The 55,044-nt window shown below is 58.7% G+C and carries 50 protein-coding genes; 27 read left to right on the top strand and 23 right to left on the bottom strand.

Annotated features, from left to right (window positions below):
* From hrpA to GHO42_RS12945, 4 genes are all read left to right on the top strand, one after another.
* A partial coding sequence (hrpA, locus tag GHO42_RS12960) for an ATP-dependent RNA helicase HrpA (RefSeq protein WP_153384154.1) occupies positions 1–3,560 on the top strand: 3,560 nt, incomplete at its 5' end.
* Positions 3,561–3,777: 217 nt separating this feature from the next.
* Positions 3,778–4,899, top strand: coding sequence for a beta-ketoacyl-ACP synthase III (locus tag GHO42_RS12955; protein WP_095018937.1), 1,122 nt, complete (start codon positions 3,778–3,780; stop codon positions 4,897–4,899).
* A 137-nt stretch (positions 4,900–5,036) separates the two neighbouring features.
* Positions 5,037–5,648 (top strand): RNA polymerase sigma factor, encoded by a 612-nt coding sequence (locus GHO42_RS12950; RefSeq protein ID WP_095024130.1) that lies wholly within the window; start codon positions 5,037–5,039, stop codon positions 5,646–5,648.
* A complete protein-coding gene (locus GHO42_RS12945) occupies positions 5,642–5,869 on the top strand; it encodes an anti-sigma factor (RefSeq protein ID WP_095002677.1) in 228 nt (75 codons plus the stop codon). The genes GHO42_RS12950 and GHO42_RS12945 overlap by 7 nt, the downstream gene beginning before the upstream one ends.
* A 124-nt stretch (positions 5,870–5,993) precedes the next feature.
* Here the strand turns inward: GHO42_RS12945 and GHO42_RS12940 are convergent, their stop codons facing one another.
* Positions 5,994–7,286, bottom strand: coding sequence for a putative porin (locus tag GHO42_RS12940; RefSeq protein ID WP_165446539.1), 1,293 nt, complete (start codon positions 7,284–7,286; stop codon positions 5,994–5,996).
* Between the two features lie 258 nt (positions 7,287–7,544).
* Here GHO42_RS12940 and GHO42_RS12935 point away from each other — a divergent pair, with 258 nt between their 5' ends.
* The gene (locus GHO42_RS12935) at positions 7,545–8,669 is read left to right on the top strand and encodes a GNAT family N-acetyltransferase (RefSeq protein WP_153327949.1); all 1,125 of its coding nucleotides are present in this window, start codon (positions 7,545–7,547) and stop codon (positions 8,667–8,669) included.
* A gap of 17 nt (positions 8,670–8,686) precedes the next feature.
* Here the strand turns inward: GHO42_RS12935 and aqpZ are convergent, their stop codons facing one another.
* The 4 genes from aqpZ to GHO42_RS12915 all read right to left on the bottom strand — a co-directional run bounded on the left by aqpZ (position 8,687) and on the right by GHO42_RS12915 (position 13,223).
* Positions 8,687–9,388, bottom strand: a complete 702-nt coding sequence (aqpZ, locus tag GHO42_RS12930) for an aquaporin Z (protein ID WP_095002674.1) — start codon at positions 9,386–9,388, stop codon at positions 8,687–8,689.
* Positions 9,389–9,589: 201 nt separating this feature from the next.
* Positions 9,590–11,422, bottom strand: coding sequence for an ABC transporter ATP-binding protein (locus GHO42_RS12925; protein ID WP_095002673.1), 1,833 nt, complete (start codon positions 11,420–11,422; stop codon positions 9,590–9,592).
* A gap of 150 nt (positions 11,423–11,572) precedes the next feature.
* Complete coding sequence (locus GHO42_RS12920) at positions 11,573–12,136, bottom strand: peptidylprolyl isomerase (protein ID WP_095002672.1); 564 nt, start codon at positions 12,134–12,136, stop codon at positions 11,573–11,575.
* Between the two features lie 163 nt (positions 12,137–12,299).
* Positions 12,300–13,223, bottom strand: a complete 924-nt coding sequence (locus GHO42_RS12915) for a LysR family transcriptional regulator (RefSeq protein WP_095002671.1) — start codon at positions 13,221–13,223, stop codon at positions 12,300–12,302.
* Positions 13,224–13,377: 154 nt separating this feature from the next.
* On the opposite strand from GHO42_RS12915, the gene GHO42_RS12910 reads away from it, so the two are divergent.
* The 4 genes from GHO42_RS12910 to GHO42_RS12895 all read left to right on the top strand — a co-directional run bounded on the left by GHO42_RS12910 (position 13,378) and on the right by GHO42_RS12895 (position 21,727).
* Complete coding sequence (locus tag GHO42_RS12910; RefSeq protein ID WP_095002670.1) at positions 13,378–13,977, top strand: FMN-dependent NADH-azoreductase; 600 nt, start codon at positions 13,378–13,380, stop codon at positions 13,975–13,977.
* Between the two features lie 299 nt (positions 13,978–14,276).
* Complete coding sequence (locus GHO42_RS12905; protein ID WP_153327947.1) at positions 14,277–20,111, top strand: hypothetical protein; 5,835 nt, start codon at positions 14,277–14,279, stop codon at positions 20,109–20,111.
* A gap of 153 nt (positions 20,112–20,264) precedes the next feature.
* A complete protein-coding gene (locus tag GHO42_RS12900) occupies positions 20,265–21,125 on the top strand; it encodes a carboxylate/amino acid/amine transporter (RefSeq protein WP_095002668.1) in 861 nt (286 codons plus the stop codon).
* Between the two features lie 41 nt (positions 21,126–21,166).
* Positions 21,167–21,727: an alpha/beta hydrolase gene (locus GHO42_RS12895; RefSeq protein WP_095002667.1), complete on the top strand. Its 561-nt coding sequence runs from the start codon at positions 21,167–21,169 to the stop codon at positions 21,725–21,727.
* 92 nt (positions 21,728–21,819) lie between these two features.
* Here GHO42_RS12895 and GHO42_RS12890 read toward each other — a convergent pair whose 3' ends face one another.
* A complete protein-coding gene (locus GHO42_RS12890) occupies positions 21,820–23,088 on the bottom strand; it encodes a mechanosensitive ion channel family protein (protein WP_095002666.1) in 1,269 nt (422 codons plus the stop codon).
* A gap of 191 nt (positions 23,089–23,279) precedes the next feature.
* On the opposite strand from GHO42_RS12890, the gene GHO42_RS12885 reads away from it, so the two are divergent.
* Complete coding sequence (locus GHO42_RS12885; protein WP_095002665.1) at positions 23,280–24,626, top strand: DEAD/DEAH box helicase; 1,347 nt, start codon at positions 23,280–23,282, stop codon at positions 24,624–24,626.
* A gap of 187 nt (positions 24,627–24,813) precedes the next feature.
* Here GHO42_RS12885 and GHO42_RS12880 read toward each other — a convergent pair whose 3' ends face one another.
* Entirely contained in the window at positions 24,814–25,536 is a 723-nt protein-coding gene (locus GHO42_RS12880) for a TorF family putative porin (protein WP_095002664.1), read from the bottom strand.
* A gap of 194 nt (positions 25,537–25,730) precedes the next feature.
* A complete protein-coding gene (locus GHO42_RS12875; protein ID WP_016781632.1) occupies positions 25,731–25,910 on the bottom strand; it encodes a hypothetical protein in 180 nt (59 codons plus the stop codon).
* A 358-nt stretch (positions 25,911–26,268) separates the two neighbouring features.
* On the opposite strand from GHO42_RS12875, the gene GHO42_RS12870 reads away from it, so the two are divergent.
* Genes GHO42_RS12870 through GHO42_RS12860 form a run of 3 tightly spaced genes read left to right on the top strand, consistent with a single transcriptional unit; the run spans position 26,269 to position 28,504 of the window.
* Positions 26,269–27,105 carry a S1 RNA-binding domain-containing protein gene (locus tag GHO42_RS12870; RefSeq protein ID WP_095002663.1) on the top strand — a complete coding sequence of 279 codons (837 nt, stop codon included), beginning with the start codon at positions 26,269–26,271 and terminating at the stop codon, positions 27,103–27,105.
* A 22-nt stretch (positions 27,106–27,127) separates the two neighbouring features.
* Positions 27,128–27,532: a DUF2177 family protein gene (locus GHO42_RS12865; protein WP_095002662.1), complete on the top strand. Its 405-nt coding sequence runs from the start codon at positions 27,128–27,130 to the stop codon at positions 27,530–27,532.
* A 42-nt stretch (positions 27,533–27,574) separates the two neighbouring features.
* Complete coding sequence (locus GHO42_RS12860; protein ID WP_095002661.1) at positions 27,575–28,504, top strand: DMT family transporter; 930 nt, start codon at positions 27,575–27,577, stop codon at positions 28,502–28,504.
* Here the strand turns inward: GHO42_RS12860 and GHO42_RS12855 are convergent.
* On the bottom strand, positions 28,452–29,633 hold the full coding sequence (locus tag GHO42_RS12855; RefSeq protein ID WP_095032021.1) for an MFS transporter: 1,182 nt from the start codon (positions 29,631–29,633) through the stop codon (positions 28,452–28,454). The two genes, GHO42_RS12860 and GHO42_RS12855, sit on opposite strands and share 53 nt — an antisense overlap.
* A gap of 103 nt (positions 29,634–29,736) precedes the next feature.
* On the opposite strand from GHO42_RS12855, the gene GHO42_RS12850 reads away from it, so the two are divergent.
* Positions 29,737–30,612, top strand: a complete 876-nt coding sequence (locus tag GHO42_RS12850) for a LysR family transcriptional regulator (RefSeq protein WP_095002659.1) — start codon at positions 29,737–29,739, stop codon at positions 30,610–30,612.
* Positions 30,613–30,768: 156 nt separating this feature from the next.
* On the top strand, positions 30,769–30,894 hold the full coding sequence (locus GHO42_RS26090) for a PA1414 family protein (protein WP_254924894.1): 126 nt from the start codon (positions 30,769–30,771) through the stop codon (positions 30,892–30,894).
* 113 nt (positions 30,895–31,007) lie between these two features.
* On the opposite strand, the gene GHO42_RS12845 is transcribed toward GHO42_RS26090, so the two are convergent.
* The 3 genes from GHO42_RS12845 to speB all read right to left on the bottom strand — a co-directional run bounded on the left by GHO42_RS12845 (position 31,008) and on the right by speB (position 34,130).
* Entirely contained in the window at positions 31,008–31,490 is a 483-nt protein-coding gene (locus GHO42_RS12845) for a hypothetical protein (protein ID WP_095002658.1), read from the bottom strand.
* A 213-nt stretch (positions 31,491–31,703) separates the two neighbouring features.
* Entirely contained in the window at positions 31,704–33,083 is a 1,380-nt protein-coding gene (locus tag GHO42_RS12840; protein WP_095002657.1) for a sodium:solute symporter, read from the bottom strand.
* Positions 33,084–33,179: 96 nt separating this feature from the next.
* The gene (gene speB / locus GHO42_RS12835; RefSeq protein WP_095002656.1) at positions 33,180–34,130 is read right to left on the bottom strand and encodes an agmatinase; all 951 of its coding nucleotides are present in this window, start codon (positions 34,128–34,130) and stop codon (positions 33,180–33,182) included.
* A gap of 185 nt (positions 34,131–34,315) precedes the next feature.
* On the opposite strand from speB, the gene GHO42_RS12830 reads away from it, so the two are divergent.
* Both GHO42_RS12830 and GHO42_RS12825 read left to right on the top strand, forming a co-directional pair.
* Entirely contained in the window at positions 34,316–35,209 is an 894-nt protein-coding gene (locus tag GHO42_RS12830) for a LysR family transcriptional regulator (RefSeq protein WP_095002655.1), read from the top strand.
* 17 nt (positions 35,210–35,226) lie between these two features.
* Positions 35,227–35,832, top strand: a complete 606-nt coding sequence (locus tag GHO42_RS12825) for a tRNA-uridine aminocarboxypropyltransferase (RefSeq protein ID WP_095002654.1) — start codon at positions 35,227–35,229, stop codon at positions 35,830–35,832.
* Positions 35,833–35,927: 95 nt separating this feature from the next.
* Here GHO42_RS12825 and GHO42_RS12820 read toward each other — a convergent pair whose 3' ends face one another.
* Both GHO42_RS12820 and GHO42_RS12815 read right to left on the bottom strand, forming a co-directional pair.
* Complete coding sequence (locus GHO42_RS12820) at positions 35,928–36,326, bottom strand: YbaN family protein (RefSeq protein WP_169916488.1); 399 nt, start codon at positions 36,324–36,326, stop codon at positions 35,928–35,930.
* Positions 36,327–36,333: 7 nt separating this feature from the next.
* A complete protein-coding gene (locus tag GHO42_RS12815; RefSeq protein WP_095002653.1) occupies positions 36,334–36,921 on the bottom strand; it encodes a YecA family protein in 588 nt (195 codons plus the stop codon).
* Between the two features lie 269 nt (positions 36,922–37,190).
* On the opposite strand from GHO42_RS12815, the gene recQ reads away from it, so the two are divergent.
* Both recQ and GHO42_RS12805 read left to right on the top strand, forming a co-directional pair.
* The gene (recQ, locus tag GHO42_RS12810) at positions 37,191–39,320 is read left to right on the top strand and encodes a DNA helicase RecQ (protein ID WP_095024137.1); all 2,130 of its coding nucleotides are present in this window, start codon (positions 37,191–37,193) and stop codon (positions 39,318–39,320) included.
* A 119-nt stretch (positions 39,321–39,439) separates the two neighbouring features.
* Positions 39,440–39,874, top strand: a complete 435-nt coding sequence (locus GHO42_RS12805) for a MarR family transcriptional regulator (RefSeq protein ID WP_095002651.1) — start codon at positions 39,440–39,442, stop codon at positions 39,872–39,874.
* Between the two features lie 121 nt (positions 39,875–39,995).
* Here GHO42_RS12805 and GHO42_RS12800 read toward each other — a convergent pair whose 3' ends face one another.
* Entirely contained in the window at positions 39,996–42,179 is a 2,184-nt protein-coding gene (locus tag GHO42_RS12800) for a patatin-like phospholipase family protein (RefSeq protein WP_095018931.1), read from the bottom strand.
* Positions 42,180–42,249: 70 nt separating this feature from the next.
* Here GHO42_RS12800 and GHO42_RS12795 point away from each other — a divergent pair, with 70 nt between their 5' ends.
* The gene (locus GHO42_RS12795; protein ID WP_095002712.1) at positions 42,250–42,537 is read left to right on the top strand and encodes a SelT/SelW/SelH family protein; all 288 of its coding nucleotides are present in this window, start codon (positions 42,250–42,252) and stop codon (positions 42,535–42,537) included.
* On the opposite strand, the gene GHO42_RS12790 is transcribed toward GHO42_RS12795, so the two are convergent.
* The 3 genes from GHO42_RS12790 to GHO42_RS12780 form a co-directional block, all read right to left on the bottom strand.
* A complete protein-coding gene (locus GHO42_RS12790) occupies positions 42,531–43,424 on the bottom strand; it encodes a DMT family transporter (RefSeq protein WP_095021121.1) in 894 nt (297 codons plus the stop codon). The genes GHO42_RS12795 and GHO42_RS12790 overlap by 7 nt on opposite strands.
* 77 nt (positions 43,425–43,501) lie before the next feature.
* Complete coding sequence (locus GHO42_RS12785; protein WP_095026941.1) at positions 43,502–44,260, bottom strand: AraC family transcriptional regulator; 759 nt, start codon at positions 44,258–44,260, stop codon at positions 43,502–43,504.
* Positions 44,261–44,279: 19 nt separating this feature from the next.
* Positions 44,280–45,734: a TrkH family potassium uptake protein gene (locus GHO42_RS12780; protein WP_095002647.1), complete on the bottom strand. Its 1,455-nt coding sequence runs from the start codon at positions 45,732–45,734 to the stop codon at positions 44,280–44,282.
* 119 nt (positions 45,735–45,853) lie between these two features.
* On the opposite strand from GHO42_RS12780, the gene GHO42_RS12775 reads away from it, so the two are divergent.
* Entirely contained in the window at positions 45,854–46,417 is a 564-nt protein-coding gene (locus GHO42_RS12775; RefSeq protein WP_095002646.1) for a nitroreductase family protein, read from the top strand.
* A 184-nt stretch (positions 46,418–46,601) separates the two neighbouring features.
* On the opposite strand, the gene GHO42_RS12770 is transcribed toward GHO42_RS12775, so the two are convergent.
* The 5 genes from GHO42_RS12770 to GHO42_RS12750 all read right to left on the bottom strand — a co-directional run bounded on the left by GHO42_RS12770 (position 46,602) and on the right by GHO42_RS12750 (position 50,229).
* The gene (locus tag GHO42_RS12770; protein ID WP_095018929.1) at positions 46,602–47,936 is read right to left on the bottom strand and encodes a sensor histidine kinase KdpD; all 1,335 of its coding nucleotides are present in this window, start codon (positions 47,934–47,936) and stop codon (positions 46,602–46,604) included.
* A gap of 77 nt (positions 47,937–48,013) precedes the next feature.
* Positions 48,014–48,445 (bottom strand): Spy/CpxP family protein refolding chaperone, encoded by a 432-nt coding sequence (locus GHO42_RS12765; RefSeq protein ID WP_095002644.1) that lies wholly within the window; start codon positions 48,443–48,445, stop codon positions 48,014–48,016.
* 142 nt (positions 48,446–48,587) lie between these two features.
* Entirely contained in the window at positions 48,588–49,265 is a 678-nt protein-coding gene (locus tag GHO42_RS12760) for a response regulator transcription factor (protein WP_095002643.1), read from the bottom strand.
* Between the two features lie 60 nt (positions 49,266–49,325).
* Entirely contained in the window at positions 49,326–49,625 is a 300-nt protein-coding gene (locus GHO42_RS12755; RefSeq protein WP_095002642.1) for a YciI family protein, read from the bottom strand.
* A gap of 1 nt (position 49,626) precedes the next feature.
* Positions 49,627–50,229, bottom strand: a complete 603-nt coding sequence (locus tag GHO42_RS12750; protein ID WP_095002641.1) for a septation protein A — start codon at positions 50,227–50,229, stop codon at positions 49,627–49,629.
* Between the two features lie 84 nt (positions 50,230–50,313).
* Between GHO42_RS12750 and GHO42_RS12745 the strand changes: the two genes are divergently transcribed.
* The 6 genes from GHO42_RS12745 to rluB all read left to right on the top strand — a co-directional run.
* The gene (locus GHO42_RS12745) at positions 50,314–51,177 is read left to right on the top strand and encodes a PHP domain-containing protein (RefSeq protein ID WP_095002640.1); all 864 of its coding nucleotides are present in this window, start codon (positions 50,314–50,316) and stop codon (positions 51,175–51,177) included.
* 13 nt (positions 51,178–51,190) lie between these two features.
* Entirely contained in the window at positions 51,191–51,823 is a 633-nt protein-coding gene (locus GHO42_RS12740) for an L-threonylcarbamoyladenylate synthase (protein WP_088377747.1), read from the top strand.
* Positions 51,824–51,942: 119 nt separating this feature from the next.
* On the top strand, positions 51,943–52,641 hold the full coding sequence (locus GHO42_RS12735; RefSeq protein WP_170943745.1) for a ScpA family protein: 699 nt from the start codon (positions 51,943–51,945) through the stop codon (positions 52,639–52,641).
* Positions 52,642–52,653: 12 nt separating this feature from the next.
* Entirely contained in the window at positions 52,654–53,598 is a 945-nt protein-coding gene (gene scpB, locus GHO42_RS12730; protein ID WP_095002637.1) for an SMC-Scp complex subunit ScpB, read from the top strand.
* Between the two features lie 161 nt (positions 53,599–53,759).
* Entirely contained in the window at positions 53,760–53,951 is a 192-nt protein-coding gene (locus GHO42_RS12725; RefSeq protein ID WP_095002636.1) for a DUF1289 domain-containing protein, read from the top strand.
* Between the two features lie 144 nt (positions 53,952–54,095).
* On the top strand, positions 54,096–55,044 hold a 949-nt coding region (rluB, locus tag GHO42_RS12720; RefSeq protein ID WP_153327936.1), incomplete at its 3' end, for a 23S rRNA pseudouridine(2605) synthase RluB.

Raw genomic sequence — 55,044 nt, 5'->3', positions numbered from 1 at the left:
GCCTGATCGGCCATACCCAACCGCGCCGCATCGCCGCCCGCAGTGTGGCCAGCCGGGTGGCTGAAGAGCTGGGCACGCCGCTGGGTGCGCTGGTCGGCTATCAGGTGCGGTTTGAGGATCAGAGCGATTCCAATACCCTGATCAAGCTGATGACCGACGGTATCCTGCTGGCCGAAACCCAGCACGACCGCTATCTCGAACGCTATGACACGATCATCGTCGACGAAGCCCACGAGCGCAGCCTGAACATCGACTTTTTGCTCGGTTATCTGAAGATCCTGCTGCCCCGTCGTCCCGATTTGAAGGTCATCATCACCTCGGCAACCATCGATCTTGAGCGTTTCTCCAAACACTTCAATGACGCGCCCATTGTCGAAGTGTCGGGCCGTACCTTTCCGGTCGAGACCTGGTATCGCCCGTTGACCTCCCAGCAGGACGAAGAGGGCAACAACGTTGAAGAAGACCTGAGCGTCGACCAGGCCATTATTGCCACCCTGGACGAGATTGCCGCGTTCGAGCGCAGTGAGCGTAAAAGCCCCGGCGATGTGCTGGTATTTTTACCAGGCGAGCGGGAAATCCGCGATGCCGCCGACATGCTGCGCAAGGCGCAACTCAAGCACACCGAGATCCTGCCGTTGTATGCGCGGTTGTCGCCTGCCGAACAGCAGCGGATTTTCCAGTCGCACCCGGGCCGCCGTGTGGTGCTGGCCACCAACGTAGCGGAAACGTCATTGACTGTGCCGGGCATCCGTTACGTGATTGACAGCGGCACGGCGCGCATCAGCCGATACAGCTACCGGGCCAAGGTCCAGCGCCTGCCGATAGAAGCGATTTCCCAGGCCAGCGCCAACCAGCGCAAGGGCCGTTGTGGCCGGGTCGAGCCGGGTATCTGCGTGCGCCTGTATGCCGAAGAAGACTTTAACGGTCGCCCCGAATTTACCGATCCTGAGATTCTTCGTACCAACCTTGCGGCAGTCATTCTGCAAATGCTGCACCTGCGCCTGGGCGAAATCACCGCGTTTCCGTTTATTGAGCCGCCGGACGGCAAGGCAATCACCGACGGTTTCAATCTGCTGCAAGAACTGTCGGCGGTTAACCGCGAAAATCAGCTCACACCGCTGGGCCGTCAGTTGGCCCGCCTGCCGGTGGACCCGCGCATGGGCCGTATGTTGCTCGAAGCCGCCAAGCTCGGCAGTTTGCAGGAAGTATTGATCGTCGCCAGCGCGATGTCGGTACAAGACCCGCGCGAGCGCCCGCCTGAACGTCAACAAGCGGCTGATCAGGCCCACGCGCAATGGAAAGATGTCGACTCTGACTTTGCCGGTCTGATCAACGTATGGCGCGGTTTTGAGGAGCAGCGCCAGGCGCTGACGGCCAGCCCGCTGCGCAACTGGTGTCGCAAGAACTTCCTCAACTACCTGCGGTTGCGCGAGTGGCGTGATTCCCACCGTCAATTGAGCCTGATCTGTCGCGATATGCAGCTCACGGTCAATCAGGAACCGGCCGATTATGCAAAACTGCACAAGGCGGTGCTGTCGGGGTTGCTGAGCCAGATCGGGCAAAAAACCGAGGACGGAGATTACCTCGGGGCGCGCCAGCGCCGGTTCTGGATCCATCCGTCTTCGGGGCTGGGTAAAAAGCGTCCGCAGTGGCTGATGACTGCCGAGCTGGTAGAAACGACCAAATTGTATGCGCGGATGGTGGCCAAGATCGAGCCGGACTGGATCGAACCGCTGGCCGGGCATCTGGTGAAAAAGAACTATTTCGAGCCCCATTGGGAGAAGAAGCGCGGGCAGGTGGTGGCCTATGAGCAGATCACCCTGTTCGGCCTGATCGTGGTCGGTCGCCGTGCCGTGCATTACGGGCCGATTGACCCGGTGCTGTCCCGCGAGCTGTTTATCCGTGAAGGGCTGGTGCGTGGCGAAATTCAGTCGCGGGCCAAATGCCTGACGGCCAACGCGCAGTTGCTTGAACAACTCGACGAACTGGAGGCCAAGGCCCGGCGCCGTGACATTCTGGCGGATGAAGAAACCCTCTACGCGTTTTACGACGCTCGCCTGCCGGCCGAGATTCATCAGACCGCGACATTTGACAGCTGGTATCGGGTCAACAGCCAGAAAGATCCACAGTTGCTGATCATGCGCGAAGAAGACGTGCTGGCCCGCGAAGCCACCGAAATCACGGCCATGCATTACCCTGACACGTTGCATCTGGGGGATTTGACCCTGGAGCTCAGCTATCACTTTGAACCCAACCACCCCCGCGATGGCGTGACGGTCAAGGTGCCAGCGCCGCTGCTCCCGGTTTTGCCGCCGGAACGTATGGAGTGGCTGGTGCCCGGCATGATAGAAGCCAAATGCATCGCTCTGGTGCGCAGTTTGCCCAAGGCATTGCGCAAAAACTTCGTGCCGGTGCCGGACTTCGTCAAGGCCGCGTTGCAGCGCATGGAATTTGCTGAGGGATCATTGCCACAAACCCTGGGCCGCGAATTGCTGCGCATGACCGGCGCTCGGGTGAGCGACGAGGCCTGGGCGCAAGCCGCGCAGCAAGTTGAAAATCATCTGAAGATGAATATCGAAGTGGTCGACGCCGACGGCAAGTTTCTCGGCGAGGGTCGTGATCTGGCCGAATTGACGGCCCGCTTTGCCCAGGCCAGTCAGGCAGCACTGGCCGTACCGCAAACCGCGAAAAATCAGCAGCCGGTCGAGGCCAAGGTGTTTGCCCCGGTGGCGGAGAAAACCCAGCAGAAGATCGCCGGGCTGTCGATGACGGTTTACCCGGCGCTGGTGGAAGAGGGCAATACGGTCAAGGAAGGGCGCTTTTCTACCCCGGCCGAGGCTGAGTTCCAGCATCGCCGTGCGTTGCAGCGTTTGCTGATGCAACAACTGGCGGAACCGGCGAAATTTTTGCGTGGCAAGCTGCCAGGGTTGACTGAGCTTGGCCTTTTGTACCGCGAATTGGGTCGGGTCGAGAGCCTGGTGGAGGACATTCTGCTGGCCAGCCTCGACAGCTGCATCCTGGAAGGCGAGGCGGTACTACCCCGTGATGGCGCGGGGCTGGCATCGCTTGCCGAGCGCAAGCGCGGAGCCTGGACCGAACATGCGGAAAAGCTGGCCAGACTGACGCTGGAAATCCTCAAACTGTGGCATGGTCTGCAAAAACGCTTCAAGGGCAAGATCGATCTGGCCCAGGCGGTGGCGTTGAATGACATAAAGCAGCAGCTGAGCCATCTGGTGTACCCGGGTTTTGTGCGCGAAACCCCGGCTTTGTGGCTTAAAGAGTTGCCGCGCTACCTCAAGGCGATAGAAATGCGTCTTGAAAAACTGCCGGGCCAGGTGCAAAAAGACCGGGTCTGGAGTGGTGAGCTGAGTGGTTTGTGGGCGCAGTACCAGGCGCGTGCGACCAAGCATGCGCAGGAGGGCAAGCGCGATCCGCAACTTGAGTTGTACCGCTGGTGGCTGGAAGAATATCGGGTGTCGTTATTCGGCCAGCAACTGGGGACCAAGGTGCCGATTTCGGACAAGCGCCTGAGTAAGCAGTGGAGTTTGGTGGAGGCTTGAGCCTGCAGTCCTGTGGGAGCGGGCTTGCTCGCGATGCAGGCGACGCGGTCATGCATTTGCACCGTGTTGCTGCAATCGAGAGCAGGCCAGCTCCCACGGGGGATCACTGCAAGATCCGTAAATAACGCCAAATGCTGGCATTTATGGCAAACTTCGCGGCTATCCGTACCTGAAACGATTTCAATATCTTCTGCTTGAACAGAATAGAGGAACGATCGTGCATAACGTCGTCATCAGCGGCACCGGCCTGTACACCCCGGCCAACAGCATCTCCAACGAAGAGCTGGTGCAGTCTTTCAATACCTATGTACAACAGTTCAACGCGGACCACGCCGTGGCTATCGAGGCCGGTGAAATCCAGCCTCTGGCCGAGTCCAGCGCCGCCTTTATCGAAAAGGCTTCGGGCATAAAAAGCCGCTTTGTGATGGACAAGGAAGGCATCCTTGACCCGCAGCGCATGCGCCCGCATTTGCCGGAGCGCTCCAACGACGAAATGTCGGTACTCTGCGAAATGGCCGTTGGCGCTGCCAAACAAGCGCTGGAACGCGCGGGTAAAACCGCCGCTGACATCGACGGCGTGATCGTGGCCTGCTCCAACCTGCAGCGCCCGTACCCGGCCATTGCCATCGAAGTGCAACATGCACTGGGTATTCAGGGTTTTGGTTTTGACATGAACGTGGCCTGTTCTTCCGCAACGTTCGGTATCCAGACCGCCAGCAACAGCGTCCAGTTGGGCCAGGCTCGCGCGGTACTGCTTATCAGCCCTGAAGTATGCACCGGCCACTTGAATTTCCGTGACCGTGACAGCCACTTTATCTTTGGCGATGCCGCGACCGCGATAGTGGTCGAGCGTGCCGACCTGGCAACGTCCGAACACCAGTTCGACATCGTCAGCACTAAACTGCTGACTACGTATTCGAACAATATTCGCAACAATTTCGGCTTCCTCAACCGTGCATCCGACGAGCCAGCTGACAGCCCGGACAAACTGTTCGTGCAAGAAGGGCGCAAGGTCTTCCGCGATGTCTGCCCGATGGTGGCTGAACTGATCGGCCAGCATCTGCAGGAAAACCAGCTGGACGTGGCGCAAGTCAAACGTTTCTGGTTGCATCAGGCCAACCTGAGCATGAACCACCTGATCGTGCGCAAGCTGTTGGGCCGCGAAGCTTCGGTCGAAGAAGCTCCGGTGATTCTCGACACCTATGCCAACACCAGTTCGGCCGGTTCGGTGATTGCCTTCCACAAGTACCAGGACGACTTGCCAAGCGGTTCGCTGGCGGTGCTCAGCTCGTTCGGTGCCGGCTACTCGATTGGCAGCGTGATTCTGCGTAAACGCTAAGGTCACAGCTGGTTTGTGGTGGGAGCGGGCTTGCTCGCGATACAGGCAGCGCGGTCTGACAGGCAAACTGCGGTGATGCTATCGCGAGCAAGCCCGCTCCCACACAGAAAAATCACTTTCCGGTTGCGGAGACCTGCATGGCAACTGTTGACGACGCTGACCTGCTCAAACGTCTGCTTAACGGCGAGCAACAGGCCTTCCGCGAGCTGGTCACTACCTATCAAGGTGCCATGCGCGCTGTGGCCCATGCGATCGTCGGCAATCGCCATGCTGACGAAATCGTTCAGGACGCCTGGCTGTCAGTGGTGCGCAACCTGTCCGGGTTCGAAGGCCGTTCGAGCCTGAAAACCTGGCTGCTGACCATCACGGCCAATGCGGCGAAACAACGCTACAAGCAAAATCGTCGTGAAGTGCTGCTCGACGATTTGCCTTCGCCCCACGGTACTGTCGACGATGAGCGGTTTTCCAGCGATGGCCACTGGTTGCTTGCCCCTTATTCCTGGCATCAGGACAGCCCTGACGCATTGCTCAGCGAAGATGAGTTGCGCGAATGTCTTGAGCAAACGCTCCTCAGTCTGCCGCAGTTGCAGAGCAGTGTGCTGGTGTTGCGCGAGCGCCAGGGGCTCGAGCTCGAAGAAATTTGTAATATTCTTGAGATATCGCTCTCTAATGTCCGGGTGTTGATACATCGCGCCCGACTCAAAGTCTTCGCGACCGTGGAACATTTCGAGGAAACTGGCGAATGTTGACCTGCAAACAGCAAGTAGCGGTCTCAAGTGACTATCTGGATGGTCAGCTGAGTTTTCGTCAGCGGTTGTTGGTACGCCATCATTTGCTGTTCTGTCCGAACTGCAGGCGTTTTATCAGGCAAATGCGTTTGTTGAGGGGCACGTTGCAAAAACTTCCCGAACCGCCACCGGAGGATCTGGAGCAGACGGTTGAGCGAATGATGCGCGAGCAGTCGCGCTGATGGCGGGGCATGAACGAGAACACTGTCGGTGGATGTGATGGGGGCCGACGGCATCCTCGCTCTGCTTTTACGGCACAAAACGCTGAATGACTTCAGCGTTTTGTCTATTGAGTAAACCTTTCTTTTAGAACTTGGCTTCCAGGTCCAGCTGCAAGGTGTTGGCCTTGGCATCTTTCTGGGTGGAGGTCGCGTAGTCGGCCTTGGTCAGGAAGTAGGTCACGCCGACACCGAAGTTCTTGTCGATTTCATAACCCACTTTGAACTTGTGACCGCGGGAACCGGTAGTACCGTTGGCGAAGTCAGAATCGGTGAAAGCGCCGACCACGGCGTTACGCTGAATATCGCGGTAGTTGTAGTCCAGGCTGAAGGCGTTGAGCTTGGATTTGAAGCCCACCAACCAGGCATCATCCTGATCGCTGTCGGTGGCAGCGTTATGCACGTATTGGCCGTACAGCGACAGCGGCACGGGCAGGTTGGCGATATCGACCTGACCGAAGCCTTCGTACAGGCGGAACTCGTCAGTGCTGTTACCGTTGACGCCGAGTGCACATGGGGTGGTCTTGGTCCCGGTGGTCGGGCACTTGCTGTCCTTGTCGTTGTTGTAGCTGTAAACGCTGCCGCCCAAGGTCACTTTCAGGCTGTCGGTAGGGGCGAAGCGAGCACCCAGCTGGCCGGCGTACAGGCTCAGGTCGTGCTTGAATTGCACGCCTTCGCCGTCAACGTTGTCCTTGAGGGTGTAGTAACCGGCGCTACCAAACATTTCGACGCCGCTGTTGCCCAGGTTGTGTTTGTAAGTGGCGGCCAGACCTTCCGGGTTGATATCGCTATCCCAGATTACATCGCCCATATTGACCCACGGCTGTGGCATCTTGCCGGCAATCAGGTGCAGGTCCTTGACGGCGGTCGGGTGGTAGTCGATAAACGCCATGTCCAGCCACAGTTGCTTCTTGTCGAAGTAGTTGTCCAGATCCTGGTTGGTGGAACGTGCATCATCACCGCCGCCAGTGGCAATACGGATACCGGTATTCACCTGCGGGTTGATTTCGGTATAGGCGCCCAGGCGAGCACGAATGCGTTGGCGGTCCTTGTTCTTGCCATCGGATTCGCCGTCGATCTTGACGGTTTCCTGACGAACCCGTACATCCCCCTTGAGTTCGGTTTTGGCGGCCCAGGCGACTTTCTGTTCGAAGGCACTGAGATCGGATTTTTTCACCTGGTCGGCGGCAGCTTCTTGCTTGGCTTGATTCTCACTGGCGAGTTCAGTTTGCAGCTCGGAGTACTGTGCAGGCGAAATAGAGCCGTTGGCTTTTAGCATTTCGAGCAGTTTGGCATCGACCGCAGCGCTGGCCGGAACGCTCATGGCCAATACCAGGCCACCACACAGTCCCGCAGCAACCCGTGTAGATACAAGACGCATTATGAATCTCCCAGTGCTGAGATGGCCCTAGCCACCCCAAGAAAAATCGGCCCTTTACGGGCTCACGTTAACGAGGCTTGGCGTGTCATGAGCGTGTTGGCAAACAGGTCGCTCATAACCCCGTGTTCTAAGAAGCGGCGTCAGTATCGCGGGTGGATATGACAGAAAAGTGGCAGACTGATAGCAAGTCTGTGACAGTGAAGCGATTCAGTGGTTGGGTGATACCATCGCGTCTAAGCCGCGCCTTGAGGACTATTAATGCCGCTTCAACGACTCGATAGCCTGTCCACCATCCCCTCCCATGAATGGGATGCGCTGGTGCCGGTGGCCCAGCCTTTTTTGCGCCATGCCTTTCTCAGTACCCTGGAAGACAGTGCCAGCCTGGGCCCGCATTCAGGCTGGCAGCCCGAGCATTTACTGCATTATGAAAATGGGCAGTTGCAGGCGGCGTTGCCCAGTTATCGAAAATGGCATTCCTACGGTGAGTACGTGTTCGATCACGATTGGGCGCAAGCCTGTGAGCGGGCAGGTATCGAGTACTACCCCAAGCTGCTTGCGGCAGTACCGTTCAGTCCGGTCAGCGGCCCCCGGTTGTTGGCCGCCCGTGCCGAGGACGGGCTTGAGCTGCTGGCGGCCTTGCCCGGTTATCTGCAGATCGAAGGGTTGTCCAGCGCCCATATCAATTTCACCGACCTGCTGGCCGATACGGCGCTGGCGCAACAGCCCGGCTGGATGCAACGGCTGGGTTGTCAGTTTCACTGGCAGAACCGCGGGTACCGGGACTTTCAGGATTTTCTCGATGCCCTGAGCTCACGCAAGCGCAAACAGATGCGCAAAGAGCGTGAGCAAGTGGCAGGGCAGGGGTTTGAGTTTGAGTGGCTGGAAGGCCAGCAGGTGAGTGAAGCGCAATGGGATTTTGTCTACGCCTGCTACGCCAACACCTATGCTGTGCGACGGCAAACGCCGTATCTGACCCGGGATTTCTTCAGCCTGCTGGCCGAGCGCATGCCCGAATCGATTCGCGTGGTGCTGGCCAAACAGGGTTCGACCCCGGTTGCGATGGCGTTCAGCCTGATCGGCGGCGACAGTCTCTATGGTCGCTACTGGGGATGTCTTGGCGAGTTTGACCGCCTGCATTTCGAGACGTGTTTCTACCAGGGCATGGATTACGCTATCGCCCACGGTATCAGGCGTTTTGATGCCGGTGCTCAGGGCGAGCACAAGCTGATTCGCGGCTTTGAACCGGTGATCACACACTCATGGCATTACCTGCGCCATCAGGGCTTGAAGGCGGCCGTAAGTGACTTTTTGCAGCGTGAGCGGGTCGGTGTGCTGGCGTATGCTGAAGAGGCGAGGTCGGCGCTGCCATATCGGCAGGCCTGACCCTCGCGTCCGGCCGTTTAGCTGCCTTCCTTGCCCAGCCAGCGATAGACCAGTGCGCCAATGGCCGCACCCAGCATTGGCGCCAACCAGAACATCCATAACTGCTGAAGCGCCCAGCCGCCTACGATCAGCGCCGGGCCTGTGCTGCGCGCCGGGTTGACCGACGTGTTGGTCACCGGGATCGAAATCAGGTGGATCAGCGTCAGCGCCAGGCCGATGGCCAGAGGGGCGTGCCCCGCGGATACCCGTTTGTCAGTGGCGCCCATGATGATCAGGATAAACATGGCGGTCATGGTGATTTCACAGATGAGCCCCGACACCATGGAGTAGCCACCGGGTGAGTGGTCGCCATAGCCATTGGCTGCGAGCCCGCTGGCAGCCAGATCAAAGCCGGGTTTGCCACTGGCAATCATGTACAGGAGCCCGGCAGCAATCACACCGCCGAGGATCTGGGCAATGATGTAGGCAGGCAGTTCTTTTGCAGGAAAGCGTCCACCAACCCACAAGCCGAAAGACACGGCCGGGTTGAGATGGCAACCACTTATATGGCCGATGGCAAAGGCCATGGTCACCACGGTCAAGCCAAATGCCAGAGCCACCCCCAGCAGGCCGATGCCGACATCAGGAAACGCGGCTGCGAGCACAGCACTGCCGCAACCGCCCAATACCAACCAGAAAGTACCCAGCAACTCAGTGACGGAACGTTTGAACAAGGTCATGGAGGAGATCCCGGATGGATAAATCCATCGAGCAATTGAAGCGGCGTTGCCTCCTGCGATTTACTACAGGATTCTCCCGAATCCTTTACTAATTACAGCACTCGCCGATTTTTTTTCCAGTGCCATAAAAAACGCCAGCCCCCTTTGAAATCGGGGGCTGGCGTTGTGCTCCACGCGCTTTGCAGTTAGCGCTTTTTTGGTTCAGTCGATGCCGACAAAACCACCGGTCTGGTGTTGCCACAAACGCGAGTACAAGCCACCTTTGGCGAGCAGCTCGCTGTGGGTTCCGGATTCAGCGATACGGCCGTTTTCCAGGACCACCAGACGGTCCATCCGTGCAATGGTGGAGAGGCGGTGGGCGATGGCAATCACGGTTTTGCCTTGCATCAGGGTTTCCAGGCTTTCCTGGATCGCGGCTTCGACTTCGGAGTCCAGTGCCGAGGTGGCCTCGTCCATGATCAGGATCGGAGCGTTCTTGAGCAGCACGCGGGCAATGGCGATACGCTGGCGCTGGCCGCCGGACAGCTTGACGCCGCGCTCGCCCACATGAGCGTCAAAACCGGTGCGGCCCTGGGCATCGGATAGCAGCGGGATAAACTCATCGGCCCGGGCTTTGCGCACGGCTTCCCACAGCTCCTCGTCGGTGGCGTCCGGCTTGCCGTACAGCAAATTGTCGCGGATCGAACGATGCAGCAGCGAGGTGTCCTGGGTAATCATTCCGATCTGTTCGCGTAAGCTTTCCTGCGTCACTTCGGCGATGTTTTGATCGTCGATCAGGATGCGACCGCCTTGTAGGTCATACAAGCGCAACAACAGGTTCACCAGGGTTGACTTGCCGGCACCGGAAGGGCCGATCAGGCCGATTTTTTCACCGGGTTTAATTACCAGGTTGAGGTCGCTGATGATCCCGCTGCGCTTGCCGTAGTGGAAGTCAACGTGTTCAAAACGCACTTCGCCACGGTTGACGATCAAGCGTGGAGCCTGGTCGCGGTCAGTCACGGCGACAGGTTGGGCGATGGTCTCCAGGCCGTCCTGAACCATGCCGATATTTTCAAAAATGCCGTTGACCACCCACATGATCCAGCCGGACATGTTGACGATACGAATCACCAGGCCGGTGGCCAGGGCAATTGCGCCGACGCTGATCAGCGACTGGCTCCACAGCCACAGCGCCAGGCCGCTGGTGCTGACGATCAGCAGGCCATTCAGGCTGGTGATTGCCACGTCCATGCTGGTGACCACGCGACTGGCCAGTCGGGTTTTTTCGGTTTGCTCGATAATGGCTTCGCGCGCGTACTGCTGCTCAAAGTTTGTGTGGGCGAACAATTTGAGGGTGGTGATGTTGGTATAGCCGTCGACGATGCGGCCCATCAGTTTGGAGCGTGCATCAGAAGATACCACCGAGCGTTCCTTGACCCGTGGTACGAAGTAATACAAGGCCCCGACATAGCACAGGATCCAGGTCAGCAGGGGGATCATCAGTCGCCAGTCGGCTTCGGCAAACAGCACCAGCGAGCTGATGGCATAGATCAGGACGTGCCACAGCGCATCGACGGCCTGTACCGCCGAATCACGCAGGGAGTTGCCGGTTTGCATGATGCGCTGGGCGATGCGCCCGGCAAAATCGTTCTGGAAAAAGTTGAGGCTTTGCTTGAGCACATAACTGTGGTTTTGCCAGCGGATCATGCTGGTCATGCTGGGGCTCAGGGTCTGGTGCACCAGCAGGTCATGCAGGCCGAAGAACACCGGGCGGATGATCAGTGCGACCACGGCCATCCAGATCAGCTCACCGCTGTGGACTTTGAAAAAGTCAGTATTGGGCGTGCCCTGGGTCAGGTCGATCAGCGTGCTCAAGTAGCTGAAAAGCGATACTTCGATCAGTGCCGCGATCAGCCCGACCACCAGCAAGGCGGCAAACACGGGCCAGACCTGGCGCAGGTAATAGAGATAAAATGCCCAGACAGTGCTGGGCGGAGCCGGAGTGGGGGCTTCGCGAAAAATATCGATCAGTTGTTCGAAGCGACGATAGAGCATTGGCACTGACGCCCGCAGCGCGGGCTCTCCTTATAGTGGTGTGACCGGCAGAGCAAAACACGGTCGCTGCAGGCGAAGGCAGCATAGCCGTCTGCGGCAGCAGCGACCGTGTATTGTTTCCAGTCAGCGCTTCCTGCGTGATAGCGCCTGTCAGTCGATACGCTTGGCCGACTTGATCAGTACCGGATCGATGGGCACATTTTGCATGCCTTGTTTGGTGGTGGTTTGCGAGTTGACGATCTGGTCAACAACGTCCATGCCATTTACCACCTTGGCAAAAACGGCGTAACCGGCATCACGGCCCGGGTCCAGAAACGCATTGTCTGCCACGTTGATGAAGAATTGACTGGTGGCCGAGTTCGGGTTCGACGTGCGTGCCATCGACAGGGTCCCGCGAACGTTATGCAAGCCGTTGCTGGCTTCGTTCTTGATCGGGTCGCGGGTCTGTTTTTGCACCATCTGCGACGTAAAACCACCACCTTGCACCATGAAACCCGGGATCACGCGGTGAAAAATGGTGTTGTTGTAAAAGCCGCTGTCGACATACTTGAGGAAGTTGTCAGTGCTGATCGGAGCCTTGACCGGGTCCAGTTCGATTTCGATCTTGCCAAAGCTGGTATCCAGTACCACGTGAGGCGCTTTGGCAGTTTCAGCCGCCATAAGGTTGGCAGCGAACAGCAGGGCGCCAGCGGCAAGAGCAATTTTTTTAAGCATGGTTCAGTGATCCTGAAAAGTTGGGTGACCGTTCTATGCCGCACCGTCAGTGAAGCTGGGGGGCATTGAACCAGTGCCCGTGCCACATCTTGCAATGGCAGATGTTCACGGGCGGCGGGTGTTGGACAGGATATTCTCGAATCAGGTTCCTGCCCACTGCTCATCACGCTTGCTGCGGTGCGGCGAAAGGTGCCTCGAGCGGTGCCGTGTCGAAAGTTCGCAACAATTCGACAAGGATTTGAGTTGCCGGGCCCAGGGGTTTGTCCTTGTTGGCGTACAGGAAAAACACCGGGTGACGATTGCCGCCCTGGTTGAGCGGCAACGGCTTGAGGAGACCTTCCTTGAGCTCGCGCTCGATCATGTGCCGTGGCAACCAGGCAAACCCCAGCCCGCTGCCCACAAAGGCAGCCGCCGTGGCCAGGCTGCCGACGGTCCAGCGCTGCTCGGAGCCCAGCCAGCCCACGTCCCGTGGTTGCTGGCGCCCGGAGTCACGAATCACCACTTGTAACTGGCTTTCGAGGTCCTGGAAATGCAACTCGCGTTGCAGGCGATGCAACGGGTGGTCGGGGTGGGCCACGGCGACAAACTCCACGGTGCTCAACTCGGTACCCAGGTAGCCGGGAATATTGAAGCTGCTGATGGCCAGGTCAGCCACGCCTTCGAGCAGCACTTCCTCGACGCCGGAAAGAACCTCTTCACGCAGACGTACGCGACAGCCCCGGCTTTGCGGCATAAAAGCGGTCAGGGCGCGCACCAACCGGGCGTTGGGGTAGGCTGCGTCGACGACCAGGCGCACCTCGGCTTCCCAGCCTTGCTCCATATGATGGGCAAGGTCTTCGAGCTGGCTGGCCTGCTTGACCAGTTGCCGGGAGCGACGCAGCAACACGCCACCGGCTTCTGTCAGCACCGCCTTGCGTCCGTCGATGCGCAGCAGCGGCACGCCGAGCTGGTCCTGCATGCGGGCCACGGTATAGCTGACAGACGACTGTGAGCGGTGGAGAACTTCAGCGGCTTGTGCGAAGCCTCCGTGGTCGACCACAGCCTGCAAGGTGCGCCATTGATCAAGGGTCACGCGGGGCGCTTTCACAATGAATTCCTCTGATTTTGGAGTGGTTACAGGATACCGTTAAACAAACAGATTTATAGATAGGTTGTAGCAGGTAATTGCGCTTTTTTATCGAATCAATGACCCCTAATCTTGGCTCCATTCTTACAGCATTTACAGATGGAGCTTGTCCGCCATGTCCAATGTTCTGATCATTGAAAGTAGCGCCCGCCAGCAAGGCTCGTTTTCCCGTCAGTTGACCCAGCAGTTCATCAGCCAGTGGCAAGCAGCCCATCCGACCGATCAGGTCACCGTTCGCGACCTTGCCCTGCACCCGGTACCGCACCTTGATGCCAACCTGTTGGGTGGCTGGATGAAGCCCGAAGCACAACGCAGTGCAGACGAGCACGCCTCCCTCAAGCGCTCCGATGAGTTGACCGACGAGTTGCTGGCCGCTGATGTACTGGTGCTGGCGGCGCCCATGTACAACTTTGCGATACCGAGCACGCTCAAGGCCTGGCTGGACCACGTATTGCGCGCCGGGGTGACCTTCAAGTACACCGAAACCGGTCCACAGGGGCTTTTGACCGGCAAGAAAGCATACGTGTTGACGGCTCGCGGCGGGCTATATGCGGGTAGCACCTCGGACCATCAGGAACCATATCTGCGTCAGGTCATGGCCTTTGTCGGCATTCACGATGTGACCTTTATCCATGCCGAAGGGATGAACCTGGGCGGTGACTTCCAGGAGAAAGGTTTGAATCAGGCCAAGGCCAGGTTGTCTGCCATCGCGTAGTCTGTTAATCGACAGATAATCGCCCGATGGCTTAATTGTTTCATTGCTCCTTCAAGCATGCGGTTCGCGCATCGAACCTCCCCTTGCACTTTATTGAGTGCCCGTGCCCGATCAGCCTTTGCGCTGGATCGGGCTTTTTTTGTCTGGAGCATTTGTTGCGTACAAGCATGTTCACGCCTTTCAAGTGCGCTATGTATCTATCTTTTTACAGGTCCATGCTCTGTTAGCTTTGCCCTTTAATTGTTTTGCCCGGGATCCTTATCGGATGGCAAAACATCACTGATTAAGGGCTGTGTGCCATGTCCATGCTTTCGTCCCGCCCAGAGGCGCAACTCCAAAGAGAAGCGCTGGCCATTGCCGGCCACCTATCCCGACAGCCCACTTTTCTTGCGGCCGCCAGAGATTCGTTTCGCACAACGTTGCACCGGCGCTTTGCGTTTGTGTCACAAGCATTTGACCTGGATGCAATGCATGTCACTGATTATCGGCTTGTGTGGAATCAGGATCAGACCGAGCAGGTTGCCAGTCCCGCCACTTCCCGGACTCTGGGTGAGGAACTGAGTCGATATCTGGCGAGCCGTGAGCTGCCGGTTTTTCAGGGGTTGGTCGGTATCTTCGACAAGGCGGGAGTCTATGGGGATCTGGGGGCGCGCATTGTTGGCGGCGACAATACCGGCAGTGAGCTCGTGGCCATGTTGCAGGATGCAGGTGTCCGGGCCTGCTTGAACTACCAGCAACAGGTAGCGGCTTTTTATAGCGGTACACCGCTGGACGGGCTCAAGTCGGCCATGGCTGTTGCCTCGCCCCATGAGCTGGCAGGTGTCGATCCGCAGCGACTTGTCTTCGGCGTCCTGGGGGTATCCGGCCATGAATGGGAGAGCCGCAGCATTGTCCAGCTGTTCGCGGCCTACAGGGAGAGCGGCGAGTTGGCTGCGCATCCGGACGGCATGAGCACGGACGGCCAAATGACTGCCTGGACATACCCTGCGGCCAGTGCGGGCCATTTTTATCGCAGTCACTCCGGTCTGGAGAAGCCTGGGGTTCTGCTTAAACTTCTGCAGGACGCCGATAATCGCTATGCCCGTGACCTGCCGATGAACGAGCCTCTCAAGGCCTGGCTGGCACACAGAATGGCCAGGCAAAGGGCTGCTGAAGCCAATCTGCGTATGCGCGACGGCACCTTGACGGCGGAAGGGGCGGCCATGATCAAGGGGATAACCGGCGGCGTGCGCGATGCGATGGATCTGCACAGCCCTGGCGTGTATGAGCTGTTTCTGCGGGTGCCTGGAATCGAGGCCCGGGTTGCCGGATGTCTGGTTCTTACCAGCAGTCCGCGGGATCTGCCTATCTACAGTCCTGCGGGTGTCATCCTGTTGATTGCAGGTCAGGGACTGATCGAGTTTTCCTCGGGCAGTGAGTTCAGTGACTGCATGACGCTCTGGCTGGATCAACCACAAAACCATCCCTGGTTGCGAGCCGGGGTTGCGTTGGGCCACCGGGACGCTGTTTTTGCCCATCGTCCACGTGCGCTTGTGGACTATCCGGGTGTACCCGGCGGCGATGCCTTTGCCCACTGCCTGACAACACTGCTGAGCTGGCAGCAGGACAGTTGTACGCATCTGATCCGTTCTGGCTCGGTGGAGCCCCTTTATCTGGAGCAGGCAATTGATCTCAGGGCCAGGTTTCGTGTCGGGCATGCGCTGCAGGTGTGCGAGTCAGCCCGACAGGGAAAGCACATCGCGCAAGCGTTCAGGAACACCGCCCTGAATGACGGGTTGGTGCAGGCATTCCCCCTGATCCAGCCACTGGTTTCACCATTCGATATGGACAGTCTGAATCTCAAGGGTTACCGCGATGACAGCAAAGTCACAGATCTGTCAGCCGGGAGGATAAATCCAGAGCATTTGCAGCTTGTCAGTACCAGTCCGCTCGGCGATGTGCTACGTGAAATGGTTGCCAATCTCGAGGCATTCAACGTTTTTGCCCAAGCAGATCTTTTCTTTATCTGTGCAGGTGACAATTGCATCGAAATGGCAGCGCAGGAGTTTCGTGAAAGCATACAGGCTCTTGTTCGCCCATTGAGGTACATCGCTGTCGAGTACCAATTGCCTGTAGCACCCGAGGCGGTGCCAGATGAACCGATAAACACGTTCAAACAGCAGGCAGACGCTACCTTGGCGGACTTGCAGGCTATGTCCGAAATGCTCAAGCAGTCTGCTGTACCGTCTTCGCGCAGGCTGCGTCCAGCCATGCATTCAGAGCTGCAGTGCGCCATCAGTGAGGTAATTCGCCAGTTTCAGTTGTTCAAGGATGACTTGCGTGGCGAGGCTATACAGGTGCTGTACCAGCGCCTGCCGCTTGCAGAAACACTGCCGGTGAGACTGCGCGGGCATCTGGAGACCTACCTGCAGGGTGACGGGCAAACCTATCTTTTTGATTACGGTGAGTCTGTAACTCTGCCGGAAATGCTCGAGTACTACCGTGTCATTCCGGCTGACCCGACTACGGCTCCTGCCAGGCTGCAGGCACTGAACGATCTTGAAGAGCAGTATGCAGTTCGGTGTATGGGTATGGAGCGGGGCACGCCCCTGATTGACTGCCTTCTCACTGCGGATCAGGAGCGAAAGCTGCTGAATGCCGTCAAGGGTTTTATATCGTCCCGGCAGCCTTCACAAGGTGTTAACGCTCTGCCGCCGCTGGAATTGCTGGCACATTACCTGCCTGATTTTGACCCTGCCCGGTTCGCTCACACCAGGCCTGCAGTCGCGCTGCAACAGCTGCTGACTTCAGAATGCGGTCAGTGTCTCGGTCGCGAATTGCTCAAGGTCCTGGGGTGGCATGGCGCACGCGATGGTGAGACCAGCCCGGTGACGCTATGTACCCAACTGGTCTGGAAGACTCTTGTGCTTCGATACTCGCAGGCTGGTGAAGTGGCCGGTTACGATTTGCACTCGGATCGTCTATGGGGCAGGACCTATGCGTGGATCCGCAGCGATTTTGAGACCTTTTTGCTTACTTCGCGACAAGCTGCATCCTCGGCGTTTGCCGCGTTGCTGGCGCGGTTGTTGCGAACGGCCATGCCACCGGATTTCAGTGTCCGCGATATTCCTGGCGAACTGACTTACGGTTCGCCCAGTTGGGTCAACTTGCGCCATGGTGCCGAACTGGCGCATGCCATCGAGCCAGGCTCGACACTGCGCATGACATTTCAGGAAGTCATCCTGTTGCCTGGCAAGCAGGGGCAGGGGCTCGTTTTTTCCGCCAAAGCAAACGAGCAGGAACAGGTTCTGCTCCGCGAGAAGTCTTCAGCCATTCTTGCCTTGCGCCTGCCTCCACTGATGGCCTGGGCGGCCCTGCATGGCGTTGTACCTAAAATGCCCCTGGCTGCTTATTCCAGCGTGGAGATCCAGCGCGCAGTACAAGCGCTGGATGCGTATGAACACGCGATTTTCAAAGCAACCAATGACCTGTTCAAACCTGCCCCCAACAGGTTTGAAATTGCAAAAAAAGAGCTGGCCCGGCGCGGCCTGAATCCCTATTTCAGCGAGTTCACGGCTGCCAGGGGCAGAATGCCGCTGTTTGAGCTTTACGCTGCCGGCAAGCATCTGGAGCTGGATTTTCCGCCCTACACATCAGCCACCATACCGAGTGCCGAGGAGGTTCGTGCAAGTGCCGAGCGCTTCTCACGGCTCAAGAAGTTGCCGGTGAATATCGAGCTGGAATTCAACCGGCAGTACAATGCCTATGAAGCGGCGCTGGTGGCAGCACAACAGGCGGTTGTCAGGTTTTTACTGGACAGCCTGCCCCCGCGGCAGCGTCAGGACATTGAATACAGCCATGTCAGGGTATTGCGAGTCAGAGCTGAAAGTACCGGCAGTGTCAGTGAGGACAGCCCCGAAATCACGGACTCACTGATGTTGCGTCAGGGGTTTATTCTCGAAGTGTGCAAAAAAGAAACCTGTGATCTCTACGAGATTTTCCCAAGGGCGCTGCACATACAAGAGAGTCCAAGGCTCAAGCCATTGCTGGTAGGAGGCGTAATCGCTCCAAAGAAAATCGGTATTCACACCTGGGTCCACACTTTTCGGCATGGCACGGTTTTGAATATTGACGAAAATGCCTATCGGACCGGGCACAAACCCATGCCCCATGAGACCTCCCGATCCAGGCTGATTATTGAGGAGCTTGGTAGCGTGCCAGCGGGAGGCGAGACGAGCAGTCATCTGCCCGATACGTTCAACTCCTTGCGCAGCAAACAGATTGCCAGGCTGATTCCGCTCTATATCGACAAGGGACAAGCTCGTGCGGCTGCTCGGGGAGTGACAGCTTTTGACCAGGCACATCCTGCCCTGTCATTGCTAAAGGCGATTACGCCTTTCTGGGGGGGCATCGAGGATCTGCTTTCGGATGATCAGAAACGCAGAGCTTCGGGGGCATTCGGGATGCTCCTGGACCTGCTGTTTTTGGTCCCCGTCGTAAGATTTGCCGGGGGGGCAGTGCGGGTGATCAACCTGGCTGGAAAGATCGGCTTCAAGGCCGTGTTGCCCCGGATGGGCAAGCTCGCCAGAACCCTGCTGGTGTCTCTGGCTCAGGAGCTGAATCCCCTGGATGGCTTGCCCCGTTTGCTCAAGTGGAGCGGTGTCAAACTGCTTGAGGGTGGTGCTTGTCTGGCTGAGAAAGGTCTCGGGCACTTCAGGCAAGTGACCAGCCTTTCAAGCGTGGCGCGTTACGACATTAAACAGGGGCTGGTAACGATCGCGGATCCCGGGGCCTGGAAGCCTGTGGCTCAGGGCGATGAGCTGCGTACGGTCAGTGATGTTAAAAACGTGCAGGTTCGCAACACGGGCAGCGTCACGACCAGTGATTACCGCCTGATTGATCCTGTATCCAGTCTTCCCTATGGGCCGCGCTTGGCCTCAGGCGCCCGGTCAGTACATTTCGGCCAGCAAAAATTCTTTGTTTCTGCCAGCCCTGATCTTCCCGATGGTTATTACTTGCTGCGAGTCAGAAGTCCTGACAATCCCTCGCAACTGCTCAGCAGCGGGGTAATTGCCAAGCCTGAAGCGGGAGCTGCGGGGCAATGGAAAAGAAGAGGGATCAAGGGCGGGGGAGATGAAGTGCCAGAGACCGCCAGTTTGCATACCTGGAGACTGCAGGACGATAACGGGCTGGCCTCATTGGGGGACATGACCACATTCCGGCGCAGCGACGTTTCATTGAAAGGGCGGCAGCCCGATACGACAACAGGTGTCCATACCTTCGACAATAGATCCTATATCGCGGTTGGAGATCCGCCCGAGGCTTATGAGGTGGTGCGGGTCAGAAACAGATTCTGGCAGTTGCATACGGATGGTGAACAGGCTGGCCCCTTTGTTGCGTATAGGCCAGCTCAGGGCCAGACCTCAGGTGTCTGGGACCTGGCCCCGCAGATTACTCTGCAACCCAAGCCAAGATCGAAATGGGAGACCGCCCCCGAGATCCTGTTCACCCCGGAGCCGCACGGGCCGCAGCTTTACCGCAACCTGAACAAGCTGCCGGCGAGTACCCCCTGGCAGGTTGAGAGCGGCATCGACTTCAAGCGAATTGAGCAGGAAATCCGCACCCGGTTCAATGTTGAACTGGAGGGCGTTGAAGTCATTTCGACAACGGCCAGTGATTTGGCGTTCAGGATGGATATCCCCTACGACGCGGCCTCTGCGAAAGCCAGTCCTGTCGCCTGGACCTCCCCGCAAGGCAAGATCCATATCGCCACGGATCATCCGGATTATGTGGTAAACGGTCTGGTGGACTCCGACAAGGTGCGCTCCACGGTAGTGCATGAGTATGTCCATGCGGCCTCTCATCGCAGAGCCGGTTTGCAGGTCATTTCCGGGGAGGGGGTCAATTATGACGAAAGTGTGGTGGATTATTTCGCGGAAAAAATCTACTCGCAGATTTATCCCGGACGGCCCTACAAAAGCGGCTATTTCACCGCGGACGGAGCCCTGTGGCACGGGCAACTGGTGCCGTTTATGAGTCAAAGCGCAACCATGAACCTGGTTGAGATCCAGCAGGCACTCTTTCACGATCCGGCGTTGTTCAGGCCGCTGGGCCCGGACGCCTTGCAGGAATGGAAGCGGCTGACCGGTTTCTAGTGCTGTGCGCCCTGAGGTCTCAATTGCCCTGGAGCGGATGAGATTGGCAAGCCAGCATTTTACTTCCCCGGCAAACCCGCTAAGGTCGCCCATTCTTTCGAATTCGCCACGGCGTAAACGAACAGGCAACTACGGTTTTTGAGCGAGAGATTCATGGGCTATCTGTTAATTGTTACCCTGATTCAGGCGTTTTCATTCAGCCTGATTGGCGAGTATCTGGCGGGGCACGTCGACAGTTACTTTGCGGTACTGGTGCGTGTGGTACTGGCGGGACTGGTATTTATTCCGCTCACACGCTGGCGTCAGGTCGAACCCGGTTTCATGCGCGGCATGCTGTTGATCGGGGCGCTGCAGTTCGGTGTCACCTACGTCTGTCTGTACTTGAGTTTTCGAGTGCTTACGGTTCCGGAGGTGTTGTTATTCACCATCCTGACCCCCCTGCACGTGACCCTAATCGAGGATGCAATCAACCGCCGTTTCAACCCGTGGGCGCTTGTTGCGGCACTGGTCGCCGTTATGGGGGCTGCGGTCATTCGTTTTGACACCATCAGCCCCGAATTTTTCAAGGGCTTCCTGCTCCTGCAACTGGGCAACTTCACTTATGCCGCCGGTCAGGTGATGTACCGGCATCTGGTCGCACGCTACCCGAGCGATTTGCCGCATTACCGGCGCTTCGGTTACTTCTATCTGGGTGCGCTGGCTGTGGTACTGCCTGCTTTTGTGTTGTTCGGCAAAGCCGATTTCTGGCCTGAAGCCCCCTTGCAGTGGGGAGTGCTGGTGTTTCTGGGGCTGGTCTCCACTGCACTTGGCCTGTATTGGTGGAACAAGGGCGCGTGCATGGTCAGTGGCGCGACCCTGGCGGTCATGAACAACGTGCATGTGCCGGTGGGTCTGTTTTTCAGCCTGTTGATCTGGAATCAACACGAGCCTCTGGGGCGGTTGTTCCTGGGCGGGCTGGTGATATTGATTGCCGTCTGGATAAGCCGGCTAGACCGCAGGGCTGTGACGGTCTAAGGTCAATCTCAGTCCATCTATCGCCTTAAGGGAGAGTCGGAATGACAGTCAGGGTGTTGATCTTGCCGGGCCTGTTCAATTCAGGAACAGAGCATTGGCAATCTCACTGGGAGCAGCGCTACAGCGGTTTGCATCGGGTCAAGCAGGACAATTGGGAAACCCCCGCCTGTGTTGACTGGGTGCAGAACCTGCATAAAAAAATCACCAAGAGCGAGCGCCCCGTAGTGCTGGTGGGTCACAGCCTGGCGTGTACGCTGATAGCCCGCTGGGCCCAGCAGCACCCCAAGGAGGCAAGGCGGGTGCGCGGGGCGTTGCTGGTGGCGCCCAGTGATACCGAGGCCGACAGCTACCCGGCCGGGACCTCAGGCTTTAGCCCCATGCCGCTCAATACCCTGCCTTTTGATGCGATCACCGTAGCCAGTACCAACGACCCCTATGTCACCCGCGAGCGGGCCGAGGCCTTCAGCCAGGCCTGGGGGAGTGAACTGGTATGGTTGGAGAATGCCGGGCATATCAATGGCGAAGGTGGCTATGGCACCTGGCCGCAGGGCATCGAGTTGTTGTTCAAACTCACTGGCGACCCGCAGTTCAAGCACGCCTGAACATGTAGCCGCTGACGAGACAAGAGGCTGCGACAAGCCCCGCAGGGCTTTCAGATTCTCGCAGCCTCTCTGTACTCCTCAGCGGCTACACATCACTCTTCGATCGGTATTCTGGTCAACAGCCCCTTGCGCAGGTCATTGCCGCTTGGTTGCTGGTACACGCTTAAACCGAACTCGGGCAGTACTGACAGCAGATAGTCGAAGATATCGCCCTGAATGCGTTCGTATTCGTCCCACACAGTGGTTCGGGTAAAGCAGTACACCTCCAGGGGTACGCCTTGAGGCGTGGTTTGCAGTTGGCGCACCATGCAGGTCATGTTCGGCTGGATATCGGCATGGCTTTTCAGATAGGCAAGGGCATAGGCGCGGAAAGTACCGATATTGGTCATGCGTCGACGGTTGGCTGACATGGCTGCCACGTTGCCCTGGGCTTCATTCCAGCTTTTGAGTTCGGCTTTCTTGCGATGCAGGTAGTCGCTCAGCAGGCGCACTCCCTCCAGACGTTGCTCCTGCTCATCGGTCAGGAACGCAACATCGCTTGCGTCAATAAACAGGCTGCGCTTGATCCGCCGGCCGCCGGACTGCTGCATGCCGCGCCAGTTCTTGAACGACTCGGACATCAGGCGCCAGGTGGGTATCGAGACAATGGTCTTGTCGAAATTCTGCACCTTGACGGTATGCAGGGTGATATCGATCACATCACCATCGGCCCCGACCTGAGGCATTTCGATCCAGTCGCCAACCCGCAGCAAGTCGTTGCTGGTTAACTGTACGCTGGCCACGAACGACAGCAGGGTATCCTTGTAGACCAGCAGGATAACCGCAGACATTGCCCCCAGCCCGGAAAGCAGCAGCATTGGCGAGCGGTCGATCAGGGTCGCGACAATGATGATGGCCGAGAACACATACAGCAACATTTTGGTCAGCTGAATGTAGCCCTTAATCGGGCGGGTCTTGGCGTAGTTGGTGCGCGAATAGATGTCGAGCAAGGCGTCCAGCAGTGAACTGATAACCCGCGTCAGTACGAAGATGGTGATGGCCAGCGCCAGGTTGCCAAGGAAGTGGCGACCGTTGTCGCTCATGTCCGGCACCAGATTGCGCCCGAACTGCACTATCAGCGAGGGAGTCAGTTGCGCCAGGCGATGGAACACCTTGTGTTCGCGTAAATCATTGATCCAGTGCAGGGCCGGTTGGCGGCCGAGCATTTTGGTCACGCGCAGGATAATAATGCGTGCGATATGACCGGCCAGCAGGGCGACGCCCACGAGAACGATCAGGCCCAGTATGGCCGAAACCCAGGGATGTTGATCCAGATTGGCCCACAGGTCCTGGATTTGGCTCCAGAGTGCTTGAGTATCCATAAGCTAAAACGATATCCGGTAATAAATGGCCATGGGATTAGAGCACTTCAGGGCGATTTGTGGGCCCTGATTGGACTAAAGACCCTAAAAAACCATTTGTTTCACGCCGTTCGTGCAAAGTAACTCGGCCTTGGCGCTCGAAACCGTTACTCTATGCCGCTGATTTTTTGTATTTCTTCGAGGTAGCACCCGTGTTTTCCGATTTCGCCCTGCACGAACGCCTGCTTAAAGCTGTGGCCGAGCTTAAATTTGTCGAGCCTACGCCTGTGCAAGCAGCGGCCATCCCGCTCGCGCTCGAAGGGCGTGACCTGCGGGTTACAGCTCAAACCGGGAGTGGCAAAACCGCCGCTTTCGTACTGCCGATTCTGAATCGTCTGATTGGTCCTGCCAAAATCCGCGTCAGTATCAAAGCGTTGATTTTGCTGCCGACCCGCGAGCTGGCACAGCAAACGCTAAAAGAAGTTGAGCGTTTTTCGCAGTTCACGTTCATCAAGTCCGGTCTGATCACCGGCGGTGAGGACTTCAAGGTTCAGGCGGCCATGCTGCGCAAGGTGCCGGATATCCTGATTGGCACCCCTGGCCGTTTGCTCGAGCAACTGAATGCCGGCAACCTTGACTTGAAAGAAGTTGAAGTTCTGGTACTCGACGAAGCCGACCGCATGCTCGACATGGGTTTCTCCGAAGACGTGCAACGTCTGGTCGATGAGTGCCCGAACCGTCAGCAAACCATGCTGTTCTCGGCCACCACCGGTGGTTCGGGCCTGCGTGAGATGATCGGCAAGGTACTGAACAACCCTGAGCACTTGCAGCTCAACCAGGTCAGCCAGTTGAACGCCACCACGCGTCAGCAGATCATCACGGCAGACCACAACCAGCACAAAGAGCAAATTGTTAACTGGCTGCTGGCTAACGAGACTTATCAAAAAGCCATCGTTTTCACCAACACCCGTGCCATGGCTGACCGCATCTACGGTCGCCTGGTGGCTCAGGAGTACAAGGCGTTCGTCTTGCACGGTGAAAAAGACCAGAAAGACCGCAAGCTGGCCATCGATCGCCTGAAGCAGGGCGGCGTCAAGATTCTGGTGGCTACCGACGTGGCGGCCCGTGGTCTGGACGTTGAAGGCCTGGATCTGGTGATCAACTTCGATATGCCTCGCAGCGGCGACGAGTACGTTCACCGTATTGGTCGTACTGGCCGTGCGGGCAATGATGGCCTGGCGATCTCGCTGATCTGCCACGGTGACTGGAACCTGATGTCCAGCATTGAGCGCTACCTGAAGCAAAGCTTCGAGCGCCGTACCATCAAGGAAGTCAAAGGCGTCTACGGCGGCCCGAAAAACGTCAAGGCTTCGGGTAAGGCTGTTGGTGTGAAGAAGAAAAAGACCGACGCCAAGGGCGTCAAGAAGAAGTCGGGCGCCAAGGCACCGACCAAGCGCAAGATCGCCAACCGCCCGAAGACCGACGCTCTTTCGTTGGTCAGCAAGGACGGCATGGCGCCGCTCAAGCGCCGCAAGCCAGAAGCACCAGCGGCTGAGTAAATCGCTGGCATGGCTCACAAAAAACCCGGCCTGCGCCGGGTTTTTTGTTGCCTGAAACGCCGCAGATTTTGCGAGCGCCGCAATGTCTGCAGGAGCTGGCTTGCCTGCGATGGTGTCATCGTGGGGTGACTGGGAAACCGCGCCGTCTGCATCGCGAGCTAGCCCGCTCCGACAAAACCCGGGCGTTTCAGTAGAACGTCCGCTCGGCCTTAAATGTCAGTAAGCCATCACACTGGGTGTTCTGCCCTGAGTAGGCAGAGCAGTCGCTGCCGTCCAGGCTGGAATCGCTGTAGATCACGTTGAGGTCAATGCCCATCCAGGGGCGCGAGAGTTTGATCGACCAGTCATTGAATGCGCGTACGCTGCCACCGTCGGCAATGGACACCGGTGAGCCCAGTTGGTGGGTGGTGTATTTCATGCTTACGCCGATGCCAAAGGGCTGGTTGACCCCCAGGTCGGCAAACAATGTACTGTCGCGGCGCCCCGGATCATTGCTGAAGGCGGCGCCAAAGCGCGTGCCCAGCACGGTGAGGCCTGCAAAGATCTGCTGGCTGTCCAGTGAGTCGACTTTGGGGTAGCTGTAATGGATCACCCCCAGCTCATAGCTCAGGGTCTGGTCAAAGGGGCGCTTGTAACCCAGATACGAATCCACTTCCAGGTTGCTGCCAGGCTTGATGCCCATGGTTGGCGCCCATTGCCCGACATACCAGCCGCTGTCGTGGGTCAGGTCCAGGCCGCCATGAAAGGTCGAGCCGGGGCTGGTGGGCTTGACCAGGCCCTGGGCCATGCTGCGGCTGGGCTGGGTGGCCAGCTTCAGGTCGAAGTCGCCCAGCTCGCGGGAAAACACCTGTGCGTCTGCAATGGTGCTGGTCAGCAGCGTGCTGGCCAGCAACACCGTCCGTGTCAGCATGATCGGCTCCCTATTTGGGCTCAAAGGCTTGATTCAGAGCCTTCGGAGCATACGCAGGAATATCGGCAACAAAGTGCCGTTCGTCGATTTATCGATGCGAATCGGGGGCGGGGCAGGGGAACAAAGGGGATAAATCGAGAGTCCTAGCGCCTTGAAGGGCAAAGCGCATAAGGACCAGATGAAGCGAGGGGGTATTACTTCTTGCCGAGCGTGATTTGCTTGGACGGGCCGAAAGTTTGGCCGCTGACGCCTTTGCTGATTTGCTGAATCTCGCCGCCGGATTTCAGGAATGCTTCGATTTGAGCATTGATGGAATCACTGGTTTCAACAGCGGGAGCTGGCTTTGCTTTGCTGGCGGATGCTTTTACACGCATGGCGGCTATTGACCTGTAGAAAATAACTTGGCCAGCGATAGTACCTGAAATACTTGACAATTGCTTGTTAAATATCTTCGTAAAATAATATCGGTGCAGTATGAGTCAGCATGAACGACTGCATAATTGTCGGCTAACTCGCTGTTTTAATTCATAACGTGGGAGGTTTTGTATACGTGTCCGGCCGTGCGCAGATGGCCTTTGAGCATCCGCCAGGCTGACGAGTGGCGTCCAAGGCGCGTTGGAAAAACCTGATAAATCAAACCTTTCGCAGATTTTTTGGATGGCGGGCTGCGGCACTCCAATTTGCCCCCCTAAACTCGGGTAGAATGCCGCCTACGTAATGAGGGTATTGGACATGGCTTTAATCGGTCGCTACAACAGTTTGCAAGTGGTTAAACATACAAACTTCGGTTTGTATCTGGATGGTGGGGCTGACGGCGAAATCCTGTTGCCCAATCGTTATATTCCAAAAGATATTCCCAGCGAAGATGAAGACTGGCTCAACGTCTTTGTTTATTTGGACAGCGCTGACAAGTTAATTGCCACCACTGAAAAACCAAAAGTTCAAGTCGGTGAATTTGCCAGCTTGAAAGTGGTTGAAGTTAACAGCATCGGCGTATTCCTCGATTGGGGTTTACCAAAAGATTTGCTGTTGCCGTATTCCGAAGAAAAGCGCCAGATGACCGCCGGCGAATATGTCGTGGTGCACGTCTACCTCGACAAGCACACGCGTCGTATCACCGCGACTGCCCGTCTGGACCGCTACCTGGACAAAACCCCGGCCAATTATCAGGTCGGCCAGGAAGTTGATCTGTTGGTGGCCGAGGCCACGGACATGGGCTTTAAAGCCGTGATCAACAACAAGCACTGGGGTTTGATCCACAAGAATGAAATCTTCAAGTTCATGCGTGCGGGCAAGCAGGAAAAGGGCTACATCAAGGAAGTCCGTGCGGACGGCAAGATCAGCCTGAGCCTGCAACCGGTTGGCCAGGAAGCAGCCAGCAGCCTGAATTCGAAGATCCTCAGCAAGTTGCGCGACAACAACGGTGTGCTCGCCGTGAGCGACAAAAGTGCCCCTGAAGTCATCAGTACTCATTTTGGCGTCAGCAAGGGCAACTTCAAGAAAGCCATTGGTGCGCTCTACAAGGAAGGCAAGATTGCGATCCACCCGGACCGTATCGAACTGATCTGATCCAACACGAGGGGCTGGCGACATGAGCAAGGCAGTGTGGGCGTATATCGGTGCGTTACTGGCTTTTCTGGTGCTTGACGGCCTGTGGCTGGGCCTGCTTATGAGCTCTACCTATAAAGAGCTGTTGGGTTCGTTGATGCTGGCTCAACCCAAGTGGGGCCCGGCCATCGTGTTTTACCTGCTGTATGTGCTGGGCGTGGTGTTCTTTGTGGTATTGCCGGCCCTTGCCCGGGCCAGTGCGCGCAGGGCTGCTCTGGCAGGTGCGTTTTTCGGGCTGGTGGCTTATGGCACCTATGACATGACTAACTGGGCCACGCTGCAAGGTTGGTCGCCCCAGTTGGCATTGATGGACATGGCCTGGGGCGGGTTACTGACCTGTCTTGCAGCCCTGTCGGGTTATTGGGCGGCACGCAAGCTGGCGTCCTGATTGTTTTCGACCTTTTTAGGTGTGGCTTTTTTCGGGTGAACTATGAGTGTTTCGCGGCGAGCAACGGATGCTTTCGCACTGCAAGTGATGCTGGGATTGTGCCTGATCTGGGGTGTGCAACAGGTCATCATCAAGCTGGCGGCACCCGATATCGCACCCGTGATGCAGGCCGCCATGCGCTCCGGTATTTCAGCACTGCTGGTTGGGCTGCTGATCTGCTGGAAGGGTGGCTGGAGCCAGGTGCCTGCCACCTGGCGTGGCGGTTTACTGGCAGGCAGCTTGTTCGGCCTGGAGTTCTTCTTTATTTCCGAAGGCCTGCAACTGACCAGTGCCGCGCATATGTCGGTATTTCTCTATACCGCGCCCATTTTCACCGCACTCGGGATTAACTGGCTGTTGCCCAGCGAGCGCTTGCGGCCTTTGCAATGGCTGGGGATATTGCTTGCGTTTGCCGGGATTGCCTTCTCATTCGCGGGCGGTATGTCGTTTGCTGACATGGACCGCAACGTGCTGCTGGGCGATGCCTACGCCATTCTGGCGGGCATGGCCTGGGGCGCGACCACGGTGGTGGTGCGCGGCTCGCGGTTGTCGGAGGCACCTGTGACCCTGACCCTGTTCTATCAGTTGATTGTCGGTTTTTTCGGCCTGCTGGTGATTGCCGCTTTCAGCGGCCAGATCAGCCACGTCAGCCTGACCACCGTGGCGGTGGCCAGTGTGCTGTTTCAAGGGCTGGTCGTGTCGTTCTTCAGTTATCTGGTGTGGTTCTGGTTACTCAAGCGTTATATGGCTTCCAACTTGGCGGTGTTCTCCTTCATGACCCCGCTGTTCGGAGTGACATTCGGTGTGCTGGTGCTGCATGAGCCTCTGAGCGTCAACTTTGTGGTGGGCGCAGTGCTGGTGCTGTGCGGTATTACGTTTGTCAGCGCCGAGCAGTGGGTGCGTCGCAAAGTGCGTGCTCTGCTGGGGGGCTGACCGACTGCCAGGCCAGAGTGCCCGCTAGCAGCAGCCCGCTGGCCGCGATGATCAGTGCCGGTAGCAAGCCGCCGCTGAAATGGCTGCTCAGTGCAGCCAGCAATGGCCCGCACAGTTGGCCCACGGCGAAACAGGCGGTCAGCATGGCCGCATTGCGCGCTGTGGCATTGGGCGCCAGATCCCGTGAGCACTGCATCACCAGCGGCATGCAGGCCAGAAACGGCGTGCCGCAGAGGATTACACCAAGTGCCAGCCCCGCGCTGCTCGGAAGCAGGCACGCCAGCACACCAAGGGCTTGAATCCATAACCCGCCCATCAGCCAGAAGCGCGTGGTAGCAGGGCGCGGCCGACGAAAGCTGATCAGTGCCACGCCAATGGCAGCACATAGCCCGAATGCTGGCCAGAACAGATCGGCTTGCCACTGGCCATGAAACCGGGCATTGGCCATCTGGGATAAAAATGTCGCCGGGATGATATAGCCCAGGCCATAGAGCCCATAAATTGCTCCCAGACGGGCGATCCCGGGTTGCCGGTTATCGGGCTGCATCGTTTGAGGCCGGGCGGCAAGTGCAGCGGGTTGCGGTAGCGCGGGCAAAATCACCAGCAACATCAGCAGTGCCGCCAGGGCATAAATCATCCAGAGCGTGGCCGAGTCTTGCCCGGTTAAATTGGCGGCCAGGGCCAGCAGTCCGGTCAGCATCACCCCGAGACCGGGCCCGGCAAAAACCAGAGCGCCCAGACGCGGTCGATTGGCGGTGATGGCGATGTGCTGACTCAGTGCGGTGATCATCACCATCACCCAGGCACTGGCGATCCCGGAGCCGAATCGTAATAACAGATGCGCCCAAAACCCCTGGGCCCAGTACGACGCCAGCGTCAGCCCAACGCACAGCCACAGGCCTGTATGCAATCGGTTACGCACCTGGTCGGGGCGCCTGGCGCGCATGGCATCCAGGGCGCCGAGCAGGTAACCCAGGTAGTTGGCGGCGGCAATCAGCCCTGCGCCGGTCAGGTCGATCTGGCCTTCGCTGATCAGGTGCGGCAGTTGCGGCGTCAGGGAAAAACGGCCAATGCCCATGGCCATCATGAGTGCAACAAGGCTGGCGAGCAGGCGAATCAGGGGCGACATGCTGGGATTTCCCGATAGTGAACAATGACCGTCAGGCTAGTGGTATTTGACTTTCTCTAAAAATGAATAATAGTGATCTACTTATTCTGTTTTGGAGAATCGTGTGGAGTTCAGCCAATTACGTATTTTTCAGGCCGTGGCTGAAGAAGGGTCGATCACCCGTGCGGCTGAGCGTCTGCACCGAGTGCCTTCCAACCTGTCGACCCGGCTCAAGCAACTGGAAGAGCAGATGGGTGTCGAACTGTTTATGCGTGAGCGTCAGCGCTTGCAGTTATCTCCGGCAGGGCAGGTGCTGCTGGACTACACCGCACGTTTGTTTGCCCTGCACGATGAAGCGCTGAGCGCCGTGCAGGGTGGCGTGCCTTCGGGCAAGTTCACCCTGGGCACCATGTACAGCACTGCGGCAATCCATTTGCCGAACCTGCTGGCGCACTACCATCGCACCTACCCGGCGGTGAATCTGCATGTGCAATCGGCACCCAGCGGCGAGTTGCTCGAAGGGCTGCTGGGCGGGCGCCTGGATGCTGCCCTGGTGGATGGCCCGCTGGAATTGGCAGGCCTGGACGGGGTGGAGTTTTGTGACGAGCGCCTGGTACTGATCAGTGATCTGGATCATCCGCAGATCACCCACGCCAAGGATGTGCAGGGGCGTGAAGTGTTTACTTTTCGCCAGGGCTGTTCTTATCGGGCCCGGCTTGAAGCCTGGTACGCCAGTGATCGCGCAGCCATGGGCCGGGTAATGGAGATTGAATCCTATCAAGGCATGCTGGCGTGCGTGGCGGCGGGGTCGGGGGTCGCATTGATGCCGGCTTCGATGCTGGCCAGCTTGCCGGGGCGTGAAAATGTCCGTGTACACCCTTTGAAACAACCTTTTGCATGCGCCACGACCTGGCTGATGTGGCGAAAAGGCATGACGGGGGCAAACCTGAATGCCTGGATACAGCTGCAACAGGCCCGTTCGCTGCCAGTTCATGATTAATCGCTGCAACTTCAAGTGCTGGCCTGAATCCGATGTATGGGGCGACTTAGCCTAAAGTTCATTGACCTTAAGCAAGCATCTTGTAGTACTTAGGACTATTATCTGTACGAAGCGACCACTGAATTCCCGTCGCTCGAGTGACCCCAAGGGGGATATATGAAAGACAAACTGCAAACCTGGCTCCATGACCTGGGCGTGGCCCTCGGCCTGATCGAGCCGCCAATGCAACCTGTGCCTATCCCTGTCGAGGATCCGCGTCGTCGTCCGCAACGTCGCCGCTAAAGTTGCGTTTGCGTCGCGTGCCGTTCACGGCTCCCGGTGATTGCCGGCGAGAGGGGTGAAGGGCTGCAGGCAACACAAGGGCAGTGTGAACTGCCCCCATCCATCAGGGCTTGTCAGCCCATGGTAAAACGCACGCTGTAGTTTAGCGGCGCCTGGTCTGTTTTCTCCGTTATTCGCGCTTCACATTTCGCATCATCCATACCCGTCGAGGTTGCACTGGCAGATCGTGTAGAGCTCAGTGTGGGTTTGAATACGCCAAATGACTGGGTAACCCGCAGTGCTGTGTTAAAGGTGCATTCCCGATTGCCATTGGCGTATGAAAAGACTTCGCGAAGTATCGCAGGGGTTTTGCGCGGGTAGCCGAAGCTGGTTTTATAGCTGACTGCAATCGAATGCTCGCTTAACGGATCGACATCAAAGTAGCCAGGTTCGACCAGCGACAGGTTCCAGTTTGAACGATTGAGTTTGAGCGGCCCGGAGGTGTTGTTGATGATCTCGAATGTCAGTGTGGTGACATCGGCTTGAGCATTCATGCCGGTGAGCATCGTGGTGGTGGCCACCACGGCAATAGCCAGGTACGTCTTGAAGTGGGTCATGGTGTTAAGTCCATTTAATCAATCACAGGTAGTTTGAAGTTGAGCGGCTACATCCCCCTGTAGCCGCTTTTCAAGCGTAGTTGGACTGACTAATGGGCTGGCAGCGACAAGGCGCTGCGTGGGCGGGGTATTGGTGTTTGCGGTTGTATGAAATGAGATCGGCAGAAAAACGGGTACGAACAGGAACGTCGGACCCGCTCAAGAAAGACCTTCTCAGGCGACGCTGGCCACCGCCACAGGGCGCCGATCTATCAGGCTGACCAGCACAAAGCTTGCCAGTGCCACGGCCAGGCTGTAGTAGATCGGGGTGTTGGCGTCCAGGCCGTCCTTGATCATGAAGATCAATGCGGTGATAAAACCCAGGCTCATGCTGGAGATGGCGCCCGCTGTAGTGGCGCGTTTCCAGAAAATCGCGCCGATCAATGGCACCAGCATGCCGCCCACCAGCAGGTTGTAGGCCAGGGTCAGGGCGCTGATCACATCAGACACCACCAGCGCGATACCCAGTACGGCAATGCCCGTCAGCAGGGTAAACAGGCGGTTGATCCGCAGGCTCGACTGCTTGCCGCCGCGCAGCCTTGGCAACAGGTCTTCGGTCAGTACGGTGGAGGCTGCCAGCAAACCGGCGCTGGCGGTGGACATCATGGCCGCCAGTGCTGCTGCAATCACCAACCCGCGAATACCGTCTGGCAGCGACACTTTGACGATGGCGGCAAAGGCGTTGTTGACGTTATCCAGGTCGGGAATCAGCACGTGTGCGGCCATACCGATCAGTGCACAGGTCAGGCCATAGAGGATGCAGTAGAACCCGGCGAATGTGCCAGCATACTTGGCCACTTTGGCAGTTTTGGCGGTGAACACCCGTTGCCAGATGTCCTGGCCGATCAGGATGCCGAAAAAATAAATCATGAAGTAGGTGATGATCGTGTCCCAGCCGATGCTGGTGAAGCTGAAGTTCGAGGCTGGCAACTTGCTCACCAGTTCATCCCAGCCGCCGACGCGGTACAGGCAGATGGGCAGCAGCACGAACATCAGGCCGACCGTCTTGATCACGAACTGGACGATGTCGGTCAGGGTCAGCGACCACATGCCGCCCACGGTGGAGTAGATCACCACCACGCCACCACCGATCAATACCGAGATCCAGAAAGGCAGGCCGAACAGCACTTCCAGAACGGTGCCGATGGCCAGGATTGAGGTCACGCCGATCATCAGTGCGTAGGCCAGCATGATCACCGCACTGGCCTGGCGGGCCATCGGGTTGTAGCGTTTTTCCAGCACCTGGGTGACGGTAAAAATTTTCAGTTTGAGCAGCGGCTTGGCCAAAAACAGGTTCAGCGCGATGATCCCGCAACCCAGAGCGGCACATAGCCAGAAGCCGGAAATCCCGTGTACATAGCCCAGGCGCACGGTGCCGACGGTAGAGGCACCGCCCAAAACGGTGGCGGCCATCGTGCCCATATACAGCGTGGGTCCCAGGTTGCGCCCGGCAACCAGATAGTCTTCGTGGGTTTTGGCCTTGCGCATGCCGTAGTAACCGAGCACCAGCATTGCCGCTGCGTAGATAAGGACGACCAGTAGATCTAGAGCCATGATGGCGAATCTCCGATTATTTTTTTTATGGATGCAGCTAAAGCACGGTGGCTTGGTGCCATAAGCGCAAGGCTTGCTGGCACCGCAGAGATGTCCTTATCGATGTACTACGCCGGGCAGCACGCAGAGCATTTCGTAGAGCAGGTTGGCGCCCAGTAATGAAGTGTTGCCGGTGGTGTCGTACGGCGGCGAGACTTCTACCAGATCGCAGCCGACCAGGTCGAGGCCCTGGCAACCGCGGATCACCTCCATTGCCTGGATGGTGGTCAGGCCGCCGATTTCCGGGGTGCCGGTGCCCGGCGCCCAGGCCGGGTCGATGCCGTCGATATCAAAGCTCAGGTACACCGGGCCGTTACCGACTTTCTCGCGCACTTCGGCCATCAATGGCGTCAGGGATTTATGCCAGCACTCTTCGGCCTGCACCACGCGGAACCCTTGTTTGCGGCTCCAGTTGAAGTCCTCAGCGGTATAGCCCTGGGCACGCAGGCCGATTTGCACCACGCGGTCACAGTCCAGCAGACCTTCTTCCACGGCGCGGCGGAAGGTGGTGCCGTGGGCGATTTTCTCGCCAAACATATGATCGTTTACATCGGCATGGGCATCGATATGCACCAGGCCAACCTTGCCGTGCTTTTTATGGATGGCCCGCAGGATGGGCAGGGTGATGGTGTGATCACCGCCCAGGGTCATGGGGATGACATCGTGTTCAAGGATTTCGTCGTAGGCCTCTTCGATGATGCGCACGGCGTCCAGCAGGTTGAAGGTGTTGATCGCCACATCGCCGATATCGGCAACCGACAATGAATCAAAGGGGGCGGCGCCGGTGGCCATGTTGTACGGGCGGATCATTACCGATTCGGCGCGGATTTCGCGGGGGCCGAAGCGGGTGCCGGCGCGCAGCGAAGTGCCGATATCCAGGGGCACACCGACAAAAGCAGCGTCAAGGCCGGCGGCCGATTGCAGGTGGGGCAGGCGCATCATGGTGGCGATGCCGGCGAAGCGCGGCATTTCATTACCGCCCAGTGGTTGATGAAGAATTTTGTCCACGGGTAAGGCCTCGTCGTTTTGTAGGAGTTATGGCGCTCGATTCTGCGAAAGGTACGAGGCGGGAAGAATCGCTGCGAACAAATACTTAGTTCAGGTTTTTCTAAACTGATAGCGGTAGACTTTGATCATTCATCATTGCCTGTATCGCGGGCAAGCCCGCTCCCACGGTGGAAAGTGAGTTACTGATGGCCAACGCTTTACCCGATCTGAAACTATTGCGAATTTTTGCCAGCGTGGTCAGGCACCAGGGGTTCGCCAATGCCCAGCAAGCGCTCAACCTCTCGACGTCTGCCATCAGCACCTATATGAGCCAGCTTGAAACCAATCTGGGGCTGGTGCTGTGCCATCGCGGTCGTGGCGGGTTCAGCCTGACCAGCAAGGGCGAGTTGTTCCATCAGGAAACCCTGCGCCTGCTGGGCGAACTGGAAGGTTTCGAGCAATACGCGGCAGCGCTCAAGGGTGAGTTGCGCGGTACCCTGAACCTGGGTGTGATCGACTCGACGGTCAACGACAAGGCCTTGCCCTTTGCCGAGGCCATTGGTGCCTACAGCCAGGAGCATCCAGCGGTGCACCTGCATTTATCGGTGATGAGCCCGTATGAATTGCAGCTCGGGGTTCAGGACAATCGCCTGGACCTGGCCATCGGAGCGTTTTCCACGCGCATGAGCGGGCTGGTCTACCAGCCGTTGTACCGCGAGCAGCACTGGCTGTACTGCAGCACGCGACACCCTCTATTTAGTGAACGGCGTATCCCCGGGCCGGTGATTACCCAGCAGCGGATGGTCGGGCGCGGCTACTGGAGCCAGGCTGAACTGGCGCGCCACGGCTTCAAGCACAGCGCGGCGACGGTGGACAGCATGGAGGCACAGCTGATTCTGGTGCTCTCGGGCGCCTACATCGGTTACCTGCCCGAACACTATGCCGAGCCCTGGGTGGAGAAGGGTGACCTGCGCGTGCTGCTCCCCGCGACCTTTGGCTATCAGGCACCGTTCTCGATGATCGTGCGCCGTGGTCGCAGCCGCGAACCCTTGATCCAGACGTTTCGCGACCTGCTCAAAGCCCAGCTTCATAAACCTTGAACGAGCCCGTTTACTCTATGTCCCGAGCCCAATGCCCGCGCTGTATGCGCCCGCAGTCCCACTGCCTGTGCGAACTTATTCCACAACTGGCAAGCCGTACCCGCGTGTTGCTGTTGCAGCACCCCAGTGAGGTCAATCACGCACTGAACACCGCCCGACTGGCAGCCTTGGGGCTGACCAACGCACAATTGGTGGTTGGCGAGGTGTTCGAAGATTTGGCAACCTTGCTCAACCCGCCGGGGTATCGGGCGCGGTTATTGTTCCCCGGTGACGATGCGCAACTGATCGTGGCCGATGTTGTCGGCGAGCAAGACCTGCCGTTGCTGTTGGTGGTACCCGATGGCACCTGGCGCAAGGCGCGCAAGTTGCTGCACCTTAATCCGCTGCTGGCGCAATTGCCGCGGGTGACGTTGCCCGAGGGCGCTGTGTCACGTTACCGGTTGCGCAAGGCGCCGGGGCCGGGTGCCCTGTCTACTTTGGAAGCGATTGTGCAGGCGCTGGAAATTCTGGAGCCGGCCACCTCGTTCACGCCGTTGCTGCGCCCGTTCGAGGCGCTGATTGAAGGCCAGATCGAAGCGATGGGCGCCGATACCTATCTGAAAAATCACGGGCACAAGTCGTAATCTGTGGGCGCGGGCTTGCTCGCGATGCAGGTTGCGGGGTATGTCAGGGAAACCGAGTTGGGGCGATCGCGAGCAAGCCCGCTCCCACAAGGGTTTCAGGGTTTTTCGAGGGTTTTTTGTCGCAGGATGTAGATGCTCACCAGCACGGCACTGGTCAGCATAAAGCCCCGGGCCCATGGCAAGGGTACCAGGTAGCAGGACAGGCCAATGCTCAGCCACATCAGGCCAATGGCGTAGACCTTGCCCTTGAGCGGGATGCCATTACCGTCCAGGTAGTCGCGGATCCATGGCCCGAGCCGTGGGTGCTCGACCAGCCATTGATAAAAACGCGGCGAACTGCGCGCAAAGCATGCGGCAGCCAATAGCAGAAAGGGGGTTGTAGGCAGTACCGGCAGAAATATGCCGATCACCCCCAGGGCTACGCTCAGCCAGCCAATGGCAAACAAAGCGTAGCGCAGCAACCGCGGGCGGTTGCCGAGTGGGGGCTGAACCACTAAAGGATCAGTGGTGGCGCGGTTTGAGGATCGCCGGCTTTTCGTCTGGCGCTTGGCACAGCAGGTACAGGGCGGTCAGCGCTTCCGGAATCTGAACGATCATGTCGTCCATCAGGTTGGCATCTTTGGCGATGTCTTCGAATTCTGGCTGATCATCGAACAGGCCCGAGCCCACCATGATTGGCAGCAGCATTTCGCTGACTTCTTCTTCGGCGGTTTCGAACCAGGCGGCTTCGCGCATGAATACGCCTTCCATAAAGCCTACACACCAGCCGCGCAGGTCGGAATCATCCGGCTCGTCGCCCAGATCCAGGTCGCATGGCAATTCGAACTCTTCATCGGATGCCAACTGGCGAGCGATATGTGCCTTGAGCTGGATCAGCGTGCCTTCGATTTCGGCGCGCTGGGCGTCGTCCTTGTAGTGCGGGGCTTCGGAGAAGATCGCGTCGATCCATTCGCGCTCTGGCACTTCCTCGGAACAGATGGATAGGGCAGTCAGATAGCCGTGGGTGGCCACGTAGTCCAGCGCCTCGTCATGCAGCTCGTCGGCGTCGAGGAAGGCTTGCAGGCGGGTTAGTTGCTCAGCGAAGGACATTAAGTGTTACCTAGTAAATAAACGATAGTGAATTCTAGGCTTTCTTGAGCTTCCAAGCCAGTCGCAGGGCACATTTGCCATCAGTTCCCGGTTATCGGTGTTGCAATTACACCCCCCGCAGCGGGGGAGTGCTCGGGTATACTGCCGCGTTTTGTGATGCCCTGCGTTAAATGTCGCGTACCGGTGGCCTGGGTCCGAGCCTTTTAGAGGCTTGCGGGCGTAGCGGATCGTGCTGGCGCAGGGGTGTTTCGGCGATTTCTGGAGTTTCTATGCTCGAACAGGCTCAACGCGTACTCAAAGACATCTTCGGCTACGACAGTTTCCGTGGCCGCCAGGGTGACATTATTGAGCGCGTGGCCAATGGTGGCGACGCCCTGGTGCTGATGCCCACCGGCGGCGGCAAGTCCCTGTGCTTCCAGGTGCCGGCCTTGCTGCGCGATGGCCTGGCCGTGGTGGTATCGCCGCTGATTGCCTTGATGGACGACCAGGTCGCGACCCTTGAAGAACTCGGGGTGGCCGCGGCGTCCTTGAATTCGACCCTGAGTGCCGAGCAGCAGCGCGAGCTGGCCAACCGTATCAAGCGCGGCGAAGTCAAGATGCTCTATCTTGCGCCGGAGCGTCTGGTGCAGCCGCGCATGATGGCGTTTTTGCAGAGCCTGGACATCGCCTTGTTTGCCATCGACGAAGCTCACTGCGTATCGCAATGGGGCCACGACTTCCGCCCTGAATACCTGCAGCTGGGCCAACTGGCTGAAGTGTTTCCCACTGTGCCGCGAATTGCCCTGACGGCCACGGCCGACAAGCGCACCCGCGAAGAGATCGTCACTCGCCTGCATTTGCAGAATGCCGAACGCTTTTTGTCGAGCTTCGACCGTCCCAATATTTTCTATCGCATCGTGCCCAAAGAGCAGCCGCGCAAGCAGTTGCTGGCGTTCTTGTCGGAGCGTCGCAGCGATGCGGGCATCGTCTACTGCCTGTCCCGTAAAAAAGTCGATGAAGTCGCGCAGTTCCTCTGCGATCAGGGGTTCCCGGCCTTGCCGTATCACGCCGGCTTGCCCAGCGACACCCGGGCTGCCAACCAGAAGCGCTTCCTCAACGAGGAAGGGCTGATCATGGTAGCCACCATTGCGTTCGGTATGGGCATCGACAAGTCCAACGTGCGTTTCGTTGCGCATCTGGACTTGCCCAAGTCGCTAGAGGCGTATTACCAGGAAACCGGCCGCGCAGGCCGTGATGGTCTGCCGGCAGATGCCTGGATGGCCTACGGCCTGCAAGACGTGGTGATGCTCAAGCAGATGCTGCAAAACTCCGAAGGCGACGAGCGACACAAGCGTCTGGAGCACCACAAACTCGACGCCATGCTGTCGCTGTGTGAAGAAACCCGCTGCCGCCGTCAGACCCTGCTCGCTTACTTTGATGAAGAAATGCCACAACCTTGCGGGCATTGCGACAACTGCGTGGACGGCGTGCAGACCTGGGACGCCACCGAACCGGCACGCCAGGCGCTGTCAGCCATTTATCGCACGGGCCAACGTTATGGCACCGGGCATCTGATCGACGTGTTACTGGGCCGCGAGAACGAAAAAGTCCGCAGCTTTGGCCATCAACATCTGTCTGTTTTTGGTGTGGGCAAAGCCCGCGCCGAAGGCGAGTGGCGCACGCTTTTCCGCCAGCTGGTGGCCCGTGGTCTGGCTGACATCGATATTGAAGGCTACGGCGGCCTGCGCCTGAGCGACAGCTGCCGGCCGTTGCTGCGTGGCGAAGTGACCCTGGAGCTGCGTCGCGAGCTCAAGCCGCAAACCTCGGTCAAGAGCAGCTCTGCCAGCCCGGCCAGCCAGCTGGTGCGTGGCGAAGAGCGCGAACAGTGGGAAGCCCTGCGTGCCCTGCGGCGCAAACTGGCCGAGGAGCACGGCGTACCGCCCTATGTCATCTTCCCCGACTCCACGCTGCTCGAAATGCTGCGCAGCCAGCCCACCTCGATGTCCGAGATGGCCAGGGTCAGCGGTGTCGGTGCACGCAAGCTGGAGCGTTATGGCGAGGCATTCCTCGAAGTGCTGGGCGGGCAGGGCGAAACACCGAAGGTGGTGGCCGATATCCGCCACGAACTGATCAGCCTGGCCCGCGCCGGCATGACTCCGCTGCAGATCAGCGGGCAATTGCAGTGCTCGGAAAAGAACGTTTACACCATGCTGGCCGAAGCCATAGGTCGTCAGGAGCTGTCGCTGGAGCAGGCACTGGACTTGCCTGAAGAGCTGATGGAGGAAGTGCAGGATGCATTCCTCGATGGTGAAGGCGAGCTGCCGAGCGTGGCCAGCATCGCCGAGCAGTTCAAGGGGCGGGTACCTGAGGGGGTGCTGTATTGCGTGCGTGCAGCCCTGCAATCGGAGTTTGAAATCTAGCTATTACGGGGATTATGTAACGATTGATTGACTTATAGGCCTTGCCTATGAGCAAACGGCATGCTTAGCTGACTAATAATTAGTTTCACTCTATTTTCAGTCTAAACATTGAGTTTTTTATGCCGTTAACCGATCAACACCGTTTTGGTATGCAACTGGCCCAAATGTCCCGTGGTTGGCGTGCCGAGCTGGATCGTCGTCTCGCTGGCCTGGGCCTGTCCCAGGCACGCTGGCTGGTGCTTTTGCATCTGGCCCGTTTTGACGAGGCGCCCACGCAGCGCGAGCTGGCCCAGAGCGTTGGCGTTGAAGGTCCGACACTGGCTCGTCTGCTTGACAGCCTCGAGGCGCAGGGGCTGGTGCAGCGTCACGCGGTGGTTGAAGACCGCCGTGCGAAAAAAATCGTCTTGAGTGATTCTGCCCGCCCGCTGATCGAACAGATCGAAGCCATTGCCACGGCGTTGCGTCAGGAGCTGTTCGTGGGTATTGATGAAGAAGAAGCGCGCATTTGCCTGCGTGTGCACAAGCGGATTCTGGATAACCTCGAAAAGAACTGATCTCACACATCCCTGTTGTGGGAGCGAGCCTGCTCGCGATGGCATCACTGCGGCCTGCCTAAAAGACCACGCTGCCAGCATCGCGAGCAGGCTCGCTCCCACAGTAGTCTGTTTTCAGCCGTCAGAACGTCTGCCCCAGGTTCAGATACAGCGCTTTCTGGTCATCATCGTTGAAGCCGTAGCTGAAGTTCAGCGGCCCCAGCGGCGTGTCAAAGCCGATAAAAATGCTCGCCGCATTGATATAGCCGCTGTTGTACTCGTTGTCGTTGTTCCAGGCACGTCCGCGCTCCAGAGAAGCGCCGGCATACAACGGAAAATCAAACGGCAAATACGAGCGGGGCGTGAGGCGACGATAATAAACGGCGCGCATCAGGCTTATATTCTGTGCCGAAATCGCATCTTCCCTGAAACCCGAGAGTTGTCGTGCCCCGCCGAGCAAGAAGCTCGAGGTGACAATTTCAGTCTTGTCCAGAGTACGTCCGTAACGCCCGCCCAATATCCAGGTATTGGGGCCTGAACTCATGGCTTTGTCCAGTTTGAATTCCCACTGTCGATAGCGCTCATCCGAGCCAAGGCTCGGGTCGAACTGGCGCAGGCTCAGGCTGATGTCTTCTCCTGAATGGGGGAAGTACACGTTATCCAGTGAGTCGAATGAGTACTTCAAATCATAGGATCCCTCTTTGAAGTTGAGGCTCGGCATGTCGCGCTCACCGATGCGTACGTCAGCCTTGCCCCATGCCTCACCGATGCCCAGGCGAATTTCACCGCTGTTACCGATTTGGCGACCAAAGTTAAGACCAAAGCCATAGCGCTCCAGCCGGTACTCGGCAATAGGGTCGTTCTCGTCGATGATTTCCACGTTTTGTGACTGGGCGCGGATATAGGGGGCGACAAAGTAGCGCGAGCCGGCATCCAGGGGCTGGTAAAATTCGCTGTACAGCTCTTGCTTGTCGCCAATCTGCACCCGCGTCAGCCATTCGGCACCCAGCCGGTTGATGCCGTTCACTCGGTAGCTGGCACCAATATTGAAGGCGCTGTCACCGCGCATGTCGTCCGACAGGTTCAGCCCCAGGCGCAGGTAGTCAGTACCGCTGCGCTTGCCTTTGGCGCTGATGACCAGGGTGCGCTCCTTGCCCTTGTGCACCACGCGGTATTGCACCTGGTCGAAGTAATCGAGCCCGTACAACGTGCCCATGTCACGTTGCAGGCGGCCCAGGTCCAGGGGCTCGCCGATGGGCTGGCGAATATAGTAGCGGATTACCGAATCGCCGATTTTCGAGTCGTTTTCGATCTTGATCGCGGTAATCACCGGAGTGCGTTCTTCGGGGGTGCGGGCTTCAGCCAGTTGCACGTCCGTAGGTTGACGCAGGCTGGCGAGGCGTTTCTCAAGCACCTGCGTGGCCCTGTAGCCTGCATTGATGATGTCAAGTGAGCGGCCAAAATCAGTGGCGCCATAGCTGGCCAGGGCGGGCTGAATCAAAATATCGTCAGGCTTCAATGATGCCAGCTGCACTTCTGAATTGCTTCGGGTCATCAGGGTAATCGACTGGTTGAGGATGTCGAACACGGTGTTGAGTTGTTTGCGCCCCCGCAACGGGGTGCCGATATCCACCACAATGACCATGTCCACGCCCATCTCCCGGGCCACATCCACCGGGATATTGTCGACCATGCCGCCATCGACCAACAGCTGGCCGTTGATCTCGACCGGGGCGAATACCGCCGGGATTGACATGCTGGCGCGGATCACCTGGGGCAGATGCCCTTTGCGAAACACCACTTTTTCGCCATTGACGATATCAGTGGCCACGGCGCGGAACGGGATTGGCAGTTTGTCGAAGTCGCGCACATCACTGCTGTGTGCCAGCAGGCTTTCGAGCAGCAATGCCAGGTTCTGGCCCTGAATCACGCCCAATGGCAGGCCCAGGCTGCCATCGTCGCGGAAACTGAGTTGTTGCTTGACCAGAAAGTCGCGGTCATCCTGCTTGCGCCGAAAAGGTATGTCTTCGCGCTCCGGCGCATCGGACAGGGCCTCTTGCCAGTCGATGCTCAGCGCGAGTTTTTCCAGCTCATCGATTTTGTAGCCGGAGGCATACAGACCGCCAATCACTGCGCCCATGCTGGTGCCCGCGATGGCATCGATATGAATGCCCTGTTCTTCCAGGGCCTTTAATACGCCAACGTGGGCCAGGCCACGGGCCGCGCCGCCGGACAGCACAAGGCCGACTTTGGGTTTGGCGGCTTCGGCGGCAAACAGCACCAAAGGGCAAAGACACAGGAACAAACAACAGAGCAGGCGGCGCATCATGAGTCTCTGGGCAAGCGAGAAAGGCGGCTATTATAGCGGCGCCTTCCTTTCAAGAGCCTTTGAAATCATGTCGATCAATAAACCCGAAATTGTCATTACCTACTGCACCCAATGCCAGTGGCTGCTGCGTGCCGCCTGGCTGGCTCAAGAGTTGCTCAGCACCTTTGCCGAAGACCTGGGCCGGGTCGTGCTGGAGCCTGGCACCGGTGGGGTGTTTCGCATCACCTGCGACGGTGTGCAGATCTGGGAACGCAAGGCTGACGGCGGCTTTCCCGAAGCCAAGGTGCTCAAGCAGCGAGTGCGTGACCAAATTGACCCGCAGCGCGACCTGGGGCACAACGACCGGGCTCAGTGAGCGGCGGCGTCCAGCCCTGCCTTATCGGGTGCGGGGCCGCTGCGCATGCGGCTCGACACCACGATGGCGACGATTATCAGTACACCGCCCAGCAGCATGCGCAGCGAGGGTGTTTCATGGAACAGCAACCATGCCAGGGTGATGCCATAGACCGGTTCCATGGCAAAGACCACGGCGGCAGTGCGCGCCTTGATCACTGCCAGGCTGGCGACGAACAGGCTGTGTGCCACGCCGGTGCAAAACACCCCGAGCAGACCGATCCATAGCCAGTCCAGCGGGCGGACTTCGCTCAATCCCGGGCCGGCAAAGGGCAGCAGGCACAACGCGACCACCGCGTTTTGCCACATGGCGGCCTGCACGGCGGGCAGCCGCCCCGAGTTGGCGCGGTTGTTCAGCGACAGCAGTGAAAACAGCAACCCGGAAGCGACGGCCCACAGCAGCCCTTCGGTGGCCTGGCTGGCCAGGTCAAAGCTTGGCGTGACCAGGATCAGTCCGATGCTGACCAGCGCCACCAGAACTATTTCGTTGGGACGAATGCGTTCGCGAAAAATCAGTCCTTCCAGAATCACCGTGAACGCCGGGAAACTGGCAAAGCCCAGGGTTGCAATCGCGACCCCGGCGATTTTTACCGAGACAAAAAAGCTTATCCAGTGCCCGGCCAGCAGCACACCGCTCAGCAGCAAACTGCGGGCGTCGCGCAGGGTCAGTCGGTACCAGGCGCTGCGTTTGGCCAGCGCGGTGAAGCACAGCAATGCCAGCACTGCGAAAGCGGCGCGGCCAAATACGATGATCGAAGCCGATGCAGCGGCAAGTTTGCCGAACACGCCAGTCAGGCCAAACATCAAAGCGCCGATATGCAGGGCGCCCAGGGCAGTACGCGGAGTCATTGCAATCCTTGGTTCAATAGAGGCAAGGCGTGCAGTCTACGGGGCAGGGCAGGGAGCTGTCTGTCGCGACACTGGCGTCAGTTGTCGCCAGACTCGCGCCTCAGCACCGAAGGCGAGGCGCCGAATTCGCGCAGCATGGCGGCGGCGAACGCGCTTTGCGAGTTGTAGCCAACGCGGCTGGCTATTTCGCCTATGGCCAGGGCGCTTTGGCGCAGCAGCGTCAGGGCACTGCGCAGGCGTCGCTGGCGGATGTAGTCCATTGGCGTTTGCCCGCACTCGCTGGCAAAGCGGCTGTGCAAGCGGGCGCAGGACAAGCCTGCAATTTGAGCCAGATCCGCAACCTGTAACGGGTAGGCAGTATTCTGCTCAATATAGGCATCCATGGCCGCGTAGGGCAGGCGTTTGGGTTGCGCCCGTTCACCGGCAAGGTTAGCCAGGCTGGCGAGCAGCAGAATCGCACCCTGGCGAGCAATCAACGGGTCGTTTATCGGGCTGGTGGCGAGCCAGTCGACCAGTTGATGCTGTTTCGGGTCGAGAGGCAGCTGTGCGGGGTTGTCGAGCAATCGGCGGCTGGCATCGGCGTGCCCACCCAGGGACTGGCCCAGCCAGTTGTCACCAGGCACGTCCAGCACCAGGCAGTGGCTGCCTTGCGGGCTGCCGCAGGTGTGGTGGGCGCCCGCAGGCACGACCATCAGCTGTTGCTGGCGCAGCAGGCTGGGCCGGCCCTCGACTTCGAAATCCAGCTTGCCCGACAAGCTGATCACCACCTGCGCATGTTCATGGCTATGGGCAATCAGGTCGTGGCGGTAATGGCGCAGTGACAGGATTTGGTCCATGACAGGTCTCTTCTGTGGATCAGTGCCGCCAAAATGCCGGAATGCACAATACAAACACGGTAATGATCTCCAGTCGCCCAAGCAACATGCCCAATGACAAAATCCACTTGGCCGCATCTGGCAGGCTGGCGAAGTTGCCGGACGGCCCGATGATCTCGCCCAGCCCTGGCCCTACGCCCGACACCGTGCTGGCGGCGCCGGTCAGGGCGGTCATCCAGTCCAGTCCCAGCAGCGACAGGGCCAGCGCGATCACGCAGATGGTGATGGCGAAGAAAAACGAAAAGGTCAGGATCGAGCGTACGATTTCTTCGTCGAGGCGGTGGCCGTTGTACTTCTGCTTGATCACCGCTCGAGGGTGGATCAGTTGATTAAGGTTGGCCTTGAGCAGGATATAGGCGACCTGAAAGCGGAAAATCTTGATCCCGCCTGCAGTCGAGCCCGAGCAACCGCCGATAAAGCCCAGGTAGAAGAACAGCATCAGCGAGAAATTGCCCCACAGGCTGTAGTCACCCAGAGCAAAGCCCGTGGTCGTTACTACCGAGGTCACGTTGAGCGCGACATGGCGGAAGGCGTCCCACCACGGCATGTTGGTAGTCCACCACAACCAGATGCTGAGCACGAACCAGGTCACGACCAGCAAGCCGAGCAAGCCTTGTACCTGCTGATCCTTGATCAGGGCCTTGCGATGACCGCGCAGGGTGGCCACATACAAGGTAAACGGCAAGCTACCCATGATCATCACGGCAATGGCGACCCAGTGCACCGCCGGTTGCGACCACTTGGCCAGTGACTGGTCGGAGGTCGAGAAACCACCGGTGGAAATGGCCGACATGGCGTGGTTGATCGCATCAAACACGCTCATGCCCGCCCACCAGAACGCCAGGCTGCCCAGAATGGTGATGCCGACGTAGGTGGCGACAATCAGGCGGGCCACCATGTGCGAGCGCGGCATGACCTTTTCGGAGCGGTCAGAGGACTCGGTCTGGAACAGGCGCATGCCACCGATGCGCAGCAGGGGCAAGATGGCTACCGCCATACCGATAAAGCCGATGCCGCCCAGCCAGTGCAGCATCGAGCGCCACATCAGAATGCCGGGGGACATGGTGTCCAGGCCGCTCAGCACGGTGGAGCCGGTGGCGGTAATGCCGGACATGCTTTCAAAAAAAGAATCGGTATAGCTGATGTGCTGCGTCAGCAAAAACGGCAGTGCGGCGAAGATGCACACCACCACCCAGCTGGACACAGTCAGCAGATACATGTCCCGGGGGCGCAGATGCACCTGCTCGGGGCGGCCCGGTATGACCAGCGCCAGGCCGGCAATGAAGGTAATCAGGCTGGCCCACAAAAAGGATGGCAAGTCGCCCAGGTGGTCGTAAATCACCAGGGTCAGCATGGGCACGGCCATGCTGATCGCGAGCGTAATCAGGAAGATGCCGATAATGAAACCGATGATGCGTAATGTCGGCAACGCCATGAAGTCAGCTCGGGGATGAAAGAGGGGCGCCATTCTACCTGTGGTCCGGGCTATGTAAACCGCCAAGCCTTCGGGAGATACCGTTAGAATAGCTGCACATTTTCTTCAGGAGGTGGCCAATGGAGGCTCTCGACGCTTTGCTCAACCGTGTTTCTGCCCCGCGCCTGCTCGATCCGGCGCCAACGGCTGAGCAACGTGAAGTACTTTTCGCCGCCGCCTTGCGTGCGCCGGACCACGGTCAGTTGCGTCCTTACCGGTTTTTGACGGTTGAAGGCGCTGCGCGCAATCAGCTGGGTGAAATCCTCGCCGAGGCCGTGCTGGCCCAAGGTGGCGAAGTGACCCAGGCCGCCCTGGACAAGGCTCGCGCCATGCCCTTGCGCGCCCCTTTGGTGGTGGTAGTGATTGCCCGTTTGCAGGATCACTTCAAGGTGCCGAAGGCTGAACAGCTGATTACCGCGGGCTGTGCGGCCCATGCCATTGAGCTGGCAGCTTATGCCCAGGGGATTGGCGCGGTATGGCGCACCGGCGAGCTGTCGTATGCACCGCATGTGGCCAAGGGTTTGGGGCTGGGTGAGGGCGAGGAAGTGGTGGCGTTCCTGTATTTGGGCACGCCGCAGAACGAGTTGCGCGTTGCGCCCAAGGTGGACAGCGCCGAGTTTGTGCAGGCGTGGTCGGTTAAGTAGCCCTGTACCAATATCCGTAGCAGCTGCCGAAGGAACGAGGCTGCGTTCGGCGGTGTAGCCACCGCAAAATCAGCGCACGCGATTATTCAGTTAAACCGCGGATTCTGATTTTACGATTGCTTTGCAATCGGACGCAGCCTCGTTCCTACGGCAGCTGCTACGCGATCAAATTGCTGCGAAACCTTTACAGGTTACCGTCCGGTTTCAGCGGTAACTCCAGGGTGGCAACAAATCCGCCATCCGGGTGATTGCCCAGCATCAGCCGCCCGCCATGGCGTTCCGCCGCCCGTCGCGCAATGGCCAATCCCAGCCCGTGGCCGGCCGCTGTCTGGCCCGGTGCGCGGAAAAACGGCTCACCCAATTGCGCCAGGTACTCTTCAGCGACCCCCGGGCCATGGTCGCGAACCTTGATGGTGATGTGTTCGCCTTCGCGCTCCGCACTCAGTTCAATCGGCTGGCCAGGCGGGTTGAAGCGCTGCGCGTTGCGCAACAGGTTATCCACGGCGCGCTCGATCATCGTTGGCCAGCCGTTGAGGCCCAACCCCTGTTCGGCTTGCAGCAGTACGGGCTGCTCGGGGGCCAGCATCGAGGCGTCTTTTTGCACGGTGTTGAGCAGTGCATTGAGGTCGACCTGTTCGGCGCTGGCCTGATCGGCATCGACCCGGGCCAGGGTCAGAATCTCGCTGATCAACGATTCCAGCCGGTCGCACTCGCGGGTCAGGCGTGGCCACAGTTTTTCACGTTCTTCAGGCCCGGCGCGTTCAGCCAGGGCCAGAGCGATCTTGAGCCGGGCCAGGGGCGAGCGCAGCTCGTGGGACACATCACGCAGCAGTTGGCGCTGGCTGCCAATCAGGCTTTGCAGGCGGGCACCCATGCGGTTGAAGTCGGTGGCCAGCACGCCAAATTCATCACGTCGCGACGCCAACTGCGCCAGGCTGTTCTGTTGGTAAGTGGTTTGCCCAAGGTCATGCACGGCAACGCGCAGACGCTTGAGCGGGCGGGTAATCGAGAGCGTCACCATCAGGCTGAACAGCGTCAGCACCACCAGCGCAATCCCCAGTGCGCTCAGAGGCCAGATCAGGCTCTGGCGGTGCCAGGCATCCAGTTCCGGGTGCGGAATGCGGTAAATCAGCAAATAGGTTTCGGCGGTTTTCGGGCTGGTGTATTCGACGGTCAGGCGACGCCATGGCAACTGTTCTGTGCCCGGATTCTGGCGGGCTTCCCAGGCGGCTGCCCGACGCGGGAAGGTGCCACGTACCAGCGGGTCGCCACTTTCGTTGAGCACTTGCACGTCGATGTGATAACGGCGCTTGCGCCGTTCAAGGAAATCCTGCGCCGCATCGGCGCCTTGAGTTTCGTAACGCTCGGTCCACTGTTGCGCCAGATTGGCGATCCCGGGATGACGGCTGAGAATCCATGCGTCCTGATTGAGCATATGCCCCAGCAGGATCGACAACCCTGCGACCAGGGCAATCGCCAGCCAGAAGCTGGCCAGAATGCGCCAAAACAGTGATCGCACGGTAATTCCTCACAAGTCATTGATTGAAACGACCAAAGCCCAACGGCGTGAGCCGTTGGGCTTGGTGGGCAGACAGATTATTGCGCTTTTGGCGCTTGCTGTGCTTTCCAGTCCTTAAACTCTTTCATCTCGGCTTGACGCTCGGCGCGTTTCTTTTGCATCTCGTCGAAGCGTTTTTGCTGATCAGGCTTGAGCAAGGCGCGAATATCGCTCTGGGTTTTGTCGTGCTTGGCCTTCATCTCGTCTTTCAGGGCTTTCTGGTCGGCGGCTGGCAGTTTTTCCAGGTACTTCTCGACCAGTTGCTTGCGATCATGCATTTGCTCGCCCATCAGCTTGCCGATCTGCTGGCGCTGCTCGCGGGTGAGGTCCAGCTGGCTGTAAGGGGCGTCGCCGCGACCGTGGTGCTCGCCGCCGTGACGAGGGCCCATCTGGCCGTCACCACCAGGCATGGCCATTGCGACGGTTGGCAGTGCTGCAGCAAACATCAAAGCAATTAGAGTCTTACGCATGGTGTGTCTCCTTTGAATTTGGATTCCGGTTGTTCCGGATGCGCCCAGTTTAGGGAGATCAAGGTCAATCGCTGTCAACCGTGGGTAAAGCTTTGGTAAAGACGGTTTCGCCGGGGATTTACACAGGGTGAGGGCGCTTTTCTCAGACGCTGTAGAAATACCCGCGGCTGCGCAGTGCCACGATGCGCGGGCTGCCATCCGGGTGCGGGCCGATCTTTTTGCGCAGGTTGCTGATATGCATGTCCAGGCTGCGGTCGTACAGGGTCAGCTTGCGGCCCAGGGCGATCTGCGCCAGTTCCTGTTTGTCCAGCGGCTCACCCGGTTGGCGCAGCAGGGCTTCAAGGATGCGGCTTTCAGACACGGTCAGGGTAATGTCGCGCTGGTCGATGGTGACCACGCCGCGCATCGGGCTGAAACACAGGTCGCCCAGCTCCATCTGGCTGGACACCGCCGCCGGGTGGCTGCGGCGCAACACGGCGCGCAGGCGGGCTGTAAGCTCGCGAGGGTCGCAAGGTTTGGCCAGGTAGTCATCGGCGCCCAGCTCCAGGCCCAGGATGCGGTCCAGCGGTTCGCCTCGGGCCGAAAGCATCAGCACCGGCAGATCAGGGTGGTCGTTGCGCAATTGCTTGAGCAGCTCAAGGCCGCTGCCGTCGGGGAGCATGACATCCAGCACCACGGCATCGGGGCTGGACTCTGCCAGCGCCTTGCGGGCGCTGGCACCGTCGTGGCATGCGCGAACCTGAAAGCCTTCCTGGCTCAGCCAACTGACCAGCAGCTCACACAGCTCCTGGTCATCATCTATCAGTAACAGGTCGCTCATGACTTACTCGATTTGACCGGTGCCGGTGCTGTTTGCGCCGGCTGCCGGTAAAGATACAGGTTACGGCAGGACTTGCTTGAACGGCTTGACGCTGACATTGGCATATACGCCAGCGGCAACGTAAGGGTCGGCTTCGGCCCAGGCCTGGGCAGCGTTCAGGGATTCGAACTCGGCCACGATCAGGCTGCCGCTAAAACCGGCAGCGCCAGGGTCATTGCTGTCGATGGCCGGGTGCGGGCCGGCCAGTACGATGCGGCCTTCGGCTTTCAGTTGTTGCAAGCGCTCAAGGTGCGCAGGGCGGGCAGCCAGGCGAGCTTCGAGGGAATTGGCGACGTCTGTTGCAATGATGGCGTAGAGCATGTCAGTCCTTGGTCTTGGGGGTGGTATCAGTCGGGTCGGTGTCATGCAGATGGCGCGACAGGTAAATGCCCTGGGCGATCAGGAACAACACAGTCATGCCCAGGCTGCCGAACACTTTGAAGTCGACCCAGATGCTTTGGTAAGTGAATGCCACGAACAGGTTGGCCGCGCCGCAGAACAGGAAAAACCCGATCCAGGCCACGTTCAGGCGGGTCCAGATGGCATCTGGCAGGCTCAGGGCGTGGCCCATCATGCGCTTGATCAGGACCTTGTCGCCGATAAAGTGGCTGCCGGCAAACGCCAGGGCAAACAGCCAGTTGACCACCGGGGCTTTCCATTTAAGGAAGGTTTCGCTGTGGAAGGCCAGAGTCAGGCTGCCGAATACCAGGCAGGCGATCAGGGTCAGCCATTGGCTTTTTTCGAGTTTGCGTTGCTTGATAAACAGCGCGCCATACACCACCAGCGAACTGATGATCAGCATGGCGGTAGCGCTGTAGATACCGCCGACCGACAGGCTGTGCCCGCCGATTTCGACGATGCGCGGTTCGATTTTGTAAACGATGAAAAACAGTAACAGCGGGATGAAGTCGATGAATTGTTTCACAGTGGCAGCCAGAAGCAGGATGTGGCGGCATAATAACAAACATCAATGACAGCGAAAGCGTCAGCTAGAGGTTATTAAATCCCCGTGGAAATTGACTTGCATTGCCATAGCACGGCATCCGATGGCGCCCTGGCGCCTGCGGTACTGGTCGCGCGTGCGTTCGAGAAAGGTGTGCGAGTCCTGGCCCTGACCGATCACGATACACTTGAAGGCCTCGACGAAGCCCGCGCGGCGGCGCAGGCGCTGGGCATGACATTGGTCAACGGCGTGGAGTTGTCCTGCACCTGGGGCGGGGCGACGATTCATGTGCTCGGCTACGGTTTCGATGTCAACGCCCCGGCGCTGGTCGAGGCCATTGCCAAATTGCACGATGGCCGCTGGCTGCGCGCCGAAGAGATCAGTCGCAAGCTGGCGCTCAAGGGTATGCCTGGTGCGCTTGAAGGCGCACGGGCTATCCAGCAAGCCCTGGGTGACAGCGGCAACGCCCCGGCCCGTCCGCATTTTGCCGATTTTCTGGTCGAGGCCGGTTACGTCAAGGATCGCGCCGAAGCCTTCCGCAAATGGCTGGGGGCCGGCAAGCTGGGGGACGTCAAGCTGCACTGGCCGACCCTGGAAGACACCGTCGCCACCCTGCGCGCAGCAGGCGCCTGGGTCAGTCTGGCGCACCCCTCGCACTACGATTTTACCCGCAGCAAGCGCCGACGGCTGATTGGCGACTATATTCAAGCTGGGGGTCACGCGATTGAAGTGGTCAACGGGTACCAGCCGGCCGATCAGGTTGGCAGCCTGGCGATCCTTGCGCGTGAGTTCGGTCTGCTGGTCAGTGCCGGCAGTGATTTTCATGGTCCAGGAGGGTGGTCCGAGATCGGCGAATACCGTCCGCTTCCGGAAGACTTGCCGCCATTGTGGTGTCGATTCAAATATGACAAACCCACTGCCAACGTCTGAACAGGTAAACACTGTGAGTCAATTTTTCCAGATTCATCCGGAAAACCCACAACCGCGTCTGATCAAACAGGCCGTTGAAATCATCAAAAAGGGTGGGGTGGTGATTTATCCTACCGACTCGTCCTATGCCGTCGGTTGCCAGATGGGTGACAAGGGTGCGATCGAGCGGATCAAGCGCCTGCGCAACCTGGACGACAAGCACAACTTCACCCTGATGTGCTGTGACCTGTCGCAGTTGGGGCTGTTTGCCAAGGTGGATACCGGCATCTTCCGTCTGCTCAAGGCGCATACGCCGGGGCCGTACACCTTTATCCTCAACGCCACCCGCGAAGTGCCGCGCCTGCTGCTGCACCCTAAACGCCGTACCATTGGCCTGCGCGTACCGAGCCATCCGATTGCGCTGGCATTGCTTGAAGAACTGGGCGAACCGCTGATGAGCGTGACCCTGATCCTGCCGGGCGAGAGCGAGCCGATGGAAGACCCGTATGAAATCCGTGATGCCCTGGAAAAACAGGTCGACCTGATCATTGACGGCGGTTTTGGCGGCAACAAGGCCTCCACTGTCATCAGCCTGGTGGACAGTGGTGACCCCGAGATCGTGCGGGTGGGCTGCGGTGATCCTCAACCCTTTATGGTCGAGGCCTGATGTCTGACGTAGAAGCACCTGAGGCCCGGGCCGGTGCCCAGCAAGAACTGTCTCTGGCCATGGTCTATGGCCAGGCGGTCATCGAAATGCCGCAAGACCTGTATATCCCCCCGGATGCACTGGAGGTGTTTCTTGACGCTTTTGAAGGCCCGCTCGACCTGCTGCTGTACCTGATCCGCAAGCAAAATATCGACATTCTCGACATTCCGGTGGCGGAAATTACCCGCCAGTACATGGGGTATGTCGAGCTCATGAAAACCGTGCGCCTGGAGCTGGCGGCCGAGTATCTGGTCATGGCCGCGATGCTGGCCGAGATCAAGTCGCGGATGCTGTTGCCGCGTTCGGCCGAAATCGAGGAGGACGAGGGTGACCCCCGTGCCGAGCTGATTCGCCGCCTGCAGCAATACGAGCGCTTCAAGGCTGCCGCTGAAGGCATTGAGGGGCTCAGCCGGGTAGGGCGCGAGATCTATGTGCCCAAGCTCGATGCCCCCGAAGCACGGGCGCGCAAACTGGTACCGGATGTGGCGCTCGAAGAGCTGCTGATGTCGATGGCCGAAGTGCTGCGCCGCACCGACATGTTTGAAAGTCATCAGGTCAGCCGTGAGGCCCTGTCGACCCGCGAACGCATGAGCGACGTACTTGAGCGTCTCAAGGGGGGTGGCTTTGTGCCCTTTGTCGAGCTGTTTACCGCTGAAGAAGGCAAGTTGGGTGTAGTCGTGACCTTTATGGCCATTCTTGAACTGGTCAAAGAGTCGCTGATCGAGTTGGTACAAAATGAACCCTTCGCGCCGATCCATGTGCGGGCAAGAGCCGAATAAAGAGCTGAAACCATGAATTTGACTGAACCCCGCGAGCTGGCCCCCTTGCTTGAGGCCTTTCTGCTGGCCTCGGGAAAGCCGCAGAGCCTTGAGCGCCTGTTCGAACTGTTTGAAGAGGGCGAGCGCCCGGAACCGCCGGTCTTCAAGAAGGCCCTGGAACTGCTGCGCAAATCCTGCGACGGCCGCGCCTTTGAACTGAAAGAAGTTGCCTCCGGCTATCGCCTGCAGATCCGCGAAAAGTACTCGCCCTGGGTCGGACGTCTGTGGGAAGAACGCCCGCAACGTTACTCGCGGGCCATGCTGGAGACCATGGCGCTGATCGCTTATCGCCAGCCCATTACCCGTGGCGAGATCGAAGATGTGCGCGGTGTGGCTGTCAACAGCCATATCGTCAAGACACTGCTGGAGCGCGAGTGGATTCGCGTGGTGGGTTATCGTGACGTGCCGGGCAAGCCCGCGATGTTTGCCACCACCAAGGGCTTTCTTGACCACTTCAACCTCAAGAGCCTCGATGAATTGCCGCCACTGGCCGAGCTGCGCGAGCTGGAGCCGGATCCTATCCTCGATTTTGACGATGCCCCGGTGCCTGCGCATCTTCAGGCGCTGGCCGACGAAAGCGCCGAGCCGGAAGAGCCGAAAGACGAAACCAGCTTCCGCACCCTGCTGACGGAACTGGACTCGATGGAGGAGGGTCTTAAAACTGACTTTGATGATTTGCTGCGCGACGTTGCGCCAGTTGAAGCTCTAGAGCCTGAGCCTGAGCCTGAGCCTGAGTCCGAGCCGGAAATAGAAGCCCAACCACAACCGCAGCAACCCTCTGCGGCCGAGTTGGCCCGCGAGCGATTGCGCGCTGCGGTTGCTGCACTTGAGCAGCGATCTGCCTTGAGCGACGAAGAGCTTGAGGCTCAGGCCCTGGCCGAAGCCATCGAACAGGAACGCCGCGAGCAGGAAGACTGATGCACTCCCATTAAGGATCCTGGCAAGCCGCGGATTCTGCGGGCAATGCATGACCCGTGGGAGCTGGCTTGCCTGCGATGCAGACGACGCGGACTGTCAGGCACACCGCAGCGATGCCATCGCGAGCAAACCCGCTCCCACACAAATTTCGGAGGGCTGCCATGACTGCAACCAAAGACCCCTGCATCGGTGTCTGCAAGTTCACCGACGACATTTGCCTGGGCTGCGGGCGAACCAAGCGTGAAATCAAGGCCTGGAAGAAACTCGACAAAGACGAAAAACGTGCGGTGCTGGCCGAATCCGCCCTGCGTTTACTGGCGCTTGAGGCCACCGGCCGGCGGAAAACCAAGTGAGCCACGCACTTCGTGACTAGCCTTTGATGCGCAATGGCCAATATCCGCGTATGATTCGCGACCCTCTGGGGCTCAGCAGAGCCCCAAGGCCCATTTTTAACACTTCAGGCGCTCGCCTGAATTGACACACCGGGAGGTGCCCAGATGAAAGATCTCGACCCTAAAGACGGCCAGGAAATTGGCCCGGCAGGCGAAAAACTGCAAAAAGTCCTCGCCCGTATTGGCGTTGGCTCGCGTCGCGACGTAGAGAGCTGGATCAGCCAGGGCCGGATCAAGGTCAATGGCAAGGATGCAACCCTGGGTCTGCGCGTAGACCTGCACGACGCCATCACCATCGATGGCAAGGTGATCAAGCGTGAAGAGGCAGCCGAATCGGTTCGCCGCGTGATCATGTACAACAAACCCGACGGCGAAATCTGCACCCGTGACGACCCTGAAGGCCGTCCGACCGTGTTCGACAAACTGCCGCGTCCAAAAGAAGGCCGCTGGATCAATATCGGTCGTCTGGACATCAACACCACCGGCTTGCTGATGTTCACCACTGACGGTGAGTTGGCCAACCGCTTGATGCACCCTTCGTACGAAATGGACCGTGAATACGCGGTACGTGTGCGTGGCGAAGTGGATGACGACATGATTGCCCGCCTCAAGGCCGGCGTTGTGCTGGAAGACGGTCCGGCGCGTTTCACCGACATCAAGCAGGCGCCAGGCGGCGAAGGCTTCAACCATTGGTACCACTGCGTAGTGATGGAAGGCCGTAACCGTGAAGTGCGTCGTCTGTGGGAATCCCAGGGCCTGGTGGTCAGCCGCCTGAAGCGCGTACGTTTCGGTCCGGTGTTCCTCAACTCCGATCTGCCGATGGGTCGCTGGCGCGAAATGAGCCAGTTCGAAGTGGACATTCTCAGCGCTGAAGTCGGCCTCACGCCGGTTGCCATGCCTGAGATGAACGCCAAGAGCAAAGACAAGCTTGAGCGCATGCAGCGCAAATCCTCGCGCCCTGTGGCCCGTGGTGACCGTGTTGCCCGCGTGCTGCGCCCGGCTGAAGGTGCACCTGTTGCGCCGCGTCCGGCACGCCAGCCGCATATCGAAGGCG

It is taken from the genome of Pseudomonas sp. FSL R10-0056 (assembly GCF_009600105.1).
GTDB lineage: Bacteria > Pseudomonadota > Gammaproteobacteria > Pseudomonadales > Pseudomonadaceae > Aquipseudomonas > Aquipseudomonas bubulae.
The sequence above is the reverse complement of the archived record's forward strand: the minus strand, read 5'-3'. Positions and strand labels throughout refer to the sequence as shown.

Coding starts and splice junctions, on each gene's coding strand:
- GHO42_RS12760 (WP_095002643.1), bottom strand. CDS start 49,265: ATGAGCGACCTGTTACTGATAGATGATGACCAGGAGCTGTGTGAGCTG.
- GHO42_RS12865 (WP_095002662.1), top strand. CDS start 27,128: ATGAGCAAGGCAGTGTGGGCGTATATCGGTGCGTTACTGGCTTTTCTG.
- GHO42_RS12790 (WP_095021121.1), bottom strand. CDS start 43,424: ATGACTCCGCGTACTGCCCTGGGCGCCCTGCATATCGGCGCTTTGATG.
- GHO42_RS12900 (WP_095002668.1), top strand. CDS start 20,265: ATGGGCTATCTGTTAATTGTTACCCTGATTCAGGCGTTTTCATTCAGC.
- scpB (WP_095002637.1), top strand. CDS start 52,654: ATGAATTTGACTGAACCCCGCGAGCTGGCCCCCTTGCTTGAGGCCTTT.
- GHO42_RS12800 (WP_095018931.1), bottom strand. CDS start 42,179: ATGCGCCGCCTGCTCTGTTGTTTGTTCCTGTGTCTTTGCCCTTTGGTG.
- GHO42_RS12815 (WP_095002653.1), bottom strand. CDS start 36,921: ATGTCCTTCGCTGAGCAACTAACCCGCCTGCAAGCCTTCCTCGACGCC.
- GHO42_RS12870 (WP_095002663.1), top strand. CDS start 26,269: ATGGCTTTAATCGGTCGCTACAACAGTTTGCAAGTGGTTAAACATACA.
- GHO42_RS12940 (WP_165446539.1), bottom strand. CDS start 7,286: ATGCGTCTTGTATCTACACGGGTTGCTGCGGGACTGTGTGGTGGCCTG.
- GHO42_RS12920 (WP_095002672.1), bottom strand. CDS start 12,136: ATGCTTAAAAAAATTGCTCTTGCCGCTGGCGCCCTGCTGTTCGCTGCC.
- GHO42_RS12765 (WP_095002644.1), bottom strand. CDS start 48,445: ATGCGTAAGACTCTAATTGCTTTGATGTTTGCTGCAGCACTGCCAACC.
- GHO42_RS12805 (WP_095002651.1), top strand. CDS start 39,440: ATGCCGTTAACCGATCAACACCGTTTTGGTATGCAACTGGCCCAAATG.
- aqpZ (WP_095002674.1), bottom strand. CDS start 9,388: ATGACCTTGTTCAAACGTTCCGTCACTGAGTTGCTGGGTACTTTCTGG.
- GHO42_RS12785 (WP_095026941.1), bottom strand. CDS start 44,260: ATGGACCAAATCCTGTCACTGCGCCATTACCGCCACGACCTGATTGCC.
- GHO42_RS12855 (WP_095032021.1), bottom strand. CDS start 29,633: ATGTCGCCCCTGATTCGCCTGCTCGCCAGCCTTGTTGCACTCATGATG.
- GHO42_RS12925 (WP_095002673.1), bottom strand. CDS start 11,422: ATGCTCTATCGTCGCTTCGAACAACTGATCGATATTTTTCGCGAAGCC.
- GHO42_RS12880 (WP_095002664.1), bottom strand. CDS start 25,536: ATGCTGACACGGACGGTGTTGCTGGCCAGCACGCTGCTGACCAGCACC.
- GHO42_RS12875 (WP_016781632.1), bottom strand. CDS start 25,910: ATGCGTGTAAAAGCATCCGCCAGCAAAGCAAAGCCAGCTCCCGCTGTT.
- GHO42_RS12910 (WP_095002670.1), top strand. CDS start 13,378: ATGTCCAATGTTCTGATCATTGAAAGTAGCGCCCGCCAGCAAGGCTCG.
- GHO42_RS12780 (WP_095002647.1), bottom strand. CDS start 45,734: ATGGCGTTGCCGACATTACGCATCATCGGTTTCATTATCGGCATCTTC.
- GHO42_RS12860 (WP_095002661.1), top strand. CDS start 27,575: ATGAGTGTTTCGCGGCGAGCAACGGATGCTTTCGCACTGCAAGTGATG.
- GHO42_RS12725 (WP_095002636.1), top strand. CDS start 53,760: ATGACTGCAACCAAAGACCCCTGCATCGGTGTCTGCAAGTTCACCGAC.
- GHO42_RS12840 (WP_095002657.1), bottom strand. CDS start 33,083: ATGGCTCTAGATCTACTGGTCGTCCTTATCTACGCAGCGGCAATGCTG.
- GHO42_RS12935 (WP_153327949.1), top strand. CDS start 7,545: ATGCCGCTTCAACGACTCGATAGCCTGTCCACCATCCCCTCCCATGAA.
- GHO42_RS12755 (WP_095002642.1), bottom strand. CDS start 49,625: ATGCTCTACGCCATCATTGCAACAGACGTCGCCAATTCCCTCGAAGCT.
- GHO42_RS12950 (WP_095024130.1), top strand. CDS start 5,037: ATGGCAACTGTTGACGACGCTGACCTGCTCAAACGTCTGCTTAACGGC.
- GHO42_RS12895 (WP_095002667.1), top strand. CDS start 21,167: ATGACAGTCAGGGTGTTGATCTTGCCGGGCCTGTTCAATTCAGGAACA.
- GHO42_RS12795 (WP_095002712.1), top strand. CDS start 42,250: ATGTCGATCAATAAACCCGAAATTGTCATTACCTACTGCACCCAATGC.
- GHO42_RS12830 (WP_095002655.1), top strand. CDS start 34,316: ATGGCCAACGCTTTACCCGATCTGAAACTATTGCGAATTTTTGCCAGC.
- recQ (WP_095024137.1), top strand. CDS start 37,191: ATGCTCGAACAGGCTCAACGCGTACTCAAAGACATCTTCGGCTACGAC.
- GHO42_RS12825 (WP_095002654.1), top strand. CDS start 35,227: ATGTCCCGAGCCCAATGCCCGCGCTGTATGCGCCCGCAGTCCCACTGC.
- GHO42_RS12845 (WP_095002658.1), bottom strand. CDS start 31,490: ATGACCCACTTCAAGACGTACCTGGCTATTGCCGTGGTGGCCACCACC.
- GHO42_RS12890 (WP_095002666.1), bottom strand. CDS start 23,088: ATGGATACTCAAGCACTCTGGAGCCAAATCCAGGACCTGTGGGCCAAT.
- GHO42_RS26090 (WP_254924894.1), top strand. CDS start 30,769: ATGAAAGACAAACTGCAAACCTGGCTCCATGACCTGGGCGTGGCCCTC.
- GHO42_RS12775 (WP_095002646.1), top strand. CDS start 45,854: ATGGAGGCTCTCGACGCTTTGCTCAACCGTGTTTCTGCCCCGCGCCTG.
- GHO42_RS12905 (WP_153327947.1), top strand. CDS start 14,277: ATGTCCATGCTTTCGTCCCGCCCAGAGGCGCAACTCCAAAGAGAAGCG.
- GHO42_RS12945 (WP_095002677.1), top strand. CDS start 5,642: ATGTTGACCTGCAAACAGCAAGTAGCGGTCTCAAGTGACTATCTGGAT.